Source organism: Pedococcus ginsenosidimutans (assembly GCF_039544395.1).
Classification (GTDB): domain Bacteria; phylum Actinomycetota; class Actinomycetes; order Actinomycetales; family Dermatophilaceae; genus Pedococcus; species Pedococcus ginsenosidimutans.
In genome coordinates, this window is sequence record NZ_BAABLO010000001.1 from 168,020 (window position 1) to 223,943 (window position 55,924).

Here is a 55,924-nt window from a genome sequence, read left to right on the forward strand (position 1 = left end):
TGATCGCGCCGACGACGAACGCGGCCCACGACATCGCGGTGGCGAACAGCGGCCCCCACTTGTCGGTGGCGCGTCCCCCGAGGAGGAGCACGGCGGCACCGAGCATGGGCAGCGCGACGAGCAGCCACGCGTATGCCGTGATGCCGGTGGCCGCGGTGGCGGCACCGTCGGCGGCGGCGAGAGTTGCGAGGGAAGTCACCTTCGAGGCCCCTTCTACAGCTTCAGGAGGTTGGCGTCGTCGACCGAGGCCGACCGGCGGGCACGGAAGATGGCCATGATGATCGCGAGGCCGACGACCACCTCGGCGGCGGCGACCACCATGACGAACAGGGCGATCACCTGGCCGTCGAGGTTGCCGTTCATCCGCGCGAAGGTCACGAACATGAGGTTGGTGGCGTTGAGCATCAGCTCGACACCCATGAACACGATGATGGCGTTGCGCCGCATGAGGACGGTGGCACCACCGATCGCGAACAGCAGGGTCGCGAGGTAGATGTAGTTGACGAGGTTCACCGCTGTGAGCCCTCCTCGATCTCGTGCTCGATGTCGTGCTCGGACTCGACGTGGCGGACAGGGGCGACGATCTGCTCGCGGGCGGTGAGCACGCGCGACACCGACAGCTCGCTGGGCGTGCCGTCGGGCAGCAGGGCCGGGGTGTCGACGGCGTTGCTGCGCGCGTAGACACCGGGGGCCGGCAGGCCGGCGACGTTGCGGTTGTCGCGGATGCGCCGCTCGGACCACAGCCGCTGGCTGGGCTTGGCACCGATGCGCTCGCGGTGCGCCAGCACCATCGCGCCGAGCGCGGCGGTGATGAGCAGGGCCGAGGTGATCTCGAACGTCCAGACGTACTTGCCGAAGATCAGCTCGGCGACGCCCGTGACGTTGCCGGTGCTCTCGTTGACGCCGGACAGGCCCTTCATGGGCGCGAACCGGACCCGGCCGACGGCGGTGAAGACCAGGGCGGCGAGGCCCAGGGCCAGCAGGACCGAGGCCCACTTCTGTCCCTTGAGGGTCTCCACGAGCGAGTCGGAGGAGTCGACGCCGACGAGCATGAGGACGAAGAGGAACAGCATCATCACGGCGCCGGTGTAGACGAAGATCTGGATGATGCCGAGGAAGTCGGCCTGCTGCGCGATGTAGAACACGCCGAGGTTGATCATCACCAGGGCCATGCCGAGCGCCGCGTGCACCGCCTTCTTGGCGAAGACGAGGCCGAGCGCCCCGAGGACGCTGATGGGTGCGAGCACCCAGAACATGATCTGCTCACCGAGGCCGGTCATCGGCGCACCGCCTCTCCACTGCTCTCACGGGTCGCCTGGCGGGTCCGCACCGTGTCGACGCCCTCGACGGGGTCGCCGGTGGGGGCGAGGCCGTCTTGGGGCTGGACGTCGTGCGCCGTCACCCACGCCTCCTGCTCGGGCGTCGCCCTGGCGACCTTGCCCTGGTAGTAGTCGCGCTCCTCCATGCCGTCCACCATCGGGTGGGGCGCGGGGAGCATGCCCTCGGCCAGGGGCGCGAGGAGCTGCTCCTTGGTGAAGATGAGGTCGCCGCGGTTGTTGTCCGCGAGCTCGTAGAAGTTGGTCATCGTGAGGGCCCGCGTCGGGCACGCCTCGATGCACAGGCCGCAGAAGATGCAGCGCAGGTAGTTGATCTGGTAGACGCGGCCGTAGCGCTCGCCGGGCGAGAACCGCCCGAGGCCGCCCTCGGTGTCGTCGTTCTGCGCGCCCTCGACGAGGATCGCGTCGGCCGGGCAGGCCCACGCGCACAGCTCGCAGCCGACGCACTTCTCGAGGCCGTCGGGGTGCCGGTTGAGCTGGTGGCGCCCGTGGAAGCGCGGCTGCGTGGGCCGCTTCTCCTCCGGGTACTCCTCCGTCTCGAGCTTGCGGAACATCGTGGCGAAGGTGACGCCGAAGCCACCCACCGGGGCGAAGAGGTCGGCGAGGAACCCGCCCTTCTTCTGCTCGTCAGCCACGGGTGGCCTCCTTCTCGGGTGCGCGTTCGCTGCGGTCGCTGAGGGCCATGCTCGGCTCCTTGAGTCGCTGTCCGGGCAGGGGCGGCACCGGGTAGCCGCCCGCGAACGGGTCGACCTCCTCCGGCGCGGGGGCGTTGCGGACCGCGTCGCGCTCGATCTTCTTGTTGTCCCACAGCCAGACCGCGAGCAGCGCGGCGAGCGAGACGATGACGACGAAGACGATGCTGAACAGCGGGAACCGGCGGTTGCCCAGGGTCAGGGCCGCGTCACCGAAGTAGCCGAGCTGGCTGCCACGGATGAAGGCCACGACGACGACCCAGGCCAGCGTCACGGGGATGAGGAACTTCCAGCCGAAGCGCATGAACTGGTCGTAGCGGACACGGGGCAGCGAGCCACGCAGCCACACGAAGAAGAACATGAACAGCCAGAGCTTGATGACGAACCAGAGCAGGCCCCACCAGCCGTGGTTGAACATGCCGTCGTTGATGGCGGCGATGCCGGGAGGCGCCTGCCAGCCACCGAGGAACATCGTCGTGGCCAGCGCGGAGACGGTGAACATGTTGACGTACTCGCCGAGGAAGAACATCGCGAACTTCAGCGAGGAGTACTCGGTGTGGAAGCCACCGGTGAGCTCGCCCTCGCCCTCGGCGAGGTCGAACGGCAGGCGGTTGGTCTCGCCGACCATGGTGATGACGTAGACGAAGAAGCTGAAGAACGCCGGGATGATGTACCAGAGGTCCTTCTGCGACGCGACGATCTGCGAGGTCGACATCGAGCCGGAGTAGAGGAAGACCGCGACGAGCGACAGGCCCATGGCGATCTCGTAGGAGATGACCTGGGCGGTCGAGCGCAGGCCACCGAGCAGGGGGTAGGTCGAGCCCGACGACCAGCCGGCGAGCACGATGCCGTAGACGCCGACACCCGCGACCGCGAGGACCAGCAGCACCGCGACGGGGATGTCGGTGAGCTGCAGCGGGGTGCGGTGGCCGAACATCGACACGGTTGGCCCGAGCGGGATGATCGCGAACGACACGAACGCCATGGCGCCGGCGATGGCCGGGGCCAGCGCGAAGACGACCTTGTCGGCGTTCTTGGGGGTCAGGTCCTCCTTGAGCGCCAGCTTGATGCCGTCGGCCAGGGTCTGCAGCAGGCCGAAGGGGCCCGTGCGGTTGGGGCCGGGGCGCTGCTGCATGCGACCGATGACGCGGCGCTCGAACCAGATGACGACGAGCGTGTTGACCAGCAGGAAGACGAAGACGAACAGCGCCTTGACCAGGTGGAGCCACCACGGGGTGTCGCTGAAGTCGGTGCGGGGGTTGTCGGCGAACGGCACGTTCGCGGCCAGCCCGGCCGTGAGGTGCGGTAGGCCGGTGACGGCCTGTGCGGCGTACGTCACGGTGCTCACTGGGTGACCTCTCGTTCCACGGTGGTGGCGGTGGTGCCGGCCTTCGTCACGGTCACGAGGGCCCCGGCGCCGGCGCCCAGCGTGGCACGGACGGCGCTGCCCTCGGAGTTGGTCGGGAGCCAGACCACGTGGTCGACCATGTCCTCGACGACCTCGAGCGGCGCGGTGACCGTCCCGGCGCCGGTGGCGACCCGGACGGTGTCACCGGCGGCGAGGCCGAAGCCCTCGGCCGTGGCTGCGGAGACCCGCGCACGGGTGGCCTGGGCGGTCCCGGCGAGGAACGGCTCGCCGTCCTGCAGGGAGCCCCGGTCGAGCAGGTGGTGCCAGGACGCCAGGACGGCCTGGCCGTCGCCTGCGGTCGGCACGGGGCCGACCTCGACGGTCGGCGTGGCCGGGCGGTCGCCCTGCCACGGGCCGAGCGCCTGCATCTCGGAGCGGACCTCGGCCAGGGTGCGGGTGCCGAGGAAGCCGCCGAGCTCGGAGGCGAGCATGTCGAGCACGCGGTAGTCGGACTGGTACTGGGTCTCCAGGGCCGTCGCGAACGTGCGCGTGCGGCCCTCCCAGTCCACGAAGGTCCCGCCCTTCTCGGCGTGCGCGGCCACGGGCAGCACCACGTCGGCGACCGCGGTCACCGAGGAGGGGCGCAGCTCCAGGGAGACCACGAACGTCTTGGCCAGGGCCTCCTCGGCCCTCGCGTCGGCCAGGTCGGCAGCGTCGACGCCACCGACGACCAGGGCGTTGATGTCCCCCGTCGTCGCGGCGGCGATGATGCCGGCGGTGTCGCGGCCGGGCGCGTCGGGCAGGCCCACGACGTCCCAGGCCTCGGCGACCTGCTGGCGCGCGGCGGGGTCGGAGACGGGGCGTCCGCCGGGCAGCAGGCCCGGGAGCGCGCCCGCCTCGAGGGCACCGCGCTCGCCCGCACGGCGGGGCACCCACGCCAGGCGGGCACCGGTGGAGGCGGTGAGGGCCACGGCCGCGGAGAGGGCACCGGGCACGGTGGCCAGGCGCTCACCCACGAGCACGACCACGCCGGGCTCCTGCAGGGCCTGGGCGGCCTTCGCGGCAGCGCCGTCGCCGGTGACGCCGTCACCGAGCGCACGCAGCACCTCGGCCTCGGTGCCGGGCGCGGACGGGATGAGGGTGCCGCCCAGCTTGGTGAGCCCACGCGTGGCGAACGGCGCCACGGCGTACACGGCCGTCTTGTGCTTGCGGTGCGCCTTGCGCAGCCGCAGGAAGACGATCGGGCTCTCCTCCTCGGGCTCGAACCCGACGAGGACGACGGTCCTGGCCGTCTCGAGCTCGGCGTAGGTCACGGCTGCACCGTGCGGGCCGGTGCCCACCACGGTGGAGGCGAGGAAGTCGGCCTCCTCCTGCGAGTGCGGCCGTGCCCGGAAGTCGACGTCGTTGGTGTCGACGACGGTGCGGGCGAACTTGCCGTAGGCGTAGGCGTCCTCGGCGGACACGCGGCCGCCGACGAGCACCCCGACGCCCCGCGCGGCGCGCAGGCCGGCGGCAGCCGCCTCGAGCGCCTCGGGCCACGAGGCGACCTGGAGCTCGCCGTTCTCGTCGCGGACCATCGGGAACTGGAAGCGGTCACCGGTCGTGGCGTACTGGAAGGCCCAGCGGCCCTTGTCGCAGTTCCACTCCTCGTTGACGGCCGGGTCGTTGATCGCCATGCGCCGCAGCACGACACCGCGACGGTGGTCGGTGCGGATCGAGCAGCCGGACGCGCAGTGCTCGCAGACGCTGGGGGTCGACACCAGGTCGAACGGGCGGCTGCGGAAGCGGTAGGCGGCACCGGTCAGGGCGCCCACGGGGCAGATCTGGACCGTGTTGCCCGAGAAGTAGGACTCGAACGGCTGCTGCTCGTAGATGCCGACCTGCTGCAGGGCCCCGCGCTCGACGAGGGCGATGAACGGGTCACCGGCGATCTGGTCGGAGAACCGGGTGCAGCGGGCGCACAGGACGCAGCGCTCACGGTCGAGCAGCACCTGCGAGGAGATGTTGATCGGCTTGGGGTAGGTGCGCTTGACGTCCTCGAAGCGGGAGACCGCGCGCCCGTTGCTCATCGCCTGGTTCTGCAGGGGGCACTCGCCGCCCTTGTCGCAGACGGGGCAGTCGAGCGGGTGGTTGATGAGCAGCAGCTCCATGACGCCCTGCTGCGCCTTGTCGGCGACGGGCGAGGTCTGCTGCGTCTTGACCTGCATGCCCTCGGACACCGTGATGGTGCACGACGCCTGCGGCTTCGGCATCGGGCGCAGCGAGCCGTCGGGGCCCGGCGTCGCGATGTCGACCAGGCACTGGCGGCAGGCGCCGACCGGCTCGAGCAGGGGGTGGTCGCAGAACCGCGGGATCTGCACACCGATCTCCTCGGCGGCGCGGATCACCAGCGTGTTCTTGGGCACCGACACGTCGACACCGTCGATGGTGAGCTTCACCAGGTCGACGGCGGGCGGGGTGGAGGCGTCGCCACCCTTGCTCACGGCGTTGCCGCCCGCGCTGGGGCTCGTGGTGACAGTCATGCGGTGGCCTTCTCCTTCGCGAACAGCGACGACTCCCTCGGGTCGAAGGGGCAGCCACCGTTGGTGAGGTGGGCGAGGTACTCCTCGCGGAAGTACTGGATGCTGCTCGTGATCGGGCTGGTGGCACCGTCTCCGAGGGCGCAGAACGAGCGGCCCAGGATGTTGTCACAGATGTCGAGCAGCTTGTCGAGGTCCTCCTCGGAGCCCTCGCCGTGCTCGAGGCGACCCAGGATCTGCTTGAGCCACCAGGTGCCCTCGCGGCACGGGGTGCACTTGCCGCAGGACTCGTGCTTGTAGAAGTCGGTCCAGCGGTCGACGGCGCGCACCACGCAGGTGGTGTCGTCGAAGATCTGCAGCGCGCGGGTGCCGAGCATGGAGCCCGCGGCCGCGACCGACTCGAAGTCGAGCGGGGTGTCGAGGTGCTCGTCGGTGAACAGCGGGGTGGACGAGCCACCGGGCGTCCAGAACTTCAGCTTGTGGTTGGGGTCGCGCATGCCGCCGGCCATGTCGAGCAGCTCGCGCAGCGTGATGCCGAGCGGGGCCTCGTACTGGCCGGGACGCTTGACGTGGCCCGACAGGCTGAAGATGCCGAAGCCCTGCGACTTCTCGGTGCCCATGCCGGTGAACCAGTCGGCGCCGTGCAGCAGGATCGGCGGGACCGAGGCGATGGACTCGACGTTGTTGACGACGGTCGGGCGCGCGTAGAGGCCGGCGACGGCCGGGAACGGCGGCTTGAGTCGGGGTTGCCCGCGACGGCCCTCGAGGCTGTCGAGCAGCGCCGTCTCCTCGCCGCAGATGTAGGCGCCCGCGCCGGCGTGGACGGTCACGTCGAGGTCGAAGCCGCTGCCCTGGATGTTCTTGCCGAGGTAGCCGGCGGCGTACGCCTCCTCCACCGCGCGCAGCAGGCGACGGTAGACGTGGACGACCTCGCCGCGCAGGTAGATGAAGGCATGGTTGCAGCCGATGGCGAAGGACGTGATCGCGACACCCTCGATGAGGAACTGCGGCGCGGCCATCATGAGCGGGATGTCCTTGCAGGTGCCCGGCTCGGACTCGTCGGCGTTGACGACGAGGTAGCGGGGACCGCCGTCCGGCGGGGGCAGGAAGCCCCACTTCATGCCGGTCGGGAAGCCTGCGCCACCACGACCGCGGAGACCGGAGTCCTTGGTCATCTGGACGAGGTCGGCGGGCTTCATGCCGAGCGCCTTCTTCAGCGCCTGGTAGCCCTCGTTCTTCTCGTAGGTCTCCAGGGTCCACGACTGCGGGTCGTCCCAGAACTTGGTGAGGATCGGGGTGAGCGTGGTGGCCACGGCTGTCACTTCCCCTCGGCGGGCTTGTCGCCCGCCTGCTCGTCGGCGTCGTTGGAGGGCGTGTCGGTGGAGGAGCTGCGGCCCGGCGACAGGTCGTCGGGGTGGCCCGCACCCTGGGCGTCGCCGGAGGTGTCGTCCCCCGAGGGAGCGGTCCAGTTGCGGTCCTTGGCGACCCGCAGGCCCTCGAGCGAGGCCGGGCCCGCGCCCACGCCCTCGTCGGCGAGGCCGTCGTGGAATCCCGCGAGGACGCGCGAGACCTGCTTGAAGGAGCAGACGCGCGCCGGCCCGCGGGTCGGGGCGACGTCCTTGCCCGAGCGCAGGTCGTCGACGAGCTGCTTGGTCGACTCCGGCGTCTGGTTGTCGAAGAACTCCCAGTTGGCCATGACCACCGGCGCGTAGTCGCACGCCGCGTTGCACTCGACGCGCTCGAGGGTGATCTTGCCGTCGGCCGTCGTCTCGTCGTGCCCGATGCCGAGGTGCTCGGAGACCTCGTCCCAGATCTGGTCGCCGCCCATGATCGCGCAGAGCGTGTTGGTGCAGACGCCGACGGTGTACTCACCGTTGGGGTGGCGCTTGTACTGCGTGTAGAACGTCGCGACGCCGGAGACCTCGGCGGTGGTCAGGTCGAGGACCTCCGCGCAGAAGTCGATGCCCCGGCCGGTGACGTAGCCGTCGACGCTCTGCACGAGGTGCAGCAACGGCAGCAGCGCCGAGCGCTTCTGCGGGTAGCGCGCGACGACCTGCTCGGCGTCGGCGTGCAGCTGGGCCAGCACGTCCTCGGCGTAGGGCTCCTTGGACTCGGCCGGCACCGTGAGGTGTCCCGCCGCGGTCTGCAGTCCGTAGTGCTCCATCAGCGGTCCACGCCTCCCATGACGGGGTCGATCGAGGCCACCGCGACGATGACGTCGGCGATCTGGCTGCCCTCGCACATCGCAGCCGTGGCCTGCAGGTTGTTGAAGGACGGCTCGCGGAAGTGCACGCGGTAGGGCCGCGTGCCCCCGTCGGACACCGTGTGGCAGCCGAGCTCGCCCTTGGGGCTCTCGACCGCGGCGTACGCCTGGCCCGGCGGCACCCGGAAGCCCTCGGTCACCAGCTTGAAGTGGTGGATGAGCGACTCCATGGAGGTGCCCATGATCTCGCGGATGTGGTCGAGGCTGTTGCCCATGCCGTCGCCGCCGATGGCCAGCTGGGCCGGCCACGCGATCTTCTTGTCGGCGACCATGACCGGGCCCGGGTTGGCCTGGAGGCGGTCGATGGCCTGCTCGGCGATCTTGAGCGACTCGTACATCTCGTCGATGCGGATCCGCAGGCGCGAGTACGCGTCGGACTCCGTGCGGGTGATGACGTCGAAGTCGTAGGTCTCGTAGCCGCAGTAGGGGTCGAGCTTGCGCAGGTCGTGCGGCAGGCCGGTGGAGCGCAGGATCGGGCCCGTGATGCCGAGCGCCATGCAGCCGGAGAGGTCGAGGTAGCCGACGTCGACGGTGCGACCCTTGAGGATCGGGTTCTCGACGAGCAGGAGTTCGAGCTCGTGCAGTCCCTTGCGCAGCAACGGGATCGTGTCCCGCACCTTGTCGATGGCGCCGGGCGGGAGGTCCTGGGCGACGCCACCGGGGCGGATGAACGCGTGGTTCATGCGCAGGCCGGTGACCATCTCGAGGATGGCCAGGACGCGCTCGCGCTCGCGGAAGCCCACCGTCATGACGGTGGTCGCGCCCATCTCCATGCCACCGGTGGCCAGGGCCACGAGGTGGGAGCCGATCCGGTTGAGCTCCATCATCAGCACGCGGATCACGCTCGCGCGCTCCGGGATCTGGTCGGTGATGCCGAGCAGCTTCTCGACCGAGAGGCAGTAGGCGGCCTCGTTGAACAGCGGCGCGAGGTAGTCCATGCGCGTGCAGAAGGTCACGCCCTGGGTCCAGGTGCGGAACTCCATGTTCTTCTCGATGCCGGTGTGCAGGTAGCCGATGCCCGCGCGGGTCTCGGTGACCGTCTCGCCGTCGATCTCGAGGATCAGGCGGAGCACGCCGTGCGTCGAGGGGTGCTGCGGACCCATGTTGACGACGATCCGCTCCTCGTGGAGCGCAGCGGCCTCGTCGACGAGCTGGTCCCAGTCGCCACCGGTCGAGTTGAAGACGTGCGCGCCCTCGGAGGCGGCCGCGTCGGCGCCGGACGTCGCGTAGATGTCGGGCCCCGTGGTGCCCGTGGTGCCTGTCGTGGTGCTCATCAGTTGTACGACCTCCGCTGGTCCGGCGGTGGGACCGTCGCGCCCTTGTACTCGACGGGGATGCCGCCGAGGGGGTAGTCCTTGCGCTGGGGGTGGCCCGGCCAGTCGTCGGGCATGAGGATGCGGGTCAGGGCCGGGTGGCCGTCGAACTCGATCCCGAACATGTCCCACGTCTCGCGCTCGTGCCAGTCGTTCGCCGGGTAGGTCTCGACGATCGACGGGATGTGCGGGTCGGCGTCGGGCGCGGTGACCTCGACGCGGACGCGGCGTCCGCCGTGGGTGATCGACAGGAAGTGGTAGACCGCGTGCAGCTCGCGGCCCTCCTCCTGCGGGTAGTGCACACCGGACACGCCGGTGCAGATCTCGAAGCGCAGGGCCGGGTCGTCGCGCAGCACGCGGGCGACCGCCGGCAGGTGCTCGCGGCGCACGAAGAGCGTCATCTCGCCGCGGTCGACGACCACGCGCTCGACGGCCTCGGCGTAGGACGCGGTGCCCCCGACGAGGGCTCGCTCGAGCTGGTCGGCGACCTCGTCGAAGAAGCCGCCGTAGGGCCGCACGGCCGCGGCCGGGAACAGGATGGGGCTGACCATGCCGCCGTACCCGGTGGTGTCACCGGTGTCGCGCGCGCCGAACATCCCGTGCCGCTCGCCGACCACGACCGGGTCGGGCGTGGTGCCGGGGGCGGCGGGCAGGCGCTCGCCGGTCTCGCGGTCGGTCACCGAGCCGGGCTGGGTACCGGTGGTGGCGCCGGCCACGACGGGGGCGGGCTGCTCGACCGCGTCGCCCTTGTCGGCAGCCGCGTCAGCGGCCTTGTTGCCGACGACGTCGCTGTTGGCGGTGGCCTGCTTCGGGTCCTTCTCGGAGCCCTGCTGGGGGTCCTTGGCGTCGCTCACGCGGCACCTCCGTGCGCGCTGTGCTCCTGGCCGAGGGCCTGGTGGTGCGCGTGGTCGTGGGCGTGGCCCGACGTGCCGGCGAGCGGCAGGCTCGTGCCCGCGCCCTGGGCCAGCAGGCCGGTCATCTGGTGGGTGGGCGTCGCCGTGAGCGCGGCGGCCTCGGCCGCACGGGCCGCGGCGACGCGGTTGACGCCGAGCTTGCTGTTCTGGATCTGCTCGTGGAGCGTGAGGATCGCGTTGAGGAGCATCTCGGGCCGCGGCGGGCAGCCGGGGAGGTAGACGTCGACCGGGATGATGTGGTCGACCCCCTGCACGATGGCGTAGTTGTTGAACATGCCACCGGAGCTGGCGCAGACACCCATCGAGATGACCCACTTGGGCTCGGGCATCTGGTCGTAGACCTGGCGGACGACCGGGGCCATCTTCTGGCTCACGCGGCCGGCGACGATCATGAGGTCGGCCTGGCGCGGCGTGGCGGAGAACCGCTCCATGCCGAAGCGCGCGATGTCGTAGTCGGGCGTGCCGACGGCCATCATCTCGATGGCGCAGCAGGCGAGGCCGAACGTCGCGGGCCACACCGAGCTCTTGCGCATGTAGCCGGCGACCTGCTCGACCGTGGTCAGCAGGAAGCCCGCAGGCAGCTTCTCTTCGATTCCCATTGGTTTGTCCTAGTCCTCGTCAGTCCCACTCGAGGCCGCCGCGGCGCCACACGTATGCGTAGGCCACGAAGACGGTCAGGATGAACAGCACCATCTCCACGAGCGCGAAGAGGCCGAGCTGGTTGAAGGCCACCGCGAACGGATAGAGGAACACCGACTCGATGTCGAAGACGATGAACAGCATCGCGGTCAGGTAGTACTTGATCGGCACGCGACCGCCACCAGCAGCCTGGGGGGTGGGCTCGATACCGCACTCGTAGGCGTCGAGCTTGGCGCGGTTGTAGCGCTTGGGTCCGGCGATCGACGCGGCGAACACCGAGAACACGGCGAAGCCACCACCGATGGCCAGCAGGAAAAGCAGGGGGACGTAGGGGTTGCTCATCGCCGTGCCACTCCCCTTCCGAAGTCATCGTCGAAGTCATCTGTGAAGTCAGGGCCGACGCCGGTCCCGATGCGCTGGGCGGCGTCCGTGCGGGACGAGCGGGCGGGCCGCGCCGTGCGCGCCCCAATCCTAGGGGTGGCCTCAGCGATTGCACGACGGGTCATGCGTCGGGCGCCATCTTGGACAGAGCCGTGATGAGGCGGTCGCTGGCGTCGCCGCCGCGGGGCTCGGCGAGGTTGGCCATGACCTTCAGCAGGAACTTCATCAGGGTCGTGCGCGGCAGGCCGTACTTGGTCGCGAGGCGCATCACCTCGGGGTTGCCGATCATCTTGGCGAAGTAGCGGCCGAGCGTGTAGTAGCCGCCGAGCGCGTCGGCCATGACGCCGGGGTAGGACTGCAGGACCCGCTCACGCTGGGCGTCGTCGGTGCGGGCGAACGCCTGGGCGATGACTTCGGCAGCGAGACGGCCCGACTCCATGGCGTAGGCGATGCCCTCGCCGTTGAACGGGTTGACCATGCCGCCCGCGTCACCGACGAGGAGCAGGCCCTTGTCGTAGTGCGGCTGGCGGTTGAAGCCCATGGGGAGCGCCGCGCCGCGGATCGGGCCGACCATCGTCTCGTCGGAGTAGGTCCACTCCTGCGGCATCGTCGCGACCCAGCGCCGCATGACGTCCTTGTAGTCGGTCTTGCCGAAGGCGCTGGAGGTGTTGAGGATGCCGAGGCCGACGTTGGAGGTGCCGTCGCCGACGCCGAAGATCCAGCCGTAGCCGGGCAGCAGCACCTTCTTGCCGTTGTCGTCGGTGGACCACAGCTCGAGCCAGGACTCGAGGTAGTCGTCGTCGTGGCGCGGGCTCGTGTAGTAGGTGCGGACGGCGACGCCCATCGGGCGGTCCTCGCGCTTCTCGCGGCCCATCGACAGCGACAGGCGGGACGAGTTGCCGTCGGCGGCGACGACCAGCGGTGCGGTGTAGCGCAGCTCGGGGCCGGTCGCGCGGCCCTTCTCGTCGGTGGCCTTCGCGGTGACGCCCACGATCGAGCCGCGGGAGTCCAGGATCGGGCCGGTGACGTTGGTGCCCTCACGCAGGCGCGCACCGTGCTTGACGGCGTGCTTGGCGAGGATGTCGTCGAAGTCCTGCCGGGTGCGGACGAGGCCGTAGGGCGGGAAGCTCGCGAGGTCGGGCCACGGGAGGGACAGGCGCATGCCGCCGCCGATGATCCGCAGGCCGTGGTTCTTGATCCAGCCGTCCTCCTCGGGCGTGGGGATGCCGAGGGTGATGAGCTCCTTGACCGCGCGCGGGGTCAGGCCGTCGCCGCAGACCTTCTCGCGGGGGAACGTGGTCTTCTCCAGCAGGAGGACGTCGAGCCCCGTCATCGCCAGGTAGGCGGCCGTGGCCGAGCCTGCCGGACCGGCTCCGACGACGATGACGTCGGCGGTCTCCGTGGGTGTGCCTGACACAGGACTGCCGCCTGCAGCCTGCTTGATGGTGTCTGTCACGCCTGCCTCACCCGCTTGTGAACGACTTCACGAACTACAGCTGCGGAGTCTATTCCCGCCCCGCACGGCCCTCCTAGTTAGGCAGCCCTAACCCGCCTTCCCCGTGCCGTTGACCGCGCGGTGCAGCGCCACGATGCCGCCGGTGAGGTTGCGCCACGCCACCTGCGACCAGCCGGCGGCCCCGATCGTGGTCGCGAGCTCGCGCTGGGCGGGCCAGGCCTGGATCGACTCGGCGAGGTAGACGTAGGACTCGGGGCTGCTGCTCACGCGGCGCGCGATCGGCGGCAGCGAGCGCATGAGGTACTCGGTGTAGACCTTGCGGAACGCGCCGTTGACCGGGTGGCTGAACTCGCACACGACGAGGCGGCCCCCCGGGCGCGTGACGCGGCGGAACTCGGCGAGCGCCGTCTCCACCGAGGCGACGTTGCGCAGGCCGAAGGACATGGTCACCGCGTCGAAGCTGTCGTCGGCGAACGGCAGGCGCATCGCGTCGGCGGCCGTGAAGCCGAGGTCGGGCCGTCGCCGGTGCCCCACGCGCAGCATGCCCAGGGAGAAGTCGGCCGGCACGACGTGGACGCCCCCGTCGGCGAACGGCTCGCTGCTCGTGCCCGTGCCCGCGGCGATGTCGAGGACGGTCTCACCGGGCTGTGCGGCCACGGCCTTCAGCACGGCACGCCGCCACAGCCGGTCCTGGCCGAGGGAGAGGACGTCGTTGGTCAGGTCGTACTTGCCGGCGACGTCGTCGAACATCGCTGCGACGTCCCGGGGGTCCTTCTCGAGGCTGGCGCGGGTCATGGCGCCATCCTCCCCCACCGTCGGTGGACCGGCAGCCCCGGCCCGGCGCCGTACCCGGCGGTCGTAGGCTGGCCCCCGACATGAGCACCCTGCCCACGCCCACGGCCGCGTCCCGGCCACACGGGACGCCCCTGGTCGCCCGCACCGTGGCACTGCCCGACCCCGGCCGGCTCCTGAGCCTGCTGCCCGACCTCGGCGACCCGCGGGCGCTCGCGAGCTGGGTACGCCGCGGCGAGGGCCTCGTCGGCTGGGGCCGCGCGCTGGAGTTCACCGCCCACGGCCCGGACCGGTTCGCGGAGGCCGAGGCGTGGTGGCGCGAGGTCGTGGCCACCGCCGTGGTGCGCGACGAGGTGCAGCGCCCCGGCACCGGCCCGGTGACCTTCGGCTCCGTCGCGTACTCCGCCGGGTCCCCCTCCGGGGCCACGCTCGTCGTGCCCGAGGTCGTCGTCGGTGCCCGTGACGGCCAGTGGTGGGTGACCACCACCGGCACCGGCGCCGAGCTCCCCTCCCCCGTGGTGCCACGACAGTCCGCACCGGTCGAGCCCCAGGGCATCGCCTTCGCCGACGGCGCGCTGTCCCCCGCCCAGTGGGCCGGCGCGGTCGAGCAGGCCGTCTCCCGGATCACCGCAGGCGAGCTCGACAAGGTGGTGCTCGCCCGCGACCTGCGGGTCGAGGCCGACGAGCCCATCGACCCGCGCTGGCTGCTGCACCGGCTCGCCGAGCGCTACGACACGACGTGGGTGTTCGCCGTCGACGGGCTCGTGGGTGCGACGCCCGAGATGCTCGTCCGGCTCGAGAAGGGGCTGGTCACCTCACGGGTGCTCGCGGGCACCATCCGGCGCACCGGCGACGACGCCCACGACCTCGCGCTCGCGGGTTCGCTGGCCCGCTCGAGCAAGGACCTCGAGGAGCACGAGTACGCCGTGCGGTCGGTGGCCGACGCCCTGCGGCCGCACTGCTCGTCGGTCAACGTGCCGGAGTCGCCGTTCGTGCTGCACCTGTCCAACGTGATGCACCTGGCCACCGACGTCGCCGGAGTGCTCGCCGACGGGGCCACCTCGCTGACCCTCGCCGCGTCGCTGCACCCGTCGGCCGCCGTCTGCGGGACCCCCGCCGCCGCGGCCGACGCACTCATCTCCGAGCTCGAGCACATGGACCGCGGCCGCTACGCCGGGCCCGTGGGCTGGATGGACGCCTCCGGCGACGGCGAGTGGGGGATCGCGTTGCGCTGCGGGGCCTTCGAGCCCGACGACGCCGCCTCCATGAGGCTGTTCGCCGGCTGCGGCATCGTCGCCGGCTCCGACCCCGAGTCCGAGGTCGCCGAGTCCGACGCCAAACTCGTGCCCATGCGCGACGCCCTCACCGCAGGCTGACCCGTGGGCTCGGACGGCACCCTGGGCCACGCGCACGACCACGCGGACGGCAGCGCGACCGGTCACGCGGCCGTCCGCGCGGGGTCGGACCCGCTGGCCCCCCGCCCCGCGGACGCCGTGGTCTTCGACCTCGGCAACGTCCTCATCCGCTGGGACCCCGTGCCCGCCATCGCGGCGGCCGTCGGCGCCGACCGGGCAGCCGCCTTCCTCGCCGACCCGGACTTCGACTTCGCCGCCTGGAACCACGCCAACGACGCCGGCCGCAGCCTGGCCGAGGCGGAGCAGGCGGCCCTCGCCAGCCACCCGCACTACGCGCAGGAGGTCCTGGCCTACAGGGAGCACTTCGACGCGTCGATGGTCGAGGAGATCGCCGGCAGCGTGGAGATCCTGCGCGAGCTGCACGCGGGGCAGGTGCCGCTGTTCGCGCTGACCAACTGGTCGGCCGACCTGTTCCCGCGGGCGGTCGAGCGGTTCGAGTTCCTGGACCTGTTCGAGGACATCGTCGTGTCGGGCGAGGAGGGCGTCGCCAAGCCCGACCCCGAGATCTTCGAGGTGCTCGAGGAGCGGGTGCGGCACCGGGCGGGGCTCGACGACTGCATCTTCGTCGACGACAGCGCGGCCAACGTCCAGGCCGCGGAGGCGACCGGGCTCGACGCCATCCTCTTCACCGGCCCGGAGCACCTGCGCGACGACCTCATCGCGCGGGGCATGCCGCTGCGCCACCTTCCCTGAGCCCCTCCGGCAGCCAAGACTGCCAAGACTCCAAGGCTGTCAGCGCGGCTGGGGCTGCTCAGGCGCCTCCGCCGGGCCCCGGCTCCGCAGCGCCTCGGCCGCCGCTCGGCGCAGCGCAGCGTGCTGCTCACGGTGCGCGGAGCGGTCGAGCGGCACCTCCAGCACGGTGAGGCCGCGAGGGCGTGCGGTCAGGGCTCCGGCGAGCTCGGCCCGGGAGGTGACCAGCCGGTGCTCCACGTGGTGGGCGGCGCACAGCGCGGCGAGGTCGACACCCGTCGGCGTGCCGAAGATGCGCTCGAAGTCCGCCGACCTCGAGGGCTCGCCCGGCTCGAGGAGGGTGAAGATGCCGCCACCGTCGTCGTTGACGACCACCACGGTGAGGTCCGGCCGGAGCTCGGTCGGGCCGACCAGGAGCCCGTTGGAGTCGTGCAGGAACGTCAGGTCACCCATCAGCGCGTAGGTCGGCCCGGGGCCCGCGAGCGCGAGCCCGACCGAGGTCGAGACACAGCCGTCGATACCGGCCAGCCCACGGCTCGCCACCACGCGCAGGCCTTCCCTGCGGGGGGCGGCCAGGTCGAGGTCGCGGACCGAGCTGGACGACCCCACGAACACGGTCGCCCCCTCGGGCAGGCTCTCCAGCACGGTCCGGGCGACGGCCAGCCCGCTGGGCCACGGCTGCTCCAGGCCCGCCGCCGCGGCCGCGACCCGCGCACCCGCCTCCTGCCAGGACCGCAACCAGTCCGGGTCCTCGGAGGGGGACTCGGCCGGTGCCTCGTCGAGGACCGAAACGGGGTGGACCGCGTGGATGTCGGGGCGGGACTCGATCCAGCCGTGCGCTCCGACCGCCTCGACCCGCACGCCCGGTCGGCGCAGCAGCGCGGCGACGGGTCGCGAGAGGGTCAGCCGGCCGACGGCCACCACCCGGTCGGGGGCGTGGTCGTCGAGCCAGGCGGGGTCGCTCAGGACGAGGGGCCCGTGCGGCAGCACCCGGGCACGGGGGTGGGTGCCGAAGGGCTCGGCGACCACCGGCCAGCCGTGCTCGCCGGCCCAGCGGACGGCGCGCTCGAACTGGTCGGGCTCGGGCAGGTCGCCCACGACGACCACGGTCCGCGCGACGTGCTCGACCCCGCCCGTGGACCCGTCGGTGCCTGCGCCTGCAGTGGTCGCAGCTGCGGCGCATGCTCCGGTCGCGGGGGCGGCGGGCGCGTCGGAGGGCGCCCCTGGGGCAGCGTCCGAAGAGGCGTCCAGCGGCTCCGGCCACGGCTCTCCGTCCGTGGGGACCAGGGGCTCTCGCAGCTGGACGTTGAGGTGGACCGGACCCGGCTCGGTACCGGGGCGCGAGCCGGTGGCGTGGCCGACCGCGTCGGCGGCGAGCGCCCGCCACCGGGCCACCTCGCCGGCGACGCGGCGCGGCGCCTCGGCGTCGACCGACCAGCGGACCGCGTCCGCGAACATGCCGGGCTGCACGGTGGTCTGGTTGGCCCCGGTGCCCCGCAGCTCCGACGGCCGGTCGGCGGACAGGACGACCAGGGGCACCACGCCGTGGTGGGCCTCGAGGACGGCGGGGTGCAGGTTGGCGACGGCGGTGCCGGAGGTCGTCACGACCACGGCCGGCACCCGGGTGAGCTTGGCGAGCCCGAGCGCGAGGAAACCGGCCGAGCGCTCGTCGACCCGCACGTGCATCGTGAGCCTGCCCGCGCGCTCGGCGGCCTGCACGGCGTACGCGATGGGGGCGGACCGCGAGCCCGGGCACAGCACGACGTGACGGACCCCGCGCCCGACCAGCTCGTCGACGAGGACGGTGGCCATGGCGGTCGACGGGTTCACGGTCCGGATTGTGCCACCCGGGATGTCGGCACCACGCGGGCGATCCGGTAGTCCCGCACCACCACCTCCTCACCCGTCACCAGCGAGAAGAAGGCCTCGCTGCCGCCGCGCCAGGCGACCAGCGACGGGTCGGTGGAGCGGTCGACGGCAGCCGCGGTCGCGGCGTACTCCCCCACCCCGTGGGCGGCGCTCCCGGTGCCGTCGCGGGCTCCGTCGTCGAGGTCGCGGGTGGCGGTCACCCAGCCGGCCCGGTCGGGGTTGGGGGCGCCCTCGAGCCGGGGCACCGGGTCCTGGCGGTGCTCCAGCGACAGCACCTGGGTGCCCGACTGCACCGGCATGCGGGCGACCGGCGAGCCCATCGTCACGACGTGGGTGACCCGGTGTCGTGCGGTGAAGGCCGGTGACGAGGCCATCGCAGCCGCGACGATCCCTCCGAGGCTGTGGCCGACGAGCATGACGGGTTCCCCGGACGGGTCCGGACCCGAGCCGTCCGCGGCCGCCTCCGCGCCATCCTCCAGACCGTCCGGCCCGCCCGCTCTCGCCGCGGCCGCCAGGGACTCGGCCTGCGCCTGCTCGAGCGCCTCCTGCACCCCTCGGGCGAGCGCGGTGGACTGCTGCGCCATGGCCCGCACGTCGGTCGTGGTGTCGAACGGGTTGGCGCCGGCCCGCGGGTCCCACACCTGGGTGCCGCTCACCTCCACGATCCAGGCCCGGCCCGAGGCGGTCGGCACCTCGACGACGCGGACGTGGCCGGGGTAGTCCTCCGCGTCGCCGAGGTTGCCCTGGTCGCGGGCCAGGTCCTCGAGCGACCGGGGCGCGCAGGCGCCCGCCCGCGCCACCGGTTCGGCCTGCACCTGCACCGCTCCACCGTCGTCGAGCAGGCCCCACGCCGCCGCGGTGCCTGTGAGCACCTCCAGGGCGTCCTCGTAGTCGCGAGCCTCACCGGGGCGTGAGCGGTGGTCGGTCGCTCCCGGTGCCAGCAACGGCGCGGTCCTGGGGTCGGTGCGCAGGCCCGCGACCAGGCCGTCGGCCCCACCCGCCAGGTCGGCGATCGCCGGCACCTCCCAGACGGCACGGTCGAGTGCGGCACCGAGGTCGACCCCCAGTGCCCGGAGCGTGAGCACCCCGACGGCGACCTCGGGCGCGTTGCGGCCCACCGCGAACATCACGGCGTCCTGGGTGAGGGCCACAGTCCGGGCCACCTCGGCGTCCGCGGCGCGGTAGGCGGTCACGGTCGCCGCCGTCGCGCCGGCGAGGGCTGCGACCCGCGCGGCGTCGCCCGCCAGCCCCCTCGGGCCGGCTGCGACCGCCAGGGCCGCCTCGGCTGCCGCCGCCGTGACGAGGGAGGGGGCCGCGCCCGCGAGCCCGGGGTCGGCGGCGACGAGCAGGACGTTTGCCAGCGAGGCGGCGAGGTCCTGCGCGCTGACGGCCAACCGTCCCGCGGCCGCCTCGAGCGCCGCCAGGCCGACTGCCGTCCCGCCCGCTCCTCCACGGACGCGAAGCCCTCCGTCGCTCACCGACCACCTCCTGCGTGGGGCGGGTGCCGCGACGCACCGACCAGGGGCAGGGCGTCGAGCACCGACTCGACCGCTGCGGCGTGCGCGTGCAGCAGCTGGGCGGCGGCGTCGAGCAGCTCGGCCGTGCGGTGCAGGGACACCACGCACAGCGTCACGGAGTCACGGAAGGCGCTCGCGGCGGGCGACTGCCACGGCACCGCGCGCGTGGCCGAGACCCCGGCCGCGACGTCCCGCACCCGTGCGGCCTCGGCAGCCACCCTGGCCGCCTGCCGCCTCATCTCCTCCGGGCCACCCACCATGCCCCGAACCTGCCGCAGCCGCCTCGCGGGCGTCAGGGGTCGGCGGTGGGGCTGTGGACGGCCGCTCGCGGCGGAGCGTCCTGTGCACGCGGGTCAGGGCCGCAGGCCGGTCCCCGGCGCCCGCTCGGTGAGGCAGTAGCGGAGCCCCCGGGGCGCGGTCATCACGGTCCAGCCCTCGTGGACCGGACCCAACCGGGCGCCGAGCGACTCGTGGACGAGCGTCTCTGAGGCACGGTCGGCACAGGCGAGGTCGACGTGGGCCTTGACCTCGCCGCCCGCCTCGCCCAAGCGCTGGGTCAGCAGCCGCAACGGCAGACCCTCCGGTCGGACCAGGGGCAGCAACCCGGACGTGTCGGGGTGCGGGGAGGGCTGCGCCCACCCGGTGAGCCTGGTCCAGAAGTCGAGCTCGGCACCGTACCGGTCCGCGGGGATGTCGAGGCAGACCTGGTCGAGCAGGCTCGGCTGCCCGTCCCGCACCTGGCGCGACGGCCCGCCGGGGCGAGCCGCGACCAGGCAGAAGGGGAACCCGCCGGGCGAACGGCACACGAACAGCGAGCCGAGGTCCTGCGACACCCGGGCACCGAGTCCCTCGGCGAGCGCTCGGGTGGCGTCGAGGTCGTCCACCTCGAGGTCGACGTGCACGCCGGCGGGGCCGCCGGTGCGCTGCACCTTGACCCAGGCGTCGCCGGCCGCGGGCAGCAGCGTCGCGAACTCGTCATGTTCCCCACGCCAGGGGGACAGCGTCGTACGGGTCATCTGCTGCCAGAAGGCCAGCTGCTCGTCGAACCCCTCCTCCGGCAGGTCGAGGAGAGCCCAGGCCCAGACGACGGTCACGACCGGGCCGCCTCGCCAGGTGCCGTGGTCGGGGCCTCGGGGTCGAGGCCGGCCAGCTCGAGGAGGAAGAGCGCGAGGGCCACCGCCGTGCGCCGCAGCTCGTCCGGGTGCACCGACTCGTCGGGCCCGTGGATGCGGGACGCCGGCTCCTCGACGCCGAGCAGCAGCACCTCGGCCTCCGGGACGACCTCCGCGAGCGTGGTGGCGAGCGGTATCGAGCCACCCTGGCCGGCCGTCGCGACCCCGTGCCCGAACGCGCGCTCCATCGCCCTCGTCATGGCGGCGTACGCGGGACCGTCGGTCCGGGCGCGGAACCCGTGGCCGAGCGAGACCGGCCGCACCTCCACCACCCCGTACGGCGTGTGCCTGCGCAGGTGGGCCATGAGCAGCTCCTGCGCGGCCCGGGGGTCGGTGCCGGCGGGCACCCGCAGGTTGACGACGGCCCGGGCCTCGCCCTGGACGGCGGCGGTCACCTGGGAGACCGGCGGGCAGTCGATGGCGAGGACGGTGGCGGCAGGTCTGGCCCACAGTCGGTCGGCGATCCCCGCGGCGCCCCTTCCGCCGCCCAGCGGCGCCACCCCGTCCACCAGCCCGGTGTCGTGGGCGAACCGGGCCTCGTCGAACCCGGACCCCTCCCAGGTGCCGTCGTGGTCGAGCCCGTCGACCGTGGTCTCACCCTCGGCGTCCCGCAGCGAGGCCAGGGCCGTCAGCAGGGCCTGGAGCGCGTCCGGGGCCGCACCGCCGTACATGCCCGAGTGCGCGGGGTGGGCCATGGTGCGCACGGTCACGAGGACGCTGCCGGTGCCCCGCAGGGACGTCGTGAGCGTGGGCGCCCCGAGCTCGACGTTGCCGGTGTCGGCCAGCACGAAGGCGTCGCAGCGCACGAGCTCCGGGCGGGCGCGGGCCAGGGCCTCCATGCCCCCGCTCGACTGCTCCTCCGACCCCTCGCAGACGACGGCGACCTCGACCGGCCACGGCCCGAGCACCTCGCGGACGGCCCGGAGCGCGAGCAGGGTCGCGACCAGGTTGCCCTTGCAGTCGGCGGCCCCACGGCCGAACCACCGGCCGTCGCGCTCGGTGAGCTCCCACGGCGGTGTCGACCAGGCGTCGAGGTCACCCGCGGGGACGACGTCGTGGTGGGAGTACAGGAGCACGCACGGGGACCCTTCCGGGCCCGGGGACCGCCCCACCACCGCGATCGACCCGTCCGGCGCCTCGACCTGCTCGACCCCACCGACGCCCGCGTCGGTGAGCAACGACGCGACGAGAGCGGCCGAGGCCTCGCACTCCGAGGCGGGCTCGATCACGGCGTTGGCGACCGAGCGCAGCGCGACCAGGCGCGCGAGGTCGTCGCGACCGCGCGCCATACCCGCGTCGACGGCGGCGGCGACGCGGTCGGCGACGGTGACCACGGCGCTCACGGGACGAGGTCGTCGAGGTAGAGCGGGAGCATCTCCCACCACGTCGGCCAGTCGTGCATGTAGCCCGGGCCCCAGTCGTCGACGCGGTTGGGGATCCCCTTGTCCCCCAACACCTTCGCCACTGCCCAGGACTCGCCCACGTCCTCGTACGCACCGCTGCCGGAGGCCAGCAGGACGAACCGGTGGCGCAGCGTCTCGAGGGCGTCACCCTCGAGGCCGGGCACGAACTGCAGCGGCGAGGAGAAGTAGAGCTCGTCGGTGTGGGGGCCGCCGATGAACTGCTCGATGGCGTAGGTGCCGCTCATGCCGACCGCCGCGCTGAACAGGTGGGGGTAGCGGCACAGCATCGCCACGGCGTTGAACGCGCCGATCGAGGCGCCCGCCGTGACGATGGGCTGTGGCCCATTGCTGTCGGCGTGGATCGCCGGCACCACCTCGTGGGCGACGGCCTGGTGGTAGGCGTTGAACAGCCACATGCGGTACTCCGTCGAGCCGACCTTCGTGGCCATCGCCCGTCCCGCGGCGCTGTCGCACGAGTAGACCTTGATGCGGCCGGCCTCGATCATCGGCGCGAGGCAGCCGACGAGGTGGTTGCGCTCCACCTCCTCGGCGTCGCCGCCCGCGGTGGGGAAGAGCAGGACGGGTACGCCGTAGTGCCCCCACCGGACCAGGGACAGCTCCTGCTCCATCCGGTCGGACCACCAGTGCTCGGTCACCTTCACGTGCGTCTCCTCACTCGTAGACGAACTTCTGCGGGCCGGGGAAGATCCACGACAGGCCGTCGCGCAGCCGGTCTCGCCAGTCCTCCCAGTTGTGGCCGTCCCGGGCCTCGACGTAGCGGACCGTCATGCCGGCCTCACGGAAGACGGGCACCATCGACCGGTTGGGGGTGATGAGCGGCTCGTAGGTGCCGCAGGACATGAAGATCCGGTCGACGGGTCGCGTGGGCCTGGCGCGGTAGCGGTTGACGAACTTCACCACGGGGTCGAAGTAGGGGCCGCCCCCGTGGTCGCTGCCGATGTCGGTGAACACCATCGACGCCGACTGCAGCAGCAGCGACCCGAACTCCCCCGGGTAGCGCACCGCTGTCGACAGCGACGCGATGCCGCCGAAGCTCGACCCCATCAGGCAGCGGCCCTGCGGGTCGTCGACGAGGGAGAAGCGCTCTGCGAGCCTCGGGACGAGCTCGCGGGCGATGAAGCGCGCGTGCGGGGCGTGGTTGGGGTACTCCTTGAGCCGGTCGCGCGGCGGCACGAACGCGACGACGACCGGCGCGACGTCGAGGCGGTGGATGAGGTTGTCCAGCACCGTCTTCATCGCCGCGTAGTCGAGGTAGTCGGTGCCGTCGTGGACCACGAGCAGGGGGTAGCGCTGGGCTGCGGTGTAGCGCGCCGGGAGGTAGAGCTTGACGGGCTGCTCGCGGCGAAGCGCCTTGGAGCGCAACACGTCCTCGACGATCTCCCCCTGCCGCGCCTCGGGGTCGTGGTGGACCCAGTCGGGCACCTCGTAGCCCGTGGCGGCACACACCGAGCTCGACCCCATGGGCGAGTGCGCCACCTTGGGGTTGAGCGGGTCGTTGAAGGACTCGTAGTGGTCACCGCGCCGGGTCTCGAGCTGGTACTCCACCCGCGACCCGCTGGGCAGGGTGGTCGTCGCAGCCCAGAGGTCGGTGTCGGGCAGCCGTCGCATGGGCAGCGGGTCCGGCAGCCCGACGACCCTGTGGCGGACGCGCACCTCGTCGGCCTCGCCCCGGAACAGGAACGTGGCCCGCTCCCCTTCGACCACCGGCGACGGGTGACGGGCGAGGAAGCGGTCGATGGCGGCGCCGTCGACGGGCAGCCGCTCCCGCAGCCGGTTGACGGCCAGCCTGCGCTCGTTCACGTCGTGGCTCCTTGCGCGCCGGCGGGCGCCGAGGTCGCAGCAGCCGCCCCCAGCTCGTGGACGGCGCCGTCGATGCCGAGGATCCGGGCACCCCTGGGCAGCCCGCCGTCGGCCGTGAGCTCCAGCGCCGTGCCGTCGTCGAGGAGCACGCAGTGCTGGTCGGTGAACCGGCGCGCCATCACCGCGCACCGGTCCCGGTCGTCGAGGCGCAGCCGGCGGCGGGCGTGCGGCAGGGCGACGACACCGCGTACCCGGCCGAGCCCGCGGTCGTAGACCTCCGCCTCGCTCGCGCCCTCGGGCCCGAAGTCGTGGAAGAGCACCACCCGCTCGGTGAGGGCCATCGCCCCGGCTGACCAGGCGATGACGGGCAGGTCGTCGGGGATGCGGATCGCGAAGAGCCGCAACGCCCGCAGCAAGGTGCCGACGTGGCCGCCGGTCAGCACCAGGGCCGAGCTGTCGGCCAGGGCGGCGCTGATCTCGCCCCGGTGCCAGGCGATGACGCCGCTGGAGTCGAGCGGTGCCGCGGCGTCGAGGTCGGCGTAGAGGCCCTTGAGCTGCGCGGCGTACCAGGCATCGACGTGCCGCACGCCCTCGACGGCGTCGTCGACGGCACCGAACGACGCGGGCTCACCGGAGCCCTCGACGCGGGACCGGCCCTCGACCTCACCCCGCGCCCGACCCTCACCCTCGCGCGTGCGGCGCACCACGTCGTACACACCCTCCATGGAGTGGTGCAGCCGCAGCCGGTAGAGCGAGAGGAGCGCGTCGTGGCGGTCGCGGAAGGCCAGGGCTGCTGCCGCGAAGACCTCGTCCTTGGCCAGGACGTCGAACGTGCGGTGGTAGAGCCGCAGGTGGTGGGCGCGGCCGTCCAGGACCGTGTCGAGCTCGTCGACGACGTCCTCGCGCTCCTCCCAGCCGGCGTTGATCGTGGCGACGGGGCCGTCGACGCCGAGGGAGCGCAGGGCGGTGCCGGCCGTGGTCATGAACCGCTGGGGGCCCAGCAGGATGGTCCGCATGGAGGGTTCTCGCGCCTACCCTGCGTGCACGCGGATGGTGGAGCCCACGTCGTCGAGCATCCCACGCAGGGTGTCGTAGTCGGGGTGGCGCATGCGCACGTAGGCGTTGGCCATGTAGCCGGCCTCGACGGGCTGGGTGTGGTGGCCGACGTGGGGGAAGTGCGCGTCGATGACCCACTGGCCGTGCCGCGACTGCATCTCGTCGATGCCGCTGTAGCCCGTGATCTGACCGTCGGCCTCGGGCCGCAGCGCCACGATGCCGGCCGAGTAGGGGCGCAGCATCTGCCGCTCGGGGAACCCGTGGACGATGACGTGCGCCCACTCGCGGTAGACGTCGACGTCGTTGCTGGCGGAGTAGAGGTCCCAGCAGCCGACGCCGGGCGGCCGGCAGCCGATCTCGGAGAACCGCAGCCCCTTGGGTCCGTGGAACCACTCCATGTGCGTCGCCGACGTCTCGATGCCGAGGGCCTGGATGACGCGCTGCCCCATCTCTGCGACCTCGCGGTAGAAGTCGGAGTCGGCCATGCGGTTGGTGGTGACGAACTGAGGCGAGATCCAGCGGGTGCGCATCGCCTCCAGCACGTTGGGGTAGTAGTGCGTGGTCCAGTCGTGGACGACGTGCCCGTCGCGGGTGATGGTGTCGTAGAACCCCTCGTGTCCCTCGACGAACTCCTCCACCGCGATCGACGCCGCGCCGTGGCTGCCGAAGTCGACCAGCGCCCGGCCGAGCTGCTCGTCGTCGTCCACCCGGACGGTGTCCTTGGCCCCGGCGCCGTCACGGGGCTTGAGGATCAGCGGGTAGCCGTGCTCCTCGGCGAACTCCCAGACCTCGTGGGCGTGGTCGACGGCGCGCGAGGCCGCGGTCGGGACGCCGGCCTCCCGCAGCGCCTGCTTCATCGACGGCTTGTCGCGGCACAGCCAGGTGGTCCGCACGGAGGTGCCGGGGATGCCGGTGGCCTCGCGGACCTGTGCCGCCGTCATGGTGTGCGCCTCGACGGTCGCCTCGAGGCGGTCGACCCAGACCTTGGACTGGATGAAGCGCACGGCCTCGGTCATGTCGTGCAGGCTCGTGACGGAGCCGACCTTGTAGTAGCCGGACATCGCACCGCGCAGCTCGTCGTCGAGCGCCCACTCGTCGGACTCCCCCACGCCGATGACGTCGGCCCCGACCGAGGCGAGCGCCAGGGCGAACCGGCGCTGGTTGGCGGGGAACCCTGGCTCGACGAAGACGATGTTCACGGGTCGACCGTAGCGCCGCTCAGGTGGGGGTGGCATGCCGTGACGCGCTCGCGCCACCACTGCTCGCGCTCGGGCGGCGCGGCCCAGCGTTCGAGCAGGTCCTCCTGCGCGTCCACCCTGCCCACCGGCAGCCGGCCGCCCGAGGGCAGGAGCGGGGGCTCGGCGACGTCGCCGGCGAGCAGGGCCACCGTCCCGAGGCCGCAGGCGTGGTCGAGGGCGGGCAGGGCGGCAGCCAGTGCGACGCCTGCGGCCATGCCGACGGAGGTGTCCAGGGCGGAGCTGACCACGGCCGGGAGCCCGCACGCCTCGACGACCTCCAGCGCGCGCCGTACCCCGCCGAGCGGCGCGACCTTGACCACGACGAGGTCGGCGGCGCCCTCGCGGGCCACCCGCAGCGGGTCGTCGGCCTTGCGGATCGACTCGTCGGCGGCGACGAGCACGTCGACACCGGCGCGGGCCAGCGCGCGGCGCAGCTCGCCCAGCTCCTCCACGGTCGCGCACGGCTGTTCCGCGTACTCCAGCCCGAACCGCGACAGCCGCCGCAGCGCCTCCACCGCCTCGTCCACCGTCCACCCGCCGTTGGCGTCGACGCGCACCCGGCCGGCGCTGCCCATCGCGTCGCGGACCGCGGCGACGCGGTCGACGTCGTCCTGCACGGACTGGCCGCGCTCGGCCACCTTGACCTTGGCCGTGGTCGCCCCGTCGAACCGGGCCAGGACCTCGGGGACCCGTTCGGGCCCCACCGCCGGGACGGTGGCGTTCACGGGCACCGCGGTACGGCGCGGGGCCGGCCACGCGCCGTACGCCGCCTCGACGGCCGCGCCGAGCCAGCGGGACGCCTCGAGCGGCTCGTACTCGAGGAAGGGCGAGAACTCTCCCCATCCCGACGGACCGTGAAGCAGCGCCGCCTCACGCACCTCCACGCCCCGGAACCGCACCCGCATGGGGATCGACACGACCCGGAGCCCAGCGAGCAGGTCGCCCAGGTCGGGCACGGCGGTCTCGTGGTGGGTCACCCGCCCATCCAACCGCGCCCGCTCAGGCGCCGCGCACGGCCTTCTGCAGCTCGTTGACCGCGAGCGCGATGAACGCGGCGGCGCAGAGCACCATCGCGACGTTGGAGGGCAGCTTGTTGCGCCACTCGCGGGGCACCCGGTCGGTGTTGAGCAGCCAGAGCAGGGTCACCGACAGGAACGGCATGAAGAACGCCCCCAGGACGCCGTAGGCGAGGATCAGGTAGACGGGCTTGCCGAGGAACATCATCACCATCGGCGGGAACGTCAGCCAGAGGATGTAGGCGCGGTACCACTTGCCGCCGAGCCGGCTGTCGGGGTGGTCCTGGCCGTGGCCGCGGACGTGGCCGACGAAGTCGGCGAACATCATCGAGACGCCGTTCCAGACGCCCACGAGCGAGGACATCGCCGCCGCCCAGAAGCCGACGAGGAAGACGCTGCCGGCCCACGCGCCGTACCGGGAGGCGAGGACGTCGGAGAGGCTGAGCAGCCCCTCGTCGCCGGTCTTGATCGCGATGTTCGCGGAGTAGAGGAGCTCGGCGCCGACGATGAGGGTCGAGACGACGAAGATGCCGGTGACGAGGTAGGCGATGCCGTTGTCGATCCGCATGACCCGCATGTGGCCGGGGGTGGTCCAGCCCTTCTCGCGGATCCAGTAGCCGTAGGCGGCCAGGGTGATCGTGCCGCCGACGCCGCCGGCCACCGACAGGACGTTGACGAGCGCCCCGTCCGGGATGAGCGGCACGAGGCCCTTGGCGAGCTCCGGGAGGTTGGGCAGCGTGAGGGCCGCGGCGCCCACCATGGTCACGAACATGATGCCGACCAGCGCTGCACACACCTTCTCGAACAACGCGTAGTGGCCCCACCAGACGAGCACGAGCCCGATGAGCCCGGAGAGGATGCCCCAGGCCGGCACGGACAGGAACGGCATGAGCGAGTGCAGCGGCAGGCCGGTGCCGGCCATGGCGGCGGCACCGTAGACGAAGCCCCAGACGACGATGTACGGCCCGAAGTACCAGTGCGTCCACCGCCCGAGGCTCGACCAGCCCTCGTAGATGGTGCGCCCGGTCGCGAGCGAGAACCGGCCGGCGCCCTCGACCAGCACGATCTTCATGACGCAGCCGACGACCACGGTCCACGACAACGCGTAGCCGTACTTGCTGCCGGCGATGAGGGTGGCGACGAGGTCGGCGGCACCGACCCCGGTGGCCGCGACCACCAGCCCCGGTCCGATGAGGGACCACCCGGGCCTGCGGCCCTCGGTCGTGGTCGTGGTGGTCGTGTCGGTGGCACTGGCCATGTGGGACTCCGGTGTCGGCGCTGACAGGAGCACCCCACGCTACCCAGAAACGGACATATCGGTCCACGGCGCCGGGCACCGGTCCCACGTCAGGCCTCGCCCGTGCCGCGCCGTCTCACCCGACATACGCTGTCCACCATGCCCACGTTGTCCGACTTCTCCGCCACCACCCTCGAAGGCTCCGAGCAGGACCTCTCCGCGTACGCGGGCAAGGTCGTCCTCGTCGTCAACACCGCCAGCCAGTGCGGCTTCACCCCGCAGCTGGGCGGGCTCGAGGAGCTCTACCGGACCTACGCCGACCAGGGCCTGGTCGTCCTCGGCTTCCCGTGCAACCAGTTCGGCGGCCAGGAGCCCGGCGACGCCGAGGAGATCGGCACCTTCTGCGAGCGCAACTACGGCGTCTCGTTCCCCATGTTCGCCAAGGTCGACGTCAACGGCGACGACGCCCACCCGGTCTTCGACTGGCTGAAGTCGGAGAAGGGCGGCCTGCTCGGCAAGAACATCAAGTGGAACTTCGCGAAGTTCCTCGTCGGTCGCGACGGGCAGGTGGTCAAGCGCTTCTCCCCCACCACCGAGCCCGGCAGCCTCACCAAGGACATCGAGAAGGCCCTCGCCGCCTGACCGGCCGGCTCTTCGAGCGTGCGTCGCGGGTAGCCTCGCGACGTGAGCGAGCAGCGGACCGTCAGCGAGACCTTCGACCCCGACGCGTGGGACGTCGTCGAGGGCTTCGACTTCACCGACATCACCTACCACCGGGCCAAGGGCGTGGGTGCGGTCCGCATCGCGTTCGACCGGCCCGAGGTGCTCAACGCCTTCCGGCCGCACACCGTCGACGAGCTCTACCGTGCGCTCGACCACGCACGCCGCACCCCCGACGTCGGTGTCGTGCTGCTCACCGGCAACGGCCCCGGCCCCGAGGGCTCGGGCAGCGCTGGCAAGTGGGCGTTCTGCTCCGGTGGTGACCAGCGCATCCGCGGGCGCTCGGGCTACCAGTACGCCGCGGACGACGGCGACGACACCGCTGCCGGTGTCGACCACCGTCGGGTCAAGGCCGAGGGTGGGCGGTTGCACATCCTGGAGGTGCAGCGCCTCATCCGCACCATGCCCAAGGTCGTCATCGCGCTGGTCAACGGCTGGGCGGCGGGCGGCGGGCACTCCCTGCACGTCGTCTGCGACCTCACCATGGCCAGCCGTGAGCACGCCCGCTTCAAGCAGACCGACGCCGACGTGGGCTCCTTCGACGGGGGCTACGGCTCGGCGTACCTCGCCAAGATGGTCGGCCAGAAGTTCGCCCGCGAGATCTTCTTCCTCGGGCGCACCTACACGGCCGAGGACATGTACCGCATGGGTGCGGTCAACCTCGTCAGCGACCACGCCGCCCTGGAGTCCGACGCCCTCGACGTCGCCCGCGAGATCATGGGCAAGAGTCCGCAGGCCCAGCGCATGCTGAAGTTCGCGTTCAACCTGCTCGACGACGGGCTCATGGGCCAGCAGGTCTTCGCCGGCGAGGCCACCCGGCTCGCGTACATGACCGACGAGGCCGTGGAGGGACGCGACCAGTTCCTCGAGAAGCGCGACCCCGACTGGTCGCCCTTCCCCTGGTACTTCTAGGCCGTCTGCTTCCGGGCCCCGCTCAGCCCTCCACCCCTCAGCCCGAACCTCCGAGGTCGACGTCGTACGCCTCATAGACCAGGTCGGCCCCCTTCTGCCGGTGCCGCACGAGCTGTCCCATGAGGGTGGTGACCTCCTCGCGGAAGACCGGCAGGTCGGCCGTCGTGCCGCCGTGCTCGAGCACCGCGAGGTAGGCGTCGATGTCCTCGCGGTAGCGCTCGTGCTCGCGCAGCAGCCGCTTCACCCGACCTGCCAGCCGCGGGTCGTTCTGCCGCACCGACGCGTACAGCCCGCCGGGTGCCTCGGTCAGGGCGACGTGGTCGCGGAAGTCGTGGGACAGCTCGGCGAGCGCCGCACGGACCCGTTCGCGCCACGCACCGCCTCGCGCGATCGGCGAGGCCAGCGCCTCGTCGACGGCCGCGACGGAGTCACGCAGCTCGGCGCGGTGGGTCCGCACCCGGTCGAGGTATGCCGCGAAGTCAGCGTCCATGAGGCCTCCCGTCCCCATCGTCCCGCCGCCCTGAGCGGCCGTCCACCGGTTGGCTAGCCTGAGGCGGGTGAGCACGCTGCGTCCCCTCCCCATCGGCCCGGGACGTGCCGCCCACGAGGCGCTGCCTGCCCTGCGCGAGGCCGTCGAGGGCGGCCCGGCCGTGCTCCCGTACGCCGCCGGCGGGTCCCCGGTGCAGGTCCCCGACGGCGCCACCCCGGACTCGGGCACGGCGCTCGTCGTCGGCACGTCGGGCTCGACGGGCACCCCCAAGCTGGCGATGCTGCCCGGCAGCTCTCTGGTCGCCAGCGCGACCGCCACCCACGAGCGGCTGGGCGGCCCCGGGACGTGGCTGCTCTCTATGCCGCCGCACCACATCGCCGGGGTCCAGGTGCTCGTGCGGTCGGTCGTCGCGGGCACGACCCCCGGCTTCGTCGAGCTCGAGGGTGGCTTCACGGCGGCCTCGTTCGTCCGGGCCGCACGGGCCCTCGGCGGGGAGCGCCGCTACACCGCGCTCGTGCCCACGCAGCTGGTCCGTCTCCTCGACGACGGCGCGGCCACCTCCGCGCTCACGACGTTCGACGCGGTACTGGTCGGTGGCGCGGCCAGCGCGCCCAGCCTCCTCACCAGGGCCTCGGACGCCGGCGTGCGGGTCGTGACGACCTACGGCATGAGTGAGACGTCCGGCGGGTGCGTCTACGACGGGGTGCCGCTGTCGGTGAGCCGGGTCCGCGCGGACGAGCTCGGCCGGCTCGTGCTCGGTGGGGCGACGCTGGCCACGGGCTACCTCGGGCGGCCCGACCTGACCGCCGAGGTCTTCACCACCGACGACGACGGCGAGCGCTGGTTCCGCACGAACGACGCGGGCCACCTCGACCCGGCCACCGGTCGCTGGCACGTCGACGGCCGACTCGACGACGTCATCACCACCGGGGGGCTGAAGGTCGCGCCGCGGCTCGTCGAGGACGCCCTGCTGGCCCTGCCGGTGGTCGGCGAGGCCGTTGTCGTCGGCGTGCCCGACGACCGGTGGGGCGAGGCCGTGGCCGCGGCCGTGGTCGTCCGCGCCGGGGCTCCGGCGCCCACGCTGGAGCAGCTCCGGGACGGCCTGCGCGGCGGCCTCGCCGACCACGCGCTCCCCCGGCGGCTGCTCGTCGTGGACCGGCTGCCGCAGCGCGGACCGGGCAAACCGGACCGGGCCGGGATCGCCGGTCTGTTCACCAGCGGGCCATGACACGATGGGCGCATGATCCGGCTGGCCCCGTGGCTCCTCCTGATCGCCCTGACGGTCTACGCCCTGGTCGACTGCATGCAGAGCGACGAGGACGCCGTGCGCGGGGTGCCGAAGCTGTTCTGGGCCCTGCTCATCGTGGTCCTGCCGCTCCTCGGTGCCGTCGGCTGGTTCGTCGCCGGCCGGCCGGAGCAGCCCCGACCCGGCACCGGCCCACGACAGCAGCCGCGTCGCCCGCGTGGCCCCGACGACGACCCGGACTTCCTCCGTAGGCTCTGAGCACCTGCCCGCGCGGCCGCCACCGGTAGCGCGCGCGACCCCGAACCACCCGACCGAACCCGAGCAAGCGAGACCACCACCCCATGGCCACCCTGTCCCAGTGGATCGCCGGCGCGCGCCCACGCACCCTCCCCGCTGCCATCGCCCCCGTCATCATCGGCACTGCCGCCGCGGCGCCCCTGGAGCGGGTCGACCTCGGCCTGGCCATCCTCGCCGTCCTCGTGTCGCTGGGACTGCAGGTCGGCGTCAACTACGCCAACGACTACTCCGACGGCATCCGTGGGACCGACAGCGACCGCGTCGGACCGATCCGGCTGGTGGGTCAGCACAAGGCGGCCCCCGAGAATGTCAAACTCATGGCGTTCGCCTTCTTCGGAGCGGCCGCGCTCGTGGGCCTGGCGCTCGTGGCGATCAGCGAGGCGTGGATCATGATCCCGCTGGGCGCCCTGGCCGTGGTCGCCGCGTGGCGCTACACGGGCGGCGACAACCCGTACGGGTACCGCGGGCTCGGTGAGCTCTACGTGTTCGTCTTCTTCGGGCTCATGGCGACGCTCGGCACGCTCTACACGCAGGCCAAGGAGCTGAGCTGGGTTGGCCTCGCCGGCGCGGTTGGGGTCGGCGCCATCGCCTCGGCCATCCTCGTCGCCAACAACCTGCGCGACATCCCCACCGACGAGACCAGCGGCAAGCGCACGCTGGCGGTCCGGCTCGGCGACCGCGGCACCCGGCTCCTCTACGTCGCGCTCGTCGTGGTCTCGCTGGCCATGGTGGTGCTGGTGGCGTTCAGCCTGCCGTTCGTGCTGCTGTCGTTCCTCGCGCTGGGCATCCTCTGGAAGCCGCTGCAGGGTCTGCGCCGCGGCGCCACCGGACGTGCCCTGGTGCCGGTCCTGGCGGCGACCGGCCTGTTCGAGATCGCGTACGCCGTGCTGTTCGCGGTGGGGGTCTGGCTCAGCCGCTCCGTCTGAGCGCTGGCGGCTGTCCTCATCCCGGCAGTGCCGCCGCTCGTGCTCCGGACTCACGATGCACCGCTACGCCGAACAACGGAGGCCAACGACGCTGTGGCGGAGGAGGGTCGAGGTGCGCGAGTGAAGCCGGGGCCGTAAAGGGGTGAAGGCCATGCGCACGATGAAGGAGACTCTGCGAGGGCTACGGAGGACCACGAAGCGACTGCGCTCCCTCGTCAGGGACGAGGACCACGACAAGTGGTACGACGAGCACACCGACAAGCACGACCGACCGCCGAACATCACGGGGCCCTGGTCCCAGGGTGGAGGCTGAGGGGGTGGTCGGGTTCGATCGTCCACGCCCGGACCGGACGACAGAGCGTGAGGGGTACGGAGGCAGCCCGACAGCGGTTGGAGGCGGCGCCTAGCGAGGTCGGCCACGATGGGATCCCACCCGCAAGGAAGGTCGATGCCATGTCCGAACCACGCCCACCCTTCCCGCCCTTCGACGAGGACAGCGCCCGACAGAAGGTCCAGGCGGCGGAGGACGCGTGGAACACGCGCGACCCCCACCGCGTGAGCCTGGCGTACACACCGGACTCCGTGTGGCGCAACCGCGACGCCTTCGTGGTCGGACGCGAGCAGATCGTCGAGTTCCTCACCGCGAAGTGGGAACGCGAGCTCGACTACGCCCTGCGCAAGAGCCTGTGGAGCTTCACCGGCAACCGGATCGCCGTCCGCTTCCAGTACGAGTGCCACGACAGCAGCGGCCAGTGGTGGCGCAGCTACGGCAACGAGCTGTGGGAGTTCGACGACAACGGCCTCATGCGCCGGCGCGAGGCCTCGATCAACGACCTGGCCATCAGTGAGGCCGACCGCCGCATCTTCGGCCCGCGCACCGACGAGGAACGCTCCCCGGGCCACGACATCCCGCTGCAGTAGCGACCAGCCCGGGCGAGACTGCGGGCCCGTCCCCCCGGACGAGCCCGCAGCCGGCACGGCGCGCGTCAGCGGCCGGCGTGGAGCAGCCCGAGCAGCCCGTGGGCCTCGTCCTGCGGACCGGCGGTGAAGAGCACGTCATGTGTCGAGCCCTCGGTGCCGTTGCCGGGCAGCAGCGCCCACAGCCCGTCGATGGTGATCGCCTTGCCGCCCGGGCCACGCAGCGTCCCCTCGAGCTGCAGCGTCGCCGGGTCGAAGGCGTGGATGCGCCCGTCGCCGAAGTTGCCGACGAGCAGGTCACCGGAGAACCTGCCGAAGCCGGTAGGTGCGATGGTCAGGCCCCATGGCGCGTCGAGCACGCCGTGATTCGCGTCGCGGCGGACGAGGGCACCGTCCAGGGTGAACACGTCCACCCGACCCAGTCCAGGACCGGCGACCTCGTCGACGTGCGCGCTGTCCTGCTTCGCGTACGCGACGTACACCTTGTCCCCGGAGACCATGACGTTGAAGGGCGCGAAGCCGTGCGGCAGCCGGGCGTCCTTGAAGTTGCCCTTGGTGACGACGCGCTGGAAGTCACCGTTGTAGACGTCGACGACGCCGGCCGAGAAGTCCGCGACGTAGAGCCGCGGCCCGTTGGACGCCTGACCCATGGCCATCCCCTTGTCGACCGCCCCGGGGGTGACGACCGCGTCCACGGCGTGCGTCGACGGCGGTGCGCCGGTGCCGCCGACGGCGGGGCTCCACCCGCTGAGGTGGCCGGTCTCCCCCACGAACAGGAACCGCGCAGGTGCGGCGTTGCCGGCGGAGTCATGCACCACGAAGGACGTCGTGGCGTTGGAGACCTGGCCGGTGGGTGCACCACCCGGGATGCTGACGACGAGCGGCACGACGGTCTGCGGGCTGCCGTCGACGCCGCCGGAGTAGAGCGTGGTCACGTCCGCGCCGTTGTCCGAGACCCAGAGCGGGCTGGCGCCCAGGTAGGAAGCCCCCCAGGCGTTCACCAGGTGGGGGTCGGTGACCTTCGCCATCCCCGGCACGTCCGAGACGAGGTTGACCTGGTGGTAGGCGGAGAAGTCGGTGGCTCCGGCAGGGGCGCTGAGGGCCAGCAGACCGACGGCGGCGCCGAGGCTGGCGCCGAGCGCCAGGAGTGGTGAGGGACGGCGAGCGATGCGTGTCATGGACAACCTCCCGATCAGGAGCGGACAGCCCGGGATGGACCGGCGCCATCAGGTAGACGAGGGCCACGGGTCGGGGGTTCAGGTCCACGCCACCTTCGGGGCCCAACTCCTTCCTGCAGCCTCAGTCCGGCCGCCACCGCACGACCACACGGGTGGCGCCGGCGCCGAGGAGCGCGGCGAGCCCGACCGCGACGGACACGGCCGGTATGGGGCCGTATGTCCCGGGCGCCCCCACCAGCAGCAGGGCCGCCACCCCGATGGCCGTGCCGAGCTGGGCCCCCGTGTTCAGGACGCCGGTGGCGGTGGCCACTTCGTGCTCCGGAAGGTCGGTGCCGATGTCGTTGAACGCCACGGACGACAGCCCCAGCCCCGTGCCGAGGAGGAGGAGCCCGACGATGGTGCCGGCCACCGCCGCAAAGGTGGCCAAGCTGTCGCCGGCGAACGTCGTCACGGCGACGACCAGGTTCCCGAGGGTCATGCTGCCCAACCCCACGACGGCGGGACGGCGCGGTCCGTATCCACGCGACAAACGCGGCGCGGCAGATGCCCCGATGACCACCGCGAGGCTGAGGGCCAGGAGGGTCAGGCCCGCCTCGAACGCGCTGAACCCGTGCCGCCTCTGCAGGTACAGCGTGAGCAGGACCGCGGTCGAGCTCGTGACAGCCGTGTTGACGAAGGAACCCAGGGTCCCGGCCAGCAGGTGCGGGGCTCGCAGGGAGGAGAGGGAGACCAGGGGCCCCCGCGCCCGACGCAGCCACGCCACCAGCAGCAGCCCGAGGACCACGCCGCCGAGGACGACCACGAGGCCTAGGACCCGCGAGTGCGCCTCCTGGACCAACGCCGCACCCAGCACCACACCCATCACCGCCGCGACGAGCAGCGTCGCCCCCACCACGTCGAGCGCGGCCTCGGTGTCCTGGACGGGTCGCACGTGGACCCAGTACCGGACCCCGGCAGCCAGCCCGACAGCCAGCGGCACGTTGACCCAGAAGATCGCACGCCAGCCGAACAGCTCGATGAGGAGCCCACCGGCGAACAACCCGCTCGCCCCCGCGGCTGCGCCGGCCGCACTCCACAGTCCGAGCGCCTTGGTCCGCTCACCTGTGGCCGTGGCGGCCGCCAACAGCAGGCTCAGGGCCGCGGGGACGGTGAGTGCCGAGGCAGCACCCTGGACCGCCCGCGCCAGCACGAGCTGCCACGCGTGCTGCGCCAGCGCCCCCGTGGCACCGGCGAGTGCGAAGACGACCAAACCGACCAGCAGCATCCGCACGTGGCCGTAGCGGTGGCCCAGCCGCGCGCCCACGACCAGCAGGCCACCGAACAACATCGCGTATGCCGTCGCGATCGGCCCCGCCGCCGCATCGCCGGCCCCGACGCCGTCGAGCATCGAGGGGATGGCGACGATGGCCGCGGTGACGCCCAGCACGTCGACGAACTGCACGAGGCACAGGACCACCACCACCGCCGCGCGGGACCGAGGGGTGCGAAGCATGCCCGCGACGCTACCCACGACATCGGACAACCCGGACTGGGGCGAGGAGGCGCCGCGGATGGGGCACTCGCCGGCCGCGCTGGACGGACGTGGCTGTGGCACCCTTGCCGAGGTGAGCCTCCCTCGTCATGACGTCGACCCGGATGGACTGCTGGAGTACTCGGTGGTCTTCACCGACCGGTCCCTCAACCACATGTCGAAGCGGTTCGTCGGGGTGATGCAGGACATCCTCGACGTCCTGCGCACGACCTACAGCGCCCACACGGTCGCGGTCGTGCCGGGCGGTGGCACGTACGCCATGGAGGCCGTCGCCAGACAGCTCGCGACCGACCGTCGCTGCCTCGTCGTCCGCAACGGCCTGTTCTCCTACCGCTGGTCGCAGATCCTCGAGGCCGGCTCCGTGGCCAGCGAGACGACGGTGTGCCGCGCACGACCGGCCTCGGACGACCCGCAGACTCCGTGGGCACCGGCACCCGTGGCCGAGGTGGTCGAGGCCATCGAACGCGAGCGCCCCGCGGTCGTCTTCGCGGCCCACGTGGAGACGGCGGCCGGCATCCTGCTGCCCGACGAGTACGTCCGCGCGGTCGCCGACGCGACGCACGCCGTCGGCGGTCTCTTCGTCCTCGACTGCGTCGCCTCCGGGGCGATGTGGGTCGACATGGCCGAGGTCGGCGCCGACGTGCTCCTCAGCGCCCCGCAGAAGGGGTGGAGCGGGTCGCCCTGCGCGGGCTTCGTCATGCTGTCGGAGGCCGGGCGTGAGCAGGTCATGGGGACGACCTCGACGAGCTTCGCGGTGGACCTGCAGAAGTGGCTGACGGTGAGCGAGTCCTACCTGGAGGGCCAGACGCCGTACCACGCGACGATGCCGACGGACGCGCTCGCCCGCGACGCCGCCCTCATGCTGGAGACCCGTTCGCTGGGCCTCGACGTACTGCGCGAGGCCCAGATCTCGCTCGGTGCGCAGGTGCGCGCGATGCTCGCCGAGCACGGGTACCCCTCCGTCGCGGCGGCGGGGTTCGAGGCGCCCAGCGTGGTGGTCTCGTTCACGGACGACCCCGAGGTGCGCAGCGGCGCCAGGTTCAAGCAGCGCGGGCTCCAGGTGGCTGCCGGGGTGCCCTTGATGTGCGGCGAGCGGGACGACTTCTCGACCTTCCGGATCGGGCTGTTCGGTCTCGACAAGCTCACCGACGTCGACGGCACGGTCGAACGGCTACGGGCCGGGCTCGGCTGACGGTCGGCGTGCGGATGCGACCTGCAGTGCGGCGGGGCGGTCTCGCGCTGCTCGGTGCGCTGCTCGGAGTCCTGGGAGCGCGGTACGTGCTGGTCGGGTCGGGGTGGAGCCTGCTGCCCTGGGGGCTGCCGTCATGGTCGGGGTCCTCGCGCGGTCGCGCCGGGCGGCTGCTGTCGACGCGGGCCTCTACGGCTTCACGCTCGCGCTGGTCTTCATGGTCGCGGGGTACGACGGGGCGGAGCCACTGTCGGGGCGGCTGCCGTTCTTCGCGCTGCTGGGTCTGTTCGGCGCCGCCTGCGCGGCAGCGCTCGCCCTCGTCGGCGCGCTGGTGAGGCGCCGGCTGTCTCGGGAGCCGCGCGAAGGCGGCCCGAGCCAGGCCTGACCCGGCCCGGATCCGTCAGCGGTACTCGGCGGGCCCGCGCTCGTCCTCGGCGTCCTCGGCCGCCTCGTCGTCGCCGTGGACGGTGCCGTGGCCGGCCGCCGCGGCGGCCTGCTTGGCCTCGGTGCGCCGCTGCACGCGCTCGGCCAGCTGGCGGGTGCTCTCCTCGCGGAAGCGGGCGAGCACGAAGTAGGACAGCACCATCGACACCAGGGCCGACAGGACGAGCAGCATCCACTGCTGGTCGCGGTCACGCAGCCCGAGCAGCCAGAACAGGGACAGGACCCCGAAGAAGATGAGCAGGCGCAGGACGGTGTAGCGGAGCATGGTGGTGCGGGTTCCTCACAGGCCGGAGTAGGAGTGCTGGCCGACGAAGAACACGTTGACCACGGCGAAGTTGACGATGATGCAGGCGTAGCCGGCCAGGGCGATGTAGCTGGCCGTCTGGCGGCTGATGCCGCTGGTCGCGCGCGAGTGCAGGAAGGCCGCGTAGACCACCCAGATCACGAACGTCCAGACCTCCTTCGGGTCCCAGTTCCAGTACGACGCCCACGCCTGGCGCGCCCAGATGGCACCGGCGATGAGGGTGAAGGTCCACAGCGGGAATGCCACGATGTACAGGCCGTACGCCGTGCGCTCCAGGGCCGGGGCGTCGGGGAACCGGTCGAGCACGCTCGCGCGGCCGGACCGGGCGAAGGCGTCCTTGACCAGGTACACGGCCGTCGCGGCCGCCCCGATGGTGAAGACCGCGGTGGCGAGCACCGCGACGGTGACGTGGATGACCAGCCAGTAGCTCTGCAGCGAGGGCAGCAGCTCGGCGGCCTCGGTGTACCAGACGCGGACGGCCATGCCGAGCACGAGCAGGATCGGGCCGGTGATGAACAGGCCCAGCCAGCGCAGGTCGCGCTTCATCGACCAGATCGAGTAGGCCAGCGAGGTGAACATCGAGCCCATCACGGCGAACTCGAACATGTTGCCCAGCGGCCACCGGTCGACCGAGAGCCCGCGCAGGACGACCGACAGCAGCAGGAGCATGCCGCCCAGCCAGGTCGTCGTCGAGGCGATGCCGGCGGCGGCCCGCGCCCGCGAGGGCACGTCGTGGTCCTCGTCGGGGGTGGGTGCGACCTCCGAGGGTACGTCGACCGCGGTGCCCGCTGCACCGGCGCTGACGAGCTCGCGCTCGGAGGTGCGGTCGGTGGCTCGGTCCGCGGCCCGGTCGCGGGCCGGCAGCAGGCCTGCGAGGTAGACGGCGTGGCACAGCATGGCGATGGTGAAGACCGCCATCGCCGAGTACAGGCTCACGTTGGCGTATCCGGCGAGCGTCTCGTTCGTCATGTGCTGGTGCCCAATCGTCGTTCCACGGCGGCGAGGACGTCCTCGACCACCTCTTGAAGCCCGTCGTCGTCGCCCTTGGCGAGACCGCCGACGGTCACCACGGTACGTCCGCCGTCCTGCGCAGGCGAAACGCGGACGAACACGCGACGGCGCCGGATGACCAGGGAGGCGATGAGGCCGCCCAGGGCGAGCAGGGCCGCCACCAGCGTGACGTACTTGCCGGGGTCGTGCCGGATCGACAGCCCGGCGAACCGGTCGACGCTGTCGAACGTGATGCTGCCGCGGTCGCCCGGCAGGGTGAAGGTCTTGCCCGGCTCGAGCCAGATGCGCAGCGGCTGGCCCTTGGCGGTCTTGACCTGGGTCATCTCCGCGGTGTCGAGCACGTATACCGACTGCGGCCGGCCGCCGGGGAAGAGGGTGCCCTCGAAGAGCGTCAGCGCCAGCGCCGGCTTCTTGGCGTCGGGGAAGATCGACGTGGGGCCCTTCTCCTTGTCGATGACCGCGGTGGGCAGGAACAGGCCGGAGAACCCGAGCTGCTTGGGCTGCGCACCGGGCACCTTCACCGCCCCGACGGAGGTGTAGTTGTTGTCCTGGGCGAGGAAGGGCACCGGCCCGCTGTAGGTCGCGTTGCCGTCCTTGTCGCGGACCGTGATGACCGGGGCGTAGCCGTTGCCGAGCAGGAAGACGCCCGCGCCGTCCATCTCCAGCGGGTGGTTGACCTTGATGGTCGACTGCTTCGGCGTCGCGCCCGGCTCGGCCACCGTGGTCACGTGGGCGGTGAAGTCCCGCGGCTGGCCGAACTGGCCACGGCCGGTGACGTTCTCCTCGAAGGTGGCGTCGAGCTTGTCGACCGTGATCCTGAACGGCGACAGGCTCGAGGGGTCGACCCAGGGGCCGGGGCTGAACGTGTCGTACTGGATCAGCGAGTTCGCGAAGCTCTTCCCGACGGGCACGATGACGTCGCCCTTCCACCCGAACAGGTGGCCCACCGCGACGCCCACGATGACGAAGATCAGCGCCAGGTGGAAGACGAGGTTGCCGGTCTCCTTGAGGTAGCCCTTCTCGGCGCTGACCGAGGTGAGGTCGTGGGTGTGGGTGCGGAACCGCTTGCCCTTCAGCACCTCGCGCGCGGCCGCCAATACGGTCTGCACGTCCGCGTCCGTCTCGGCCGTCGCCGAGGAGGGCAGGCGCTCGGGTCGGGCAGGGGCGCGCGGCGGCGTCGACCGCATCGCCTTCCAGTGCACCTTGCTGCGCGGCAGGACGCAGCCCACGAGGGAGATGAAGAGCAGGAGGTAGATCGCCGCGAACCACGGCGAGGCGTAGACCTCGAAGAAGCCCAACCGGTCGAGGATCGGGCCGGCCTTGGGGTGGTTGGCGATCCAGTCGGCGGTGCGCGCCGAGTCGATGCTGCGCTGGGGCCAGATCGAGCCGGGCAACGCGGCGATCGCGAGCAGCAGCAGCAGGAACAGCGCGGTGCGCATGCTCGTCAGCTGCCGCCACATCCAGCGCAGCCAGCCGACGGCGCCCAGCCTCGGCTGGGTGATCCCCTCGGTGGCGTCCTTGGTCTGCTGTGCCATGGTCAGATCACCGTCTGGAAGCCGTTGACGAGGGAGGTCTGCACGTAGCGCGTCCAGGACTCCCAGAGGCCGGTCACGAGGAGCAGTCCGATGACGAGGAGCAGGCCGCCGCCGAAGAGCTGGATGCCGCGCTGGTGCCGGCGCAGGAACGCCGAGACCCGGCCGAACCGCTCGAACCCGGCGGCGATGAGCACGAACGGCAGCCCGAGGCCGAGCGAGTAGGCCAGGGCGAGGACGATGCCGCGGACCACCGCGGGCTGGTCACCGGTGGTCGTCGCGAGGAGCACGACGGCGCCGAGGGTCGGTCCGGTGCAGGGCGCCCAGCCCAGGCCGAAGACCGCGCCGAGGAACGGTGCTCCGGCCAGGCCCGAGGCCGGGCGGCGGTGGACCTTGAGCTCGCGCTGCGAGCCCAGCCGGCTGCCGACCCCGATGAAAACCAGCGCCATGAGGATGACGAGCACGCCGCCGAGCCGCATGAGGCCCTGGCGGTGCTCGACGAGCGTCGCCCCGACCCCGGCGAGGAACGCCGTCGTGGCCATGAACACGACCGTGAAACCCAGCACGAACAGCAGGGCCCCGGCGACCATCCGGTGCCGCGAGCGCTGGGCGAGCGACTCGTCGGACAGCCCGGTGACGTAGCCGAGGAAGCCTGGCACCAGCGGCAGCACGCACGGCGAGGCGAACGAGACCGCCCCGGCGACGAGGGCGACGACGAGGGCGACCGGGAGCGCGCCGGTGGTCACCGCGTCCGTGACGTCTGCGATCAAGATCCGTGCCTACTTCTCGGCCAGGACGTCGTCGACCAGCCCCTCGAGGGTGGACGACGTCACCTCGCCCAGGACCCGGGCCGCGATGCGCCCCTTCGGGTCGAGCACGAGCGTCACCGGAGGCGTGGGCGCCTTGCCCTGCAGCGCCAGGATCATCTGGCCGTCCTGGTCGTCGAGCGAGGGGTAGGGGATGCCCTGCCGCTTGGCGGTCGCCCTGCCGGAGGACGGGTTGTCACGGGTGTTGATGCCCATGAACACGACCGGCTTGCCTGCCGCGGCGACGGCCTCGGCCGACTTCTTGAGCTCGGGCGCCTCCTTCTCGCACGGCGGGCACCACGAGGCCCAGACGTTGAGGACGACGACCTTGCCCGACTGGTCGGCGACCGACCAGGACTGGTCGTCGAGCGTCTTCCCTGAGAGGACGACCGGCTTGTTGCGCTTGGCGGCCGGGATCTGCTCGACGGTCCCGTCACCGGAGATGTAGCCCTGTCGGTTGCCGGACTTCGCCTGCGCCGCGATGGAGTTCGGGTCCTGCGAGCACGCGGCGAGGGACAGCGCCAGGACCGGCGCCGCGAGCAGCGCGACCGGCCGCACCGTACGGCGTGGGGCGTGCGACCTCATCCGGTGCCACCGCGCGACTCCGCGAGCAGCGCCGCAGCGGGCTCGCAGTAGGTGATGGACTCCAGCTCGTCGCCGACGTAGGTGAACGTCGTCAGCGACGCCAGCCGGCACTCGCGCCTGCGCGGGTCGTGCCACAGCCGCTTGCCGGCGAGCTGGTTGCGCAGGGTCCAGATCGGCAGCTGGTGGGAGACGACCACGGCCTCGTGGCCGCGGGCGTGCTCGCGAGCGTCGGCGACCGCCTCGACCATCCGCGTGGCGATCTCGCTGTAGGGCTCGCCCCACGACGGCCGCAGCGGGTTGACGATGCGGCCCCAGTAGCGCGGGCGCACGAACGCCAGCGGGCTCATCGAGCCGACCTGCTCCCCCTCGAAGGAGTTGCCCGCCTCGATGACCCGGTCGTCGGTGGTGACCGACAGGCCGTGGGAGGCGGCGATCGGCGCGGCGGTCTCCTGCGCCCGGGTGAGCGAGGAGGCGACCACGTGCGTCACGTCGTGGTCCTCGAGGTGGCGTGCCGCGGCCTGCGCCATGCGAGTACCGAGCTCGGACAGGTGGTAGCCGTCGAGGCGCCCGTAGAGCACGCCCTCGGGGTTGTGCACCTCGCCGTGGCGCAGCAGGTGCACCACGGTGCGCGGGGCGGCGGTCATGAGTCGATTGTCGCAAACGCCTCGGCAGCCGCTGCCGCCGCGGCGGGCACCGCCGAGACGACCCGGTCGACCGCGGCGTCGTCGTGCGCCCCGCTCACGAACCACGACTCGAACGCGCTCGGCGGCAGGTAGACACCCTGGCTGAGCATCGAGTGGAAGAACGCGCCGAACGCCGGCACGTGCTGGGCGCGCGCCCCGTCGTAGTCGGTGACCGCGCCGTCGCGGAAGAAGACGCTGAACATGCTGCCGGCCCGCTGGATCGTGTGCGGGACCCCGGCGCGGCCGAGCTCGTCGCGCAGCGCGGCGGTGAGGGCGTCGGCCGCCTCGTCGAGGCGGGCGTACAGCGCGGGCGTGCACTGCTCGAGGGTCGCCCTCCCGGCGGCGGTCGCGACCGGGTTCCCCGACAGGGTGCCTGCCTGGTAGACCGGGCCGACCGGGGCGAGCAGCGCCATGACATCGGCACGACCGCCGAACGCGGCGGCCGGGAAGCCGCCGCCCATGACCTTGCCGAAGGTGAACAGGTCGGGGGCGCCCGCGTCGTACGGTCCCTCGAGTCCGTACCAGCCGGCGGCCGAGCAGCGGAAGCCCGTCATGACCTCGTCGGAGATGAGCAGGGCACCGTGGGCGGCGGTGATGCGGCGCAGTCCCTCGGTGAAGCCGGGGGCCGGCGGGACGACGCCCATGTTGCCCGGCGACGCCTCGGTGATGACGGCGGCGATCTCGGCGCCCTGGGCGGCGAACGCCTGCTCGACGGCGGCGAGGTCGTTGTAGGGCAGCACGATGGTCTCGGCCGCCATCTCCTTGGGCACGCCCGCGGAGTCCGGGAGGGCGAACGTCGCGACCCCGGACCCGGCCTGCGCGAGCAGGGAGTCGACGTGGCCGTGGTAGCAGCCCGCGAACTTCACGACGAGCGAGCGGCCGGTGTAGCCGCGGGCGAGGCGGATGGCGCTCATGGTGGCCTCGGTGCCGCTGGACACCAGGCGCACCTGCTCCACCGGCTCGACACGGGCGACGATCTCCTCACAGAGCCGCACCTCGTTCTCGCTCGGGGTGCCGAACGAGAACCCGTCGGCCACCGCGGCCTGCACGGCCTCGACGACAGCCGGGTGGCGGTGACCGAGGATCATCGGCCCCCAAGAGCCCACGAGGTCGACGTACTCGCGGCCGTCGACGTCGGTGAGGTAGGGACCCGCGCCGGAGGCCATGAACCGCGGCGTCCCGCCGACGGCGCGGAAGGCGCGGACCGGCGAGTTGACGCCGCCGGGCGTGACCGCGAGGGCGCGTTCGAGCAGGGCCTGCGAAGCCGGGGCGTCGAAGGGGTAGGGCGTCATGGCCCCATTGTCACAGCCGTACCTGAGCGTGCGAGCACGGGTGCCGCGGCAGGGGTGCGCAGGCTCACACGGTGGCGCGGCGGGTCGGGGTCAGACCTCGCTGCAGGAGGGGAGCCCGCCGGCGAGGATCGCGTCCCGCACGGCCGCCATGGCAACGCCCAGCGCCGCGAACTGCTCGGGCGACATGGTGTCGACGATGTTGCGGCGGACGCTCTCGATGTGGACCTGCGCCATGTCGCGGACCGCCTCCAGCCCGCGTTCGGTGAGCACGAGCTCGACGCCGCGGCGGTCCTCCAGGCACGACTCACGCCGTACCCATCCCCGCTTCTCCAGCCGGGCGGCGGTGTGGGTGAGCCGGCTGCGGGACTGCACGACGAGGTCGGCCAGGCCGGACATGCGCAGCCGGCGCCCCGGCGCCTCGGACAGCATGGAGATGATCTCGTACTCGGACAGCTGGACGCCGTGGGACTGCAGGTCGCGGTCGAGCGCGGCCTCCAGCAGGCGGGTGCCCCGCAGGTAGGCGCGCCAGGCGTCCTGCTGCTCGGGCGACAGCCAGCGCGGTGGCGCGGTCACGGTGGTGCTCATGGTGGTCAGTATCCCATCTCGGTCAGTTGGTTGAAATATAAATCAACTCTGCTATGTTCAACACAGTGACGCCGCGGGAAAGTCCCGCGGACCACCCCCTCGACACAGGAGAAACTCATGGCCAGCATCAACGACCTCCCCGCCGGCACCTGGAACATCGACGCCTCGCACAGCGAGCTCGGCTTCACCGCCCGCCACCTCATGGTGACGAAGGTCCGCGGCAAGTTCAACGAGTTCGAGGGCGCCGCCAAGGTCGCCGACGACGTCACCGCCTCGCAGGTCACCGCGGTCGTCCAGCTCGCCTCGGTCGACACCGGCTCCGCCGACCGCGACGCCCACCTCAAGTCCGGCGACTTCTTCGACGTGGAGAACAACCCGACCATGAGCTTCACCTCGACCGCGGTCACCGAGGACACCCTCAAGGGCGACCTGACCATCAAGGGCGTCACCAAGCCCGTCGAGTTCGACCTCGAGTTCAACGGCCTCGCCACCGACCCGTGGGGCAACCAGAAGGCCGGCTTCGAGGCCACCACCGAGATCAACCGCAAGGACTTCGGCCTGGAGTGGAACGTGGCCCTCGAGGGTGGCGGCGTGCTCGTCTCCGAGAAGATCAAGATCAACCTGGACGTCCAGCTCGTCAAGGCCGCCTGAGCCAGACGAGGCACAACGGGCCCACCAGCCCGACGCACGACCCGAAGGGGCCGGTTCCGAGAGGGACCGGCCCCTTCCGCGCACCCCTCAGGGGTAGCCCTCCACGTCGACATGGCGGGCGATCGTCGCGGTGGCCCGGCGCCCGGCGCCCAGCGGGATCGTGGGGACGAGGTCGTCGAGGAAGCCGTAGCGGCGCAGCAGCGACAGGTGGTACGAGGTGCGGTCGCCGGAGGCGCGCTGGTGCGTCCACCAGTCGGCGATGTCACCCCAGCCCGGCGCGGCGAGGCTGCCGCCGAACTGCTGCACGGACAACGAGGAGCACAGCGCGGCGAACGCCAGGCGCTGCTGGAGCGGCCAGCCGGCCAGCGTCCCGAGCACCATCGAGGCGCCGAACACGTCGCCCGCCCCCGTCGGGTCCATCGCCGGGACGCGCAGGGCCGGCACCACCGCCTCCTCCCCCGTGGCCGAGTCGATGGCCAGGGCCCCGGACTCGCCGTTGGTCACCACGGCCAGGGGGACCCGGTCCGCGAGGGCGTAGAGCGCCTCGTGGGGCGTGCTGGTGCGCGTGTAGGCCATGGCCTCCCCCGCGTTGGGCAGGAACCCGTGCACCACCTCGAGCTGGTCGAGGACGTCGGGTGACCACCGACCGCTCGGGTCCCAGCCCACGTCGGCGAAGACCAGCGCCCCTGCCGACTGCGCCTGCTGCACCCAGGTCGCCTCGGAGCCGTCGACCAGCGGCCGCTCCTCGGACAGCTCCACCATGACGGCCCGCGACCGCGGCGGGGTGCCGATCAGCTCCGACGGCCCGAGCGGCGGGGCGTGGCCGTGGCTGACCATCCCGCGGTCGCGGTTGACCGCCATCGACACCGTGACGGGCGAGTGCCACCCCTCGAACCGGCGCGAGCGGCTGAGGTCCACGTGCTCGAAGTCCGCCAGAGTCTCCCAGCAGAAGTCGCCGTACGCGTCGTCACCGAACGCCGCGGCGAGCGAGGTGCGCAGGCCCAGGCGTCGCGCGGCGACGGCGAGGTTGGCGATGCCACCAGGGCACGACCCCATACCGTCCGCCCACACCTCCTGCCCGTCCTCGGGCAGCGCGGCCAGGCCGGTGAAGATGATGTCGAGGAACACCGTCCCCCAGATGAGCACGTCCAGGTCTGGGGCGTCGGGGGTCCGCAGCGCGGCCAGGGGGTCGTAGGCCTGCTCGTCGGCCTGCTCTGGCACGGGACGGCTCCTGTCGTCGGTCGGTGTGCCGCCAGAATGCCGTGCCACCCGGGGAGTGACAAGGAGCGGGCGTGGGCAGCCCGTGGCGGGCACGGCTAGGTTGCCTGCATGAGGCTGACGATCCTGGGCGGGGGCGGCTTCCGCACGCCGCTGGTCTACGGCGCGCTGCTCACCGACCACCACGAACGCCGCGTCGACGAGGTGCGGCTGCACGACGTCGACCCGGCACGGTTGGAGGCGATCGGGAGGGTCCTCGCACAGATGGGCGCGGGCCATGACGACGCCCCCACCGTCATCACGACGACCGAGCTCGACGAGGCGCTCGAGGGCGCCGACTTCGTCTTCTCCGCCATCCGGGTCGGCGGCCTCGAGGGGCGCACCGCGGACGAGCGCGTGGCCCTCGACCTCGGTGTCCTCGGGCAGGAGACCACGGGACCGGGCGGCCTCTCGTTCGGCCTGCGCACGCTGCCCGTGGCCCGCCACGTCGCCGAGCGCGTCCGGGCCCTGGCCCCCGACGCCTGGGTCATCAACTTCACCAACCCCGCAGGCATGGTCACCGAGGCCATGCAGCAGGTCCTCGGCGACCGGGCGGTCGGCATCTGCGACTCCCCCATCGCCCTGGCCCGCCGGGCTGCGGCCACCCTCGGCATCGACCCGGCCGGCACCACGGTCGACTACGTCGGGCTCAACCACCTCGGCTGGCTGCGCGGCCTGCACTCGGGTGGCCGCGACGTGCTCCCGGACCTGCTCGCCGACGACCGCCTGCTCGGCTCCATGGAGGAGGGGCCGCTGTTCGGCCTGGAGTGGCTGCGGACGCTCGGCGCGATCCCCAACGAGTACCTCTACTACTACTACTTCAACCGTGAGGCCGTCGCCTCGATCCGTGCCGCCGACCAGACCCGCGGCGAGTACCTCCTGGCGCAGCAGCGCGGCTTCTACGCCGCCCTCGCGAGGGCGGGCGACGACCCGTACGGCGAGTGGGACCGCGTGCGCAGGGAGCGCAACGCGACCTACATGAAGGAGGCCCGCGACGAGGGCCAGGAACGCGACGAGGACGACGTCCAGGGCGGGGGCTACGAGGGCGTGGCGCTGGCCATCATGGCCGCGATCGCCCGGGGCGAGGCCACCTCGCTGATCCTCAACGTACGCAGCGCGGGTGCGGTCCCGGGGGTGCCCGAGGACGCGGTGGTGGAGGTGCCCTGCACCGTCGACGCCGCCGGGCCCCGCCCCCTACCGGTCAGCCCGCTCACCGCCCACCAGCTCGGGCTCGTGCTGCAGGTCAAGGCCGTCGAGCGCCTGACGATCTCGGCCGCGGCGACGGGTTCGGAGCGCGAGGCCGTCGAGGCGTTCGCCCTGCACCCGCTCGTCGACTCGGTCACCGTCGCCCGCGAGCTGCTGCGCGGCTACCGCGCCCGGATCCCGGCCGTCGACGCCGTCTTCACCCGACGGCCCTGACGGGTCAGAGCAGGGCGGCGGCGTCGAAGGCGAAGTACGTGAGGATGATCTGCGCACCCGCCCGGCGGATGCCGATGAGCGACTCCATCATCACCCGCTCGCGGTCGATCCAGCCGTTCTCGGCAGCCGCGACGATCTGCGCGTACTCACCCGAGATCTGGTACGCCGCAACGGGAACCGGTGACATGGCAGCAGCAGCGGCGACGATGTCGAGGTGCGGCCCGGCGGGCTTCACCATGACGATGTCGGCGCCCTCGGCGATGTCGAGCTCCAGCTCGCGAAGGGACTCCGTGGCGTTGGCCGGGTCCTGCTGGTAGGTCGCGCGGTCACCCTGCAGCGAGGACTGCACCGCCTCGCGGAACGGGCCGTAGAGCCCGGAGGTGTACTTCGCGGAGTAGGCGAGGATGACCGTGTCGGTGAAGCCCTCGGCGTCGAGCGCGTCGCGGACGAAGGCCACCTGGCCGTCCATCATCCCGGAGAGCCCGAGGACCTCGGCGCCGGCGCGGGCCTGCGCGAGGCCCATCGCGGCATACCGCTCGAGCGTCGCGTCGTTGTCGACGCGGCCGTCGGCGGTGAGGACGCCGCAGTGCCCGTGATCGGTGAACTCGTCGAGGCAGAGGTCGGCCATGACGACCAAGCGGTCGCCCACCGCGTCGGCGACGGCGCGGAGCGCGACGTTGAGGATGCCGTCAGGGTCGTCCGCCCCCGAGCCCACCGCGTCCTTGTGCTCCGGGACGCCGAACAGCATGATCCCGCCGAGCCCGGCGTCGGCGGCGCGCTGCGCCTCGGCGACCAGCGACTCCACGGTGTGCTGGACGACCCCGGGCATGGCGGAGATGGCGACCGGCTCGGTGATGCCCTCACGGACGAACACCGGCAGCACCAGCTCGGCCGGGTGCAGCCGCGTCTCGGCGACGAGCCTGCGGACGGCGGGCGACTGGCGCAGCCGTCGGGGCCGCAGGACCGGCCCCGACGGGTGACCTGCTGGGTGGGTCAAGACCTGCTCACCTCGCGCGGCGACGCGAGGAGGACTTCTTCGCGCTCGGTCGGACGACGGCCTCACCGGCCTCGGCAGCAGCCGCGGCGAGGCCGAGGCCGTAGTCGGCCAGGGCGTCGACCAGCGCGTCCGAGGAGGCCTCGGGGGCGAGGACGTCGACCCGCAGGCCGTGCTCCTCCGCCGCCTTGGCCGTCGCCGGGCCGATGCAGGCGATCACCGTCGAGGGGTGCGGCTTGCCGGCGATGCCGACGAGGTTGCGCACGGTCGAGGACGAGGTGAACACCGCGGCGTCGAACTGGCCGCCCTTGATGGCCTCGCGGACCGCCGCGGCGGGCGGGGCCGCCCGTACGGTGCGGTAGGCCGTCACGTCGTCGACCTCCCAGCCGGCGGCCTGCAGGCCGGCGACCAGGGTGTCCGTGGCGATGTCGGCGCGCGGCAGGAAGACCCGGTTGATGGGGTCGAGCACCTCGTCGAACGGTGGCCAGTCCGCGAGCAGCCCGTTGGCGGACTTCTCGCCGGACGGCACGAGGTCGGGGACGATGCCCCACTCGTGCAGCGCCTCGGCGGTGACCCCGCCGACCGCGGCGACCTTGAGGCCGGCGAACGCGCGCGCGTCGAGCCCGAACTCCTCGAACTTCTCGCGGACCGCCTTGACGGCGTTGACGGAGGTGAAGCCGATCCACTCGTACCGACCGGTGACCAGGCCCTTGACCGCGCGCTCCATCTGCTGGGGCGTGCGCGGCGGCTCGACGCTGATCGTCGGCACGACCTCGGCGGTCGCGCCGTAGGACTCCAGGCGCGAGATCGTCGAGCCCGACTGCTCCTTGGTCCGCGGGACGAGGACGTTCCACCCGAACAGCGGCTTGGTCTCGAACCACGACAGCTGCTCGCGCAGGGCCACCGTGGTGCCGACGACCGCGAGGGCCGGGAACTCCACGGTCTTCATGACCTTGGCGACCTCACCGAGGGTGGTGACCCGGGTGGACTGGCGGATCGTCGTGCCGCGCTCGGTCAGGGCGACCGGGCTCGACTCCGGGCGGCCGGCCGCGAGCAGCTTGGCCAGTGCGCCGGCCAGGTCGTCCGGGGCGCCGAGCAGCACGACGGTGACCGACTCGGTCGCCGAGGCGGACCAGTCGACGGACCGGTCGTTGGCGGAGATGACGTGCACCGCCGGCGAGCTGCTCGAGGTCAGCGGGATGCCCGCGTAGGCGGGGACCGCGGTGACCGCGCTGACGCCGGGGACGATGTCGAAGCCGATGCCGGCCTTCTGGCAGGCGAGGGCCTCCTCGGCCAGACCGTTGAAGGTCGCCGGGTCGCCGTCCATGAGGCGTACGACGAGGCCGCCGTGGGCGGCCTTGGCCGCCTTGACGACCAGCTTGGCGCGCATCGCGTGGGTCAGCGGCTGGCCGTGGTCGCCGTGGCCGGCGTCGACGACCTCGACGTCGGCGCGGCAGTAGCGCTCGACGACGGACTCGCGGGCGACCTGGTCGATGACGACCGCGTCGGCCTTCGCGAGGAGCTCCAGCGAGCGCACGGTCATGAGACCGGCGTCGCCGGGGCCGGCGCCGACGAAGGCGACCCGACCGGGCAGACGGGTGGTGGGCTTGGTGGGCTGGGTCGAGCGCGTGGGGCTCACGTGGCACGCTCCGTGCTGTCGTGTTCTGGGCGGCGGTCGGGGGCGGCGAGCGGATGTGGTCCGTTCGCCCCGGCTGGGTCGGGGGGCCAGCTGTCGGCGGTGTGGTCGCGCAGGGCGGTCACGGCCGAGGGCCCCGGTGCGGCCGGCGGGCGTTCCTCAGGGCCGCGGAGCAGGTCGGTGCCGTCCTCGAGGAGCACGGCCGCCAGGCGGTGGCCGAGCGACTCGGCGTCGCCGACCGGACCCACGAGCGACCGGCGCAGGTCGACGGCGCCGTCGACGCTGCCGACGAACGCGCGCAGCGACAGCTCGAGGCCGTCCTCGCCCTCGACGACCTCGGCGAGCGCGCCGACGGGGGCGGAGCAGCCGGCCTCGAGGGCGGCGAGCACCGCGCGCTCGGCGGTCACGCAGGCCCTCGTGTCGGCGTCGTCGAGGACTGCCAGCGCCGCCCGGGTCGAGGCGTCGTCGGTGCGGCACTCGACGGCGAGCGCTCCCTGCCCCGGGGCGGGGAGCACCTGCAGCGGGTCGAGGGCCTCGGTGACCTCGTCGAGGCGGCCGAGCCGTGCGAGCCCGGCCCGGGCGAGGACCACGGCGTCGAGCGCACCGTCGCGGACCATCGAGATCCTGGTGTCGACGTTGCCACGGATGTCCTTGAAGCCCAGCCCCAGGCCGAGGGCCGCGAGCTGCGCGACGCGGCGCGGAGAGCCGGTGCCGACGACGGCACCCTCCCCCAGCTCGCCGAGCGTGCGACCGCCGGAGGCGACGAGGACGTCGCGGGGATCCTCCCGGCCCGGCACCGCGACGACGGTGAGACCGGGCTCCGGCGCGGTGGGCAGGTCCTTGAGGGAGTGGACGGCGAAGTCGACCTCACCCTCGAGGAGGGCCCGCCGCAGCGCAGCTGCGAACACACCGGTGCCGCCGAGGCTCGCGAGCGACTCGGTGGAGGTGTCGCCCTCGGTGACGATGGTGACCAGGTCGACGGTGTGGCCCAGCGCGCGGAGCCGGTCCGCGACCCAGCTGGACTGGGTGGTGGCCAGGGCGCTGCGCCGGGTGCCGAGGCGCAGGGTCAGGGGTGCGGCGGCGCGCACGGAGGTGTCGCTCACGGCATACCTCCCGACCGGGGCGGCGGGACCGAGGCGGTGGCCGCCTCGCCGGGGCCGAGGTCGAAGAGCTCGCGCAGGGCCTGGGCGTAGCCGTCGCCCTGGCCGCCGACGGCGAGCTCCTTCACGCGGACCGTCGGGGTGTGCAGGAGCTTCTCGACGATCCGGTGCACCGCGAGCTGCACCTCGGCCCGCGAGGTGTCGTCGAGGTCGGGGAGGCGCTGGTCGAGGCGGCTCAGCTCACCGGCGACCACGTCGGCGGCGTGGGAGCGCAGCGCGGCAACGGTCGGCGCAACCGTCTCGGCGGCACGGGAGGTGAGGTAGGCGGCCACCTCGCCGATGACGAGGTCGGCGACCTGCTGGACCTCGCTGGAGGTCTGGCTGCCGGCCAGGTCCTCGCCGAGGGAGGCCAGCCCGGCGAGGCTGACGCCGTTGAGCGAGTCGACCTCCGGGGCCACGTCGTGCGGCAGCGCCAGGTCGACGTAGGCCTGCGGACGGCCACCGCGGGCGACCTGCGCGTCGGCGGCGCAGGCGAGGCTGACCACGACACCGGTCGAGCCGGTGCAGGAGATCACCACGTCGGCGTCGGCGAGCGCGGGGCCGAGCTCGTCGAGCGGCCGGGACCGGCCGCCCGTGCGCTCGGCCAGGCGGGTCGCCTTGGACAGGGTGCGGTTGACGATGGTCAGGGAACGGACCCCGCGTCGCGCCACCGTGGTGGCCGCCAGGGAGCTCATGCCACCGGCACCCACGACGAGGACGTCGAGCCCCGACAGCGGGCCGAGGTCGCGCTCGGCCCGGGCCAGACCCGCCTCGACGAGCGAGACGCTCACGGCGTCGATGCCGGTCTCGGTGTGGGCACGCTTGCCCACCCGCAGGGCCTGCTGGAAGAGGGTGTTGAGCGACGGACCTGCGTGGCCTGCCCGCTGCGCCTCACGCAGCGAGGTGCGCATCTGGCCGAGGATCTGCGCCTCGCCCACCGCCATCGAGTCGAGCCCGCAGGCGACAGTGAAGGCGTGCGCGATCGCGCGGTCCTCGTAGTGGACGTAGAGGTGCTCGCGCAGCTCGTCGCGGGCCACGCCGGTGACCTCGGTGAGGGCGTCGGTGATGTCGGTGACGGCTCCGTGGAAGGTGAGCGACTCGGCGTACACCTCGGTGCGGTTGCACGTGGACACGACGGTGACCTCGGAGAGGTTGTCGCGCGCGAACAGGCCGGCGGCGAGGCGGCCGCGACCGGCGGCGTCGAGGGACATCGACTCGAGCAGGGACAGCGGTGCCGTGTGGTGCGACAACCCCAGGACGACGAGGCTCACCGGGACACCACCGCCGCGACGTCGAGCGCGCCCTGGGCGGCGAGCGCCTTGCGCTGCTCGTGGAAGGCGAGGATCTGCAGCTCGGTGGACAGGTCGACCTTGCGCACGTCCACGCCCTCGGGGACGACGAGCACGCAGGGGGCGAAGTTGAGGATCGAGCGGACGCCGGCCTTGACGAGCTGGTCGCAGACGCCCTGGGCGGAGGCGGCGGGAGTCGCGATGACACCGATGGCAAGGCCCTCGTCGTTGACGAGCGAGTCCAGCGCGTCCATCGGCTGCACGGCGATGCCGGCGATCTCCTGGCCGTGCAGGGCCGGGTCCTGGTCGAGCAGGGCGACGACGCGGAAGCCACGCGTGGCGAAGCCGCTGTAGGCCGCGAGCGCGTGGCCGAGGTTTCCCATGCCGACGATGGCCACGGGCCAGTCCTGGGTCAGGCCGAGCTCGCGCGAGATCTGGTAGGCGAGGTGGTCCACCTCGTAGCCCACGCCGCGCACGCCGTACGACCCGAGGTGGGAGAGGTCCTTGCGGAGCTTCGCGCTGCGTACCCCGGCGGCGGTGGCGAGCTCCTCGGAGGAGACGGAGGTGATCCCCCGCTCGGCGAGCCCGGTGAGGGCGCGCAGGTACTCCGGTAGCCGGGCCACCGTGGCGTCGGGGATGCCCCGACGAGCGCTCGGTTCGGCAGACAACGTCTTCTCCGGCTCCTTCTCGACCCACAGGGTCCGCACCTGGCTGATACGGGCTGCCCACGGCAGATTACGCTTTTGTGAACGGATGCACAAAGTCACAAGCCCGTCCCGACAGGTGATGACAACGCCTGTGAGCCAGGTCACCACGCGCGCTGCGCCGGACCCTACGGGCGGCCGGGGCGCGCCGTGTCCAGCGGGCGCTCAGGCCTGCAGGGCGGCCCGGAGCCGGGCCTCGTCGACCCGCCAGTAGTCGTGCTGCCGGCCGTCGACGAAGGTGACGGGGATCTGCTCGCCGTACTGCTCCAGCAGCGCCGGGTCGTCGAGGACGGACTGCTCCTCCCACTGCACGCCGAGGTCGGCCGCGACCCGGGCGATCACCGCGCGCGCGTCGTCGCACAGGTGGCAGCCCGGCCGCCCCAGCATGCGGACGCGGGGCACCGCGTCGGCGGGGTGCGGGTTCGGTACGTGCTCGGCCACCCGTCCAGCGTAGGCCGCGGCGTCCGCGGTGTGACGCGGGTCTCCTGACAAACGACTCGATATCGGCGAAACTGTGCGGCCAGGAGGTCCCCCATCAGGATGCGCCCACGCCGTCGTGCCGCGAAGCCGTTCGCGGGGCTCGGTCGCGCCCTCGTGCGGCCCTCCCCGTGGCCTTCGATGGTGCCGGCGATGGCACCTGCGGTGGCGCCCGCGACCGCCACCGGGCTCGCGGACCACGGCATGGCTGCCGCCACCGCCCAGTTCCTGGAGTCGCTGCGGCTCGCGCTCAGCCTCGCCGGCGACGCCGGCACCCTCGACGGCTCGGGCCGTGGCTCCGGAGGGCAGGGTGGCCACGGGCCGGGCGACACCGACGGCGGACGGGCCGCGCGGGCCGGCTTCGGCCCCGGCGAGGCGCCCCAGGACTTCGTGCGCATCTCGGCGCTGGTCGAGCTGGCCCAGCGCGGGGACTCCGAGGCGTTCGGCATGCTCTACGAACGCTACGTCGACGTGGTCTACCGCTACGTCTACGTGCGCGTGGGCGGCCAGCAGCTCGCGGAGGACATCACCTCCGAGACGTTCCTGCGGGCCCTGCGGCGCATGGACTCCTTCTCCTGGCAGGGCCGCGACATCGCCGCCTGGTTCATCACCATCGCGCGCAACCTGATCACCGACAACGCCAAGTCGGCCCGCTTCCGCATGGAGGTGACCACGGCCGACATGCTCGACGCCGACCCCCGGGTGGAGGCCGCACCGGACAACGAGGTCCTCGAGCGGCTGCGTGACGAGCGGCTCCTCACGGCGGTGAAGAACCTCAAGCCCGAGCAGGCCGAGTGCGTGGTCCTGAGGTTCCTGCAGGGCCTGACGCTGGCCGAGACCGCCAAGGTCCTCGGCAAGTCCGAGGGTGCGGTCAAGCAGCTCCAGCTGCGCGCCGTCCGTGCCCTCCACCGGGAGCTGGCCGATGTCGACCTCTAGGCCTCTCGGGCCCACGACATTTCGCTACGGCGCGGCGCGTAACTTCTGCGCACCCGGGTCGTTCTCAGCGCGACAGACCGTGACCGAGCTGGGGAGGGAGGTGTCGGCATGCCACTGATCAACCGCTCGGCCGATCGGTTCCAGCGCGCCCTGGAAGGGGAGCGCATCACCGACGACGAGCTCGACCGCCTGCTCGAGACCAGCCGCCGGCTCGCCACCGTGGGCTCGTCGCTGGGCCCCGGCCCGGACCCGGCGTTCGTCGCCACCCTGCGCGAGCGCCTGACCGCCGAGGCCGCCAACCTGCCTGCCGCGTCGACGCGGGCGCGGCGCACGGGCAACGCCGCCCGGTCGGCCGCGGGACCGGCCCCGGCCGTACTCGTCGTGGGCCGCGGCCTGCCGCGCATGCTCGCCGGCGCGACCGCCTCCGCACTCCTCGTCGGCGGGGTCGTGGGCCTGGTGTCCCGCGGCGCCGTGCCCGGCGACACGCTGTACCCGGTGAAGGGCTGGCTCGACGGCGTGGCCGTGCGCCTGGCGGACAGCGACCTCGACCGTGGCCGCACCCAGCTCGACCAGGCCCAGGAGCACATCTCCGACGCCCGCGACCTCGCCGACCGCCCCTCGCCCGACTCCCAGGACATCGACACCGCGCTCGACGCCGCCACCGGGTCGGTCATCGGTGGCCAGC

58 protein-coding genes (2 of these 58 cut by a window edge) are annotated in these 55,924 nt (G+C 72.5%); 15 read left to right on the top strand and 43 right to left on the bottom strand.

Annotation, left to right across the window (positions count from 1 at the left end):
- The 14 genes from nuoL to ABEA42_RS00930 form a co-directional block, all read right to left on the bottom strand.
- A protein-coding gene (nuoL, locus tag ABEA42_RS00865; protein WP_345500505.1) for an NADH-quinone oxidoreductase subunit L crosses the window boundary here: on the bottom strand, positions 1-199 show its 5' end (the start). 1,739 nt of this gene lie to the left of the window's left edge; only the first 199 of its 1,938 coding nucleotides appear in the window; it begins with the start codon at positions 197-199; the stop codon falls past the left edge of the window.
- A gap of 14 nt (positions 200-213) precedes the next feature.
- Positions 214-513, bottom strand: coding sequence for an NADH-quinone oxidoreductase subunit NuoK (gene nuoK, locus ABEA42_RS00870; RefSeq protein ID WP_056882160.1), 300 nt, complete (start codon positions 511-513; stop codon positions 214-216).
- Entirely contained in the window at positions 510-1,280 is a 771-nt protein-coding gene (locus ABEA42_RS00875) for an NADH-quinone oxidoreductase subunit J (RefSeq protein WP_345500506.1), read from the bottom strand. The genes nuoK and ABEA42_RS00875 overlap by 4 nt, the downstream gene beginning before the upstream one ends.
- Positions 1,277-1,972 carry an NADH-quinone oxidoreductase subunit NuoI gene (nuoI, locus tag ABEA42_RS00880; RefSeq protein WP_345500508.1) on the bottom strand — a complete coding sequence of 232 codons (696 nt, stop codon included), beginning with the start codon at positions 1,970-1,972 and terminating at the stop codon, positions 1,277-1,279. Before nuoI ends, ABEA42_RS00875 begins: the two co-directional genes overlap by 4 nt.
- Positions 1,965-3,317 (bottom strand): NADH-quinone oxidoreductase subunit NuoH, encoded by a 1,353-nt coding sequence (gene nuoH / locus ABEA42_RS00885; RefSeq protein ID WP_345501399.1) that lies wholly within the window; start codon positions 3,315-3,317, stop codon positions 1,965-1,967. Before nuoH ends, nuoI begins: the two co-directional genes overlap by 8 nt.
- Before the next feature lie 56 nt (positions 3,318-3,373).
- Positions 3,374-5,899: an NADH-quinone oxidoreductase subunit G gene (locus tag ABEA42_RS00890; protein ID WP_345500509.1), complete on the bottom strand. Its 2,526-nt coding sequence runs from the start codon at positions 5,897-5,899 to the stop codon at positions 3,374-3,376.
- Positions 5,896-7,209 (bottom strand): NADH-quinone oxidoreductase subunit NuoF, encoded by a 1,314-nt coding sequence (gene nuoF, locus ABEA42_RS00895; protein ID WP_345500510.1) that lies wholly within the window; start codon positions 7,207-7,209, stop codon positions 5,896-5,898. Before nuoF ends, ABEA42_RS00890 begins: the two co-directional genes overlap by 4 nt.
- Before the next feature lie 5 nt (positions 7,210-7,214).
- Positions 7,215-8,060, bottom strand: coding sequence for an NADH-quinone oxidoreductase subunit NuoE (nuoE, locus tag ABEA42_RS00900; RefSeq protein WP_345500511.1), 846 nt, complete (start codon positions 8,058-8,060; stop codon positions 7,215-7,217).
- Positions 8,060-9,433, bottom strand: coding sequence for an NADH-quinone oxidoreductase subunit D (locus ABEA42_RS00905; RefSeq protein WP_345500512.1), 1,374 nt, complete (start codon positions 9,431-9,433; stop codon positions 8,060-8,062). Before ABEA42_RS00905 ends, nuoE begins: the two co-directional genes overlap by 1 nt.
- Positions 9,433-10,152 carry an NADH-quinone oxidoreductase subunit C gene (locus tag ABEA42_RS00910; protein ID WP_345501401.1) on the bottom strand — a complete coding sequence of 240 codons (720 nt, stop codon included), beginning with the start codon at positions 10,150-10,152 and terminating at the stop codon, positions 9,433-9,435. Before ABEA42_RS00910 ends, ABEA42_RS00905 begins: the two co-directional genes overlap by 1 nt.
- A gap of 170 nt (positions 10,153-10,322) precedes the next feature.
- Positions 10,323-10,985, bottom strand: a complete 663-nt coding sequence (locus tag ABEA42_RS00915) for a NuoB/complex I 20 kDa subunit family protein (RefSeq protein ID WP_425571960.1) — start codon at positions 10,983-10,985, stop codon at positions 10,323-10,325.
- 19 nt (positions 10,986-11,004) lie between these two features.
- A complete protein-coding gene (locus tag ABEA42_RS00920) occupies positions 11,005-11,367 on the bottom strand; it encodes an NADH-quinone oxidoreductase subunit A (RefSeq protein ID WP_056882154.1) in 363 nt (120 codons plus the stop codon).
- Positions 11,368-11,527: 160 nt separating this feature from the next.
- A complete protein-coding gene (locus ABEA42_RS00925; RefSeq protein WP_345500513.1) occupies positions 11,528-12,862 on the bottom strand; it encodes a geranylgeranyl reductase family protein in 1,335 nt (444 codons plus the stop codon).
- A gap of 87 nt (positions 12,863-12,949) precedes the next feature.
- Positions 12,950-13,657, bottom strand: a complete 708-nt coding sequence (locus ABEA42_RS00930; protein WP_345500514.1) for a demethylmenaquinone methyltransferase — start codon at positions 13,655-13,657, stop codon at positions 12,950-12,952.
- 80 nt (positions 13,658-13,737) lie between these two features.
- Here ABEA42_RS00930 and ABEA42_RS00935 point away from each other — a divergent pair, with 80 nt between their 5' ends.
- Together ABEA42_RS00935 and ABEA42_RS00940 are read left to right on the top strand one after the other, a co-directional pair.
- Positions 13,738-15,030 (top strand): isochorismate synthase, encoded by a 1,293-nt coding sequence (locus ABEA42_RS00935; protein WP_345500515.1) that lies wholly within the window; start codon positions 13,738-13,740, stop codon positions 15,028-15,030.
- Positions 15,031-15,033: 3 nt separating this feature from the next.
- Complete coding sequence (locus ABEA42_RS00940; protein WP_345500516.1) at positions 15,034-15,762, top strand: HAD-IA family hydrolase; 729 nt, start codon at positions 15,034-15,036, stop codon at positions 15,760-15,762.
- Positions 15,763-15,801: 39 nt separating this feature from the next.
- Here ABEA42_RS00940 and menD read toward each other — a convergent pair whose 3' ends face one another.
- The 11 genes from menD to ABEA42_RS00995 all read right to left on the bottom strand — a co-directional run bounded on the left by menD (position 15,802) and on the right by ABEA42_RS00995 (position 28,109).
- Complete coding sequence (gene menD, locus ABEA42_RS00945) at positions 15,802-17,589, bottom strand: 2-succinyl-5-enolpyruvyl-6-hydroxy-3-cyclohexene-1-carboxylic-acid synthase (RefSeq protein ID WP_345500518.1); 1,788 nt, start codon at positions 17,587-17,589, stop codon at positions 15,802-15,804.
- Entirely contained in the window at positions 17,586-19,106 is a 1,521-nt protein-coding gene (locus tag ABEA42_RS00950; RefSeq protein ID WP_345500519.1) for a PGAP1-like alpha/beta domain-containing protein, read from the bottom strand. The genes menD and ABEA42_RS00950 overlap by 4 nt, the downstream gene beginning before the upstream one ends.
- A complete protein-coding gene (locus tag ABEA42_RS00955; protein ID WP_345500520.1) occupies positions 19,103-19,405 on the bottom strand; it encodes a hypothetical protein in 303 nt (100 codons plus the stop codon). The genes ABEA42_RS00950 and ABEA42_RS00955 overlap by 4 nt, the downstream gene beginning before the upstream one ends.
- A gap of 93 nt (positions 19,406-19,498) precedes the next feature.
- Positions 19,499-20,239 (bottom strand): VOC family protein, encoded by a 741-nt coding sequence (locus tag ABEA42_RS00960; RefSeq protein ID WP_345500521.1) that lies wholly within the window; start codon positions 20,237-20,239, stop codon positions 19,499-19,501.
- Positions 20,236-21,660 carry a M20/M25/M40 family metallo-hydrolase gene (locus ABEA42_RS00965; RefSeq protein WP_345500522.1) on the bottom strand — a complete coding sequence of 475 codons (1,425 nt, stop codon included), beginning with the start codon at positions 21,658-21,660 and terminating at the stop codon, positions 20,236-20,238. The genes ABEA42_RS00960 and ABEA42_RS00965 overlap by 4 nt, the downstream gene beginning before the upstream one ends.
- Positions 21,657-22,382 (bottom strand): esterase family protein, encoded by a 726-nt coding sequence (locus ABEA42_RS00970; protein WP_345500523.1) that lies wholly within the window; start codon positions 22,380-22,382, stop codon positions 21,657-21,659. Before ABEA42_RS00970 ends, ABEA42_RS00965 begins: the two co-directional genes overlap by 4 nt.
- Before the next feature lie 10 nt (positions 22,383-22,392).
- Positions 22,393-23,541 (bottom strand): alpha/beta hydrolase-fold protein, encoded by a 1,149-nt coding sequence (locus ABEA42_RS00975; protein WP_345500524.1) that lies wholly within the window; start codon positions 23,539-23,541, stop codon positions 22,393-22,395.
- Positions 23,538-24,557, bottom strand: a complete 1,020-nt coding sequence (locus ABEA42_RS00980) for a type 1 glutamine amidotransferase family protein (RefSeq protein ID WP_345500525.1) — start codon at positions 24,555-24,557, stop codon at positions 23,538-23,540. The genes ABEA42_RS00975 and ABEA42_RS00980 overlap by 4 nt, the downstream gene beginning before the upstream one ends.
- Before the next feature lie 15 nt (positions 24,558-24,572).
- On the bottom strand, positions 24,573-25,796 hold the full coding sequence (locus ABEA42_RS00985) for an ATP-grasp domain-containing protein (protein WP_345500526.1): 1,224 nt from the start codon (positions 25,794-25,796) through the stop codon (positions 24,573-24,575).
- On the bottom strand, positions 25,793-26,812 hold the full coding sequence (locus ABEA42_RS00990) for an o-succinylbenzoate synthase (protein ID WP_345500527.1): 1,020 nt from the start codon (positions 26,810-26,812) through the stop codon (positions 25,793-25,795). Before ABEA42_RS00990 ends, ABEA42_RS00985 begins: the two co-directional genes overlap by 4 nt.
- Positions 26,813-26,834: 22 nt before the next feature.
- Positions 26,835-28,109, bottom strand: coding sequence for an Nramp family divalent metal transporter (locus ABEA42_RS00995; protein WP_345500528.1), 1,275 nt, complete (start codon positions 28,107-28,109; stop codon positions 26,835-26,837).
- Between the two features lie 138 nt (positions 28,110-28,247).
- Between ABEA42_RS00995 and ABEA42_RS01000 the strand changes: the two genes are divergently transcribed.
- Both ABEA42_RS01000 and ABEA42_RS01005 read left to right on the top strand, forming a co-directional pair.
- A complete protein-coding gene (locus tag ABEA42_RS01000) occupies positions 28,248-28,730 on the top strand; it encodes a glutathione peroxidase (protein ID WP_345500529.1) in 483 nt (160 codons plus the stop codon).
- Positions 28,731-28,772: 42 nt separating this feature from the next.
- The gene (locus tag ABEA42_RS01005) at positions 28,773-29,720 is read left to right on the top strand and encodes a 1,4-dihydroxy-2-naphthoyl-CoA synthase (protein ID WP_345500530.1); all 948 of its coding nucleotides are present in this window, start codon (positions 28,773-28,775) and stop codon (positions 29,718-29,720) included.
- 37 nt (positions 29,721-29,757) lie between these two features.
- Here the strand turns inward: ABEA42_RS01005 and ABEA42_RS01010 are convergent, their stop codons facing one another.
- Positions 29,758-30,210, bottom strand: a complete 453-nt coding sequence (locus ABEA42_RS01010; protein WP_345500531.1) for a hemerythrin domain-containing protein — start codon at positions 30,208-30,210, stop codon at positions 29,758-29,760.
- 67 nt (positions 30,211-30,277) lie between these two features.
- On the opposite strand from ABEA42_RS01010, the gene menE reads away from it, so the two are divergent.
- From menE to ABEA42_RS01035, 5 genes are all read left to right on the top strand, one after another.
- Complete coding sequence (gene menE, locus ABEA42_RS01015; RefSeq protein WP_345500532.1) at positions 30,278-31,438, top strand: o-succinylbenzoate--CoA ligase; 1,161 nt, start codon at positions 30,278-30,280, stop codon at positions 31,436-31,438.
- Positions 31,439-31,450: 12 nt separating this feature from the next.
- Positions 31,451-31,714, top strand: coding sequence for a PLD nuclease N-terminal domain-containing protein (locus ABEA42_RS01020; RefSeq protein WP_345500533.1), 264 nt, complete (start codon positions 31,451-31,453; stop codon positions 31,712-31,714).
- Positions 31,715-31,797: 83 nt separating this feature from the next.
- Positions 31,798-32,679, top strand: a complete 882-nt coding sequence (locus tag ABEA42_RS01025; protein WP_345500534.1) for a 1,4-dihydroxy-2-naphthoate polyprenyltransferase — start codon at positions 31,798-31,800, stop codon at positions 32,677-32,679.
- A 151-nt stretch (positions 32,680-32,830) separates the two neighbouring features.
- Positions 32,831-32,992, top strand: a complete 162-nt coding sequence (locus ABEA42_RS01030) for a hypothetical protein (RefSeq protein WP_345500535.1) — start codon at positions 32,831-32,833, stop codon at positions 32,990-32,992.
- 140 nt (positions 32,993-33,132) lie between these two features.
- Positions 33,133-33,600 carry a nuclear transport factor 2 family protein gene (locus ABEA42_RS01035; protein ID WP_345500536.1) on the top strand — a complete coding sequence of 156 codons (468 nt, stop codon included), beginning with the start codon at positions 33,133-33,135 and terminating at the stop codon, positions 33,598-33,600.
- A gap of 65 nt (positions 33,601-33,665) precedes the next feature.
- Here ABEA42_RS01035 and ABEA42_RS01040 read toward each other — a convergent pair whose 3' ends face one another.
- Both ABEA42_RS01040 and ABEA42_RS01045 read right to left on the bottom strand, forming a co-directional pair.
- Positions 33,666-34,775 carry a TIGR03118 family protein gene (locus ABEA42_RS01040; RefSeq protein WP_345500538.1) on the bottom strand — a complete coding sequence of 370 codons (1,110 nt, stop codon included), beginning with the start codon at positions 34,773-34,775 and terminating at the stop codon, positions 33,666-33,668.
- A 121-nt stretch (positions 34,776-34,896) separates the two neighbouring features.
- Positions 34,897-36,267, bottom strand: a complete 1,371-nt coding sequence (locus tag ABEA42_RS01045) for an MFS transporter (RefSeq protein WP_345500540.1) — start codon at positions 36,265-36,267, stop codon at positions 34,897-34,899.
- On the opposite strand from ABEA42_RS01045, the gene ABEA42_RS01050 reads away from it, so the two are divergent.
- Positions 36,266-37,498: an aminotransferase class V-fold PLP-dependent enzyme gene (locus ABEA42_RS01050; RefSeq protein ID WP_345500542.1), complete on the top strand. Its 1,233-nt coding sequence runs from the start codon at positions 36,266-36,268 to the stop codon at positions 37,496-37,498. The two genes, ABEA42_RS01045 and ABEA42_RS01050, sit on opposite strands and share 2 nt — an antisense overlap.
- A gap of 103 nt (positions 37,499-37,601) precedes the next feature.
- Positions 37,602-37,880 (top strand): hypothetical protein, encoded by a 279-nt coding sequence (locus ABEA42_RS01055; RefSeq protein WP_345500543.1) that lies wholly within the window; start codon positions 37,602-37,604, stop codon positions 37,878-37,880.
- Between the two features lie 15 nt (positions 37,881-37,895).
- Here the strand turns inward: ABEA42_RS01055 and ABEA42_RS01060 are convergent, their stop codons facing one another.
- The 8 genes from ABEA42_RS01060 to ABEA42_RS01095 all read right to left on the bottom strand — a co-directional run bounded on the left by ABEA42_RS01060 (position 37,896) and on the right by ABEA42_RS01095 (position 44,737).
- Positions 37,896-38,204 carry a DUF4229 domain-containing protein gene (locus ABEA42_RS01060; protein ID WP_056882123.1) on the bottom strand — a complete coding sequence of 103 codons (309 nt, stop codon included), beginning with the start codon at positions 38,202-38,204 and terminating at the stop codon, positions 37,896-37,898.
- Positions 38,205-38,219: 15 nt separating this feature from the next.
- Positions 38,220-39,212, bottom strand: a complete 993-nt coding sequence (gene ccsB, locus ABEA42_RS01065) for a c-type cytochrome biogenesis protein CcsB (protein WP_345500547.1) — start codon at positions 39,210-39,212, stop codon at positions 38,220-38,222.
- The gene (gene resB, locus ABEA42_RS01070) at positions 39,209-40,789 is read right to left on the bottom strand and encodes a cytochrome c biogenesis protein ResB (protein WP_345500549.1); all 1,581 of its coding nucleotides are present in this window, start codon (positions 40,787-40,789) and stop codon (positions 39,209-39,211) included. Before resB ends, ccsB begins: the two co-directional genes overlap by 4 nt.
- 2 nt (positions 40,790-40,791) lie before the next feature.
- Entirely contained in the window at positions 40,792-41,556 is a 765-nt protein-coding gene (locus ABEA42_RS01075; protein ID WP_345500550.1) for a cytochrome c biogenesis CcdA family protein, read from the bottom strand.
- 9 nt (positions 41,557-41,565) lie between these two features.
- Complete coding sequence (locus ABEA42_RS01080; protein WP_345500552.1) at positions 41,566-42,177, bottom strand: TlpA family protein disulfide reductase; 612 nt, start codon at positions 42,175-42,177, stop codon at positions 41,566-41,568.
- On the bottom strand, positions 42,174-42,821 hold the full coding sequence (locus tag ABEA42_RS01085; protein WP_345500553.1) for a histidine phosphatase family protein: 648 nt from the start codon (positions 42,819-42,821) through the stop codon (positions 42,174-42,176). The genes ABEA42_RS01080 and ABEA42_RS01085 overlap by 4 nt, the downstream gene beginning before the upstream one ends.
- Positions 42,818-44,152, bottom strand: coding sequence for a glutamate-1-semialdehyde 2,1-aminomutase (hemL, locus tag ABEA42_RS01090; protein ID WP_345500555.1), 1,335 nt, complete (start codon positions 44,150-44,152; stop codon positions 42,818-42,820). The genes ABEA42_RS01085 and hemL overlap by 4 nt, the downstream gene beginning before the upstream one ends.
- Before the next feature lie 90 nt (positions 44,153-44,242).
- Positions 44,243-44,737, bottom strand: a complete 495-nt coding sequence (locus ABEA42_RS01095; protein ID WP_345500557.1) for a MarR family winged helix-turn-helix transcriptional regulator — start codon at positions 44,735-44,737, stop codon at positions 44,243-44,245.
- Positions 44,738-44,854: 117 nt separating this feature from the next.
- Between ABEA42_RS01095 and ABEA42_RS01100 the strand changes: the two genes are divergently transcribed.
- Positions 44,855-45,388, top strand: coding sequence for a YceI family protein (locus tag ABEA42_RS01100; RefSeq protein WP_345500558.1), 534 nt, complete (start codon positions 44,855-44,857; stop codon positions 45,386-45,388).
- Between the two features lie 87 nt (positions 45,389-45,475).
- Here ABEA42_RS01100 and ABEA42_RS01105 read toward each other — a convergent pair whose 3' ends face one another.
- A complete protein-coding gene (locus ABEA42_RS01105) occupies positions 45,476-46,609 on the bottom strand; it encodes a carbohydrate kinase family protein (RefSeq protein ID WP_345500560.1) in 1,134 nt (377 codons plus the stop codon).
- Positions 46,610-46,717: 108 nt separating this feature from the next.
- Here ABEA42_RS01105 and ABEA42_RS01110 point away from each other — a divergent pair, with 108 nt between their 5' ends.
- Complete coding sequence (locus ABEA42_RS01110) at positions 46,718-48,064, top strand: 6-phospho-beta-glucosidase (protein ID WP_345500561.1); 1,347 nt, start codon at positions 46,718-46,720, stop codon at positions 48,062-48,064.
- Between the two features lie 4 nt (positions 48,065-48,068).
- Here the strand turns inward: ABEA42_RS01110 and hemB are convergent, their stop codons facing one another.
- The 6 genes from hemB to ABEA42_RS01140 form a co-directional block, all read right to left on the bottom strand.
- Entirely contained in the window at positions 48,069-49,061 is a 993-nt protein-coding gene (gene hemB, locus ABEA42_RS01115; RefSeq protein ID WP_345500563.1) for a porphobilinogen synthase, read from the bottom strand.
- Positions 49,062-49,068: 7 nt separating this feature from the next.
- On the bottom strand, positions 49,069-50,697 hold the full coding sequence (locus tag ABEA42_RS01120; protein ID WP_345500565.1) for a bifunctional uroporphyrinogen-III C-methyltransferase/uroporphyrinogen-III synthase: 1,629 nt from the start codon (positions 50,695-50,697) through the stop codon (positions 49,069-49,071).
- The gene (gene hemC, locus ABEA42_RS01125; protein WP_345500567.1) at positions 50,694-51,797 is read right to left on the bottom strand and encodes a hydroxymethylbilane synthase; all 1,104 of its coding nucleotides are present in this window, start codon (positions 51,795-51,797) and stop codon (positions 50,694-50,696) included. The genes ABEA42_RS01120 and hemC overlap by 4 nt, the downstream gene beginning before the upstream one ends.
- The gene (locus ABEA42_RS01130; RefSeq protein WP_345500569.1) at positions 51,794-53,104 is read right to left on the bottom strand and encodes a glutamyl-tRNA reductase; all 1,311 of its coding nucleotides are present in this window, start codon (positions 53,102-53,104) and stop codon (positions 51,794-51,796) included. Before ABEA42_RS01130 ends, hemC begins: the two co-directional genes overlap by 4 nt.
- On the bottom strand, positions 53,101-53,790 hold the full coding sequence (locus tag ABEA42_RS01135) for a redox-sensing transcriptional repressor Rex (RefSeq protein WP_345501403.1): 690 nt from the start codon (positions 53,788-53,790) through the stop codon (positions 53,101-53,103). Before ABEA42_RS01135 ends, ABEA42_RS01130 begins: the two co-directional genes overlap by 4 nt.
- Before the next feature lie 201 nt (positions 53,791-53,991).
- Positions 53,992-54,213: a glutaredoxin family protein gene (locus ABEA42_RS01140; protein ID WP_345501404.1), complete on the bottom strand. Its 222-nt coding sequence runs from the start codon at positions 54,211-54,213 to the stop codon at positions 53,992-53,994.
- 243 nt (positions 54,214-54,456) lie between these two features.
- On the opposite strand from ABEA42_RS01140, the gene ABEA42_RS01145 reads away from it, so the two are divergent.
- On the top strand, positions 54,457-55,239 hold the full coding sequence (locus ABEA42_RS01145; protein WP_345500570.1) for a sigma-70 family RNA polymerase sigma factor: 783 nt from the start codon (positions 54,457-54,459) through the stop codon (positions 55,237-55,239).
- Between the two features lie 108 nt (positions 55,240-55,347).
- A protein-coding gene (locus ABEA42_RS01150) for a hypothetical protein (protein WP_345500571.1) crosses the window boundary here: on the top strand, positions 55,348-55,924 show its start. Its footprint extends 617 nt past the window's final position; the window shows 577 of its 1,194 coding nt (coding positions 1-577); the start codon lies at positions 55,348-55,350; its stop codon lies beyond the right edge, outside the window.

Bases quoted from the DNA above. Each gene is read 5' to 3' on its own strand.
- ABEA42_RS01110 (WP_345500561.1), top strand. From the start codon at position 46,718: ATGAGGCTGACGATCCTGGGCGGGGGCGGCTTCCGCACGCCGCTGGTC.
- ABEA42_RS01085 (WP_345500553.1), bottom strand. From the start codon at position 42,821: ATGACCGCCGCCCCGCGCACCGTGGTGCACCTGCTGCGCCACGGCGAG.
- ABEA42_RS01140 (WP_345501404.1), bottom strand. From the start codon at position 54,213: ATGCTGGGGCGGCCGGGCTGCCACCTGTGCGACGACGCGCGCGCGGTG.
- ABEA42_RS01030 (WP_345500535.1), top strand. From the start codon at position 32,831: ATGCGCACGATGAAGGAGACTCTGCGAGGGCTACGGAGGACCACGAAG.
- ABEA42_RS00935 (WP_345500515.1), top strand. From the start codon at position 13,738: ATGAGCACCCTGCCCACGCCCACGGCCGCGTCCCGGCCACACGGGACG.
- ABEA42_RS01095 (WP_345500557.1), bottom strand. From the start codon at position 44,737: ATGAGCACCACCGTGACCGCGCCACCGCGCTGGCTGTCGCCCGAGCAG.
- ABEA42_RS01080 (WP_345500552.1), bottom strand. From the start codon at position 42,177: ATGAGGTCGCACGCCCCACGCCGTACGGTGCGGCCGGTCGCGCTGCTC.
- ABEA42_RS00905 (WP_345500512.1), bottom strand. From the start codon at position 9,433: ATGAGCACCACGACAGGCACCACGGGCACCACGGGGCCCGACATCTAC.
- ABEA42_RS01010 (WP_345500531.1), bottom strand. From the start codon at position 30,210: ATGGACGCTGACTTCGCGGCATACCTCGACCGGGTGCGGACCCACCGC.
- ABEA42_RS01025 (WP_345500534.1), top strand. From the start codon at position 31,798: ATGGCCACCCTGTCCCAGTGGATCGCCGGCGCGCGCCCACGCACCCTC.
- ABEA42_RS01050 (WP_345500542.1), top strand. From the start codon at position 36,266: ATGCCCGCGACGCTACCCACGACATCGGACAACCCGGACTGGGGCGAG.
- hemL (WP_345500555.1), bottom strand. From the start codon at position 44,152: ATGACGCCCTACCCCTTCGACGCCCCGGCTTCGCAGGCCCTGCTCGAA.
- ABEA42_RS01060 (WP_056882123.1), bottom strand. From the start codon at position 38,204: ATGCTCCGCTACACCGTCCTGCGCCTGCTCATCTTCTTCGGGGTCCTG.
- ABEA42_RS01045 (WP_345500540.1), bottom strand. From the start codon at position 36,267: ATGCTTCGCACCCCTCGGTCCCGCGCGGCGGTGGTGGTGGTCCTGTGC.
- ABEA42_RS01035 (WP_345500536.1), top strand. From the start codon at position 33,133: ATGTCCGAACCACGCCCACCCTTCCCGCCCTTCGACGAGGACAGCGCC.
- ABEA42_RS01040 (WP_345500538.1), bottom strand. From the start codon at position 34,775: ATGACACGCATCGCTCGCCGTCCCTCACCACTCCTGGCGCTCGGCGCC.
- ABEA42_RS01145 (WP_345500570.1), top strand. From the start codon at position 54,457: ATGGCACCTGCGGTGGCGCCCGCGACCGCCACCGGGCTCGCGGACCAC.
- ABEA42_RS01020 (WP_345500533.1), top strand. From the start codon at position 31,451: ATGATCCGGCTGGCCCCGTGGCTCCTCCTGATCGCCCTGACGGTCTAC.
- ABEA42_RS00995 (WP_345500528.1), bottom strand. From the start codon at position 28,109: ATGGCCAGTGCCACCGACACGACCACCACGACCACGACCGAGGGCCGC.
- nuoE (WP_345500511.1), bottom strand. From the start codon at position 8,060: ATGGAGCACTACGGACTGCAGACCGCGGCGGGACACCTCACGGTGCCG.
- ABEA42_RS00875 (WP_345500506.1), bottom strand. From the start codon at position 1,280: ATGACCGGCCTCGGTGAGCAGATCATGTTCTGGGTGCTCGCACCCATC.
- ABEA42_RS00930 (WP_345500514.1), bottom strand. From the start codon at position 13,657: ATGACCCGCGCCAGCCTCGAGAAGGACCCCCGGGACGTCGCAGCGATG.
- ABEA42_RS00920 (WP_056882154.1), bottom strand. From the start codon at position 11,367: ATGAGCAACCCCTACGTCCCCCTGCTTTTCCTGCTGGCCATCGGTGGT.
- ABEA42_RS01100 (WP_345500558.1), top strand. From the start codon at position 44,855: ATGGCCAGCATCAACGACCTCCCCGCCGGCACCTGGAACATCGACGCC.
- ABEA42_RS00915 (WP_425571960.1), bottom strand. From the start codon at position 10,985: ATGGGAATCGAAGAGAAGCTGCCTGCGGGCTTCCTGCTGACCACGGTC.
- ABEA42_RS00955 (WP_345500520.1), bottom strand. From the start codon at position 19,405: ATGGTGGGTGGCCCGGAGGAGATGAGGCGGCAGGCGGCCAGGGTGGCT.
- ABEA42_RS00890 (WP_345500509.1), bottom strand. From the start codon at position 5,899: ATGACTGTCACCACGAGCCCCAGCGCGGGCGGCAACGCCGTGAGCAAG.
- ABEA42_RS00980 (WP_345500525.1), bottom strand. From the start codon at position 24,557: ATGCGGACCATCCTGCTGGGCCCCCAGCGGTTCATGACCACGGCCGGC.
- ABEA42_RS01000 (WP_345500529.1), top strand. From the start codon at position 28,248: ATGCCCACGTTGTCCGACTTCTCCGCCACCACCCTCGAAGGCTCCGAG.
- ccsB (WP_345500547.1), bottom strand. From the start codon at position 39,212: ATGACGAACGAGACGCTCGCCGGATACGCCAACGTGAGCCTGTACTCG.
- resB (WP_345500549.1), bottom strand. From the start codon at position 40,789: ATGGCACAGCAGACCAAGGACGCCACCGAGGGGATCACCCAGCCGAGG.